This is a genomic window from Streptomyces sp. NPDC017448, from assembly GCF_044330565.1.
Lineage (GTDB): Bacteria > Actinomycetota > Actinomycetes > Streptomycetales > Streptomycetaceae > Streptomyces.
Window position 1 is genome coordinate 722,082 of the sequence record NZ_JBIRLM010000001.1, and the last position, 55,463, is coordinate 777,544.

Annotated in this window: 54 protein-coding genes and 1 pseudogene (2 of these 55 cut by a window edge); 33 read left to right on the top strand and 22 right to left on the bottom strand. The window is 72.6% G+C overall.

Annotated elements, in window-relative coordinates; genetic code table 11:
* Together ACH4K1_RS03255 and ACH4K1_RS03260 are read left to right on the top strand one after the other, a co-directional pair.
* Window positions 1-190, top strand: partial view of a LuxR C-terminal-related transcriptional regulator gene (locus tag ACH4K1_RS03255; protein WP_398086587.1) — the end only. 965 nt of this gene lie to the left of the window's left edge; the window shows 190 of its 1,155 coding nt (coding positions 966-1,155); its start codon lies off the left edge, out of view; the stop codon is at window positions 188-190.
* Between the two features lie 79 nt (window positions 191-269).
* The gene (locus tag ACH4K1_RS03260) at window positions 270-1,730 is read left to right on the top strand and encodes an NAD(P)/FAD-dependent oxidoreductase (RefSeq protein WP_398086002.1); all 1,461 of its coding nucleotides are present in this window, start codon (window positions 270-272) and stop codon (window positions 1,728-1,730) included.
* 44 nt (window positions 1,731-1,774) lie between these two features.
* On the opposite strand, the gene ACH4K1_RS03265 is transcribed toward ACH4K1_RS03260, so the two are convergent.
* Entirely contained in the window at window positions 1,775-2,878 is a 1,104-nt protein-coding gene (locus ACH4K1_RS03265) for a hypothetical protein (protein WP_398086005.1), read from the bottom strand.
* A gap of 124 nt (window positions 2,879-3,002) precedes the next feature.
* Here ACH4K1_RS03265 and ACH4K1_RS03270 point away from each other — a divergent pair, with 124 nt between their 5' ends.
* On the top strand, window positions 3,003-4,148 hold the full coding sequence (locus ACH4K1_RS03270; RefSeq protein ID WP_398086007.1) for a cystathionine gamma-synthase: 1,146 nt from the start codon (window positions 3,003-3,005) through the stop codon (window positions 4,146-4,148).
* A gap of 95 nt (window positions 4,149-4,243) precedes the next feature.
* Here ACH4K1_RS03270 and ACH4K1_RS03275 read toward each other — a convergent pair whose 3' ends face one another.
* The 3 genes from ACH4K1_RS03275 to ACH4K1_RS03285 form a co-directional block, all read right to left on the bottom strand.
* Window positions 4,244-4,501, bottom strand: coding sequence for a hypothetical protein (locus tag ACH4K1_RS03275; RefSeq protein WP_398086009.1), 258 nt, complete (start codon window positions 4,499-4,501; stop codon window positions 4,244-4,246).
* Entirely contained in the window at window positions 4,498-5,073 is a 576-nt protein-coding gene (locus ACH4K1_RS03280; protein ID WP_398086011.1) for a sigma factor-like helix-turn-helix DNA-binding protein, read from the bottom strand. The genes ACH4K1_RS03275 and ACH4K1_RS03280 overlap by 4 nt, the downstream gene beginning before the upstream one ends.
* Window positions 5,074-5,256: 183 nt before the next feature.
* Window positions 5,257-5,787: a MarR family winged helix-turn-helix transcriptional regulator gene (locus ACH4K1_RS03285; RefSeq protein WP_228990354.1), complete on the bottom strand. Its 531-nt coding sequence runs from the start codon at window positions 5,785-5,787 to the stop codon at window positions 5,257-5,259.
* Window positions 5,788-5,943: 156 nt separating this feature from the next.
* Between ACH4K1_RS03285 and ilvA the strand changes: the two genes are divergently transcribed.
* The 3 genes from ilvA to ACH4K1_RS03300 all read left to right on the top strand — a co-directional run bounded on the left by ilvA (window position 5,944) and on the right by ACH4K1_RS03300 (window position 9,197).
* Window positions 5,944-7,173: a threonine ammonia-lyase gene (gene ilvA / locus ACH4K1_RS03290; RefSeq protein ID WP_398086014.1), complete on the top strand. Its 1,230-nt coding sequence runs from the start codon at window positions 5,944-5,946 to the stop codon at window positions 7,171-7,173.
* A 141-nt stretch (window positions 7,174-7,314) separates the two neighbouring features.
* Complete coding sequence (locus ACH4K1_RS03295) at window positions 7,315-8,337, top strand: ATP-binding cassette domain-containing protein (protein ID WP_398086016.1); 1,023 nt, start codon at window positions 7,315-7,317, stop codon at window positions 8,335-8,337.
* Window positions 8,334-9,197 carry an ABC transporter permease gene (locus ACH4K1_RS03300; RefSeq protein WP_398086018.1) on the top strand — a complete coding sequence of 288 codons (864 nt, stop codon included), beginning with the start codon at window positions 8,334-8,336 and terminating at the stop codon, window positions 9,195-9,197. Before ACH4K1_RS03295 ends, ACH4K1_RS03300 begins: the two co-directional genes overlap by 4 nt.
* A gap of 107 nt (window positions 9,198-9,304) precedes the next feature.
* On the opposite strand, the gene greA is transcribed toward ACH4K1_RS03300, so the two are convergent.
* The gene (gene greA / locus ACH4K1_RS03305) at window positions 9,305-9,802 is read right to left on the bottom strand and encodes a transcription elongation factor GreA (RefSeq protein ID WP_228990358.1); all 498 of its coding nucleotides are present in this window, start codon (window positions 9,800-9,802) and stop codon (window positions 9,305-9,307) included.
* 200 nt (window positions 9,803-10,002) lie between these two features.
* On the bottom strand, window positions 10,003-10,419 hold the full coding sequence (locus ACH4K1_RS03310) for a DUF4307 domain-containing protein (RefSeq protein ID WP_398086020.1): 417 nt from the start codon (window positions 10,417-10,419) through the stop codon (window positions 10,003-10,005).
* 213 nt (window positions 10,420-10,632) lie between these two features.
* On the opposite strand from ACH4K1_RS03310, the gene mca reads away from it, so the two are divergent.
* Window positions 10,633-11,514, top strand: coding sequence for a mycothiol conjugate amidase Mca (gene mca / locus ACH4K1_RS03315; RefSeq protein WP_398086022.1), 882 nt, complete (start codon window positions 10,633-10,635; stop codon window positions 11,512-11,514).
* Between the two features lies 1 nt (window position 11,515).
* On the top strand, window positions 11,516-11,749 hold the full coding sequence (locus ACH4K1_RS03320) for a hypothetical protein (RefSeq protein WP_228990361.1): 234 nt from the start codon (window positions 11,516-11,518) through the stop codon (window positions 11,747-11,749).
* A gap of 408 nt (window positions 11,750-12,157) precedes the next feature.
* Here ACH4K1_RS03320 and ACH4K1_RS03325 read toward each other — a convergent pair whose 3' ends face one another.
* The 3 genes from ACH4K1_RS03325 to ACH4K1_RS03335 form a co-directional block, all read right to left on the bottom strand.
* Window positions 12,158-15,415, bottom strand: coding sequence for a tetratricopeptide repeat protein (locus tag ACH4K1_RS03325; RefSeq protein ID WP_398086024.1), 3,258 nt, complete (start codon window positions 15,413-15,415; stop codon window positions 12,158-12,160).
* 164 nt (window positions 15,416-15,579) lie between these two features.
* Entirely contained in the window at window positions 15,580-15,753 is a 174-nt protein-coding gene (locus ACH4K1_RS03330; protein ID WP_228990363.1) for a hypothetical protein, read from the bottom strand.
* 438 nt (window positions 15,754-16,191) lie between these two features.
* Window positions 16,192-16,758 (bottom strand): Uma2 family endonuclease, encoded by a 567-nt coding sequence (locus tag ACH4K1_RS03335; RefSeq protein WP_398086027.1) that lies wholly within the window; start codon window positions 16,756-16,758, stop codon window positions 16,192-16,194.
* Window positions 16,759-16,931: 173 nt separating this feature from the next.
* Between ACH4K1_RS03335 and ACH4K1_RS03340 the strand changes: the two are divergent.
* Window positions 16,932-17,087: pseudogene (locus ACH4K1_RS03340) on the top strand (DUF255 domain-containing protein); the annotation flags it as partial.
* 36 nt (window positions 17,088-17,123) lie between these two features.
* On the opposite strand, the gene ACH4K1_RS03345 reads toward ACH4K1_RS03340, so the two are convergent.
* Together ACH4K1_RS03345 and ACH4K1_RS03350 are read right to left on the bottom strand one after the other, a co-directional pair.
* Window positions 17,124-17,531: a PIN domain-containing protein gene (locus ACH4K1_RS03345; RefSeq protein ID WP_398086029.1), complete on the bottom strand. Its 408-nt coding sequence runs from the start codon at window positions 17,529-17,531 to the stop codon at window positions 17,124-17,126.
* Entirely contained in the window at window positions 17,528-17,800 is a 273-nt protein-coding gene (locus ACH4K1_RS03350; RefSeq protein WP_398086031.1) for a hypothetical protein, read from the bottom strand. Before ACH4K1_RS03350 ends, ACH4K1_RS03345 begins: the two co-directional genes overlap by 4 nt.
* Before the next feature lie 453 nt (window positions 17,801-18,253).
* Between ACH4K1_RS03350 and ACH4K1_RS03355 the strand changes: the two genes are divergently transcribed.
* Complete coding sequence (locus tag ACH4K1_RS03355) at window positions 18,254-20,275, top strand: thioredoxin domain-containing protein (RefSeq protein WP_398086035.1); 2,022 nt, start codon at window positions 18,254-18,256, stop codon at window positions 20,273-20,275.
* A 161-nt stretch (window positions 20,276-20,436) separates the two neighbouring features.
* Here ACH4K1_RS03355 and ACH4K1_RS03360 read toward each other — a convergent pair whose 3' ends face one another.
* The gene (locus ACH4K1_RS03360) at window positions 20,437-21,129 is read right to left on the bottom strand and encodes a hemolysin III family protein (protein ID WP_398086038.1); all 693 of its coding nucleotides are present in this window, start codon (window positions 21,127-21,129) and stop codon (window positions 20,437-20,439) included.
* Between the two features lie 221 nt (window positions 21,130-21,350).
* On the opposite strand from ACH4K1_RS03360, the gene ACH4K1_RS03365 reads away from it, so the two are divergent.
* Window positions 21,351-23,174, top strand: a complete 1,824-nt coding sequence (locus tag ACH4K1_RS03365) for a phosphoenolpyruvate carboxykinase (GTP) (protein WP_398086041.1) — start codon at window positions 21,351-21,353, stop codon at window positions 23,172-23,174.
* 390 nt (window positions 23,175-23,564) lie between these two features.
* Here ACH4K1_RS03365 and ACH4K1_RS03370 read toward each other — a convergent pair whose 3' ends face one another.
* The 4 genes from ACH4K1_RS03370 to ACH4K1_RS03385 all read right to left on the bottom strand — a co-directional run bounded on the left by ACH4K1_RS03370 (window position 23,565) and on the right by ACH4K1_RS03385 (window position 27,556).
* Window positions 23,565-23,963, bottom strand: a complete 399-nt coding sequence (locus ACH4K1_RS03370; protein ID WP_398086044.1) for a hypothetical protein — start codon at window positions 23,961-23,963, stop codon at window positions 23,565-23,567.
* Between the two features lie 93 nt (window positions 23,964-24,056).
* Window positions 24,057-25,268 (bottom strand): pyridoxal phosphate-dependent aminotransferase, encoded by a 1,212-nt coding sequence (locus tag ACH4K1_RS03375; RefSeq protein WP_398086047.1) that lies wholly within the window; start codon window positions 25,266-25,268, stop codon window positions 24,057-24,059.
* Window positions 25,269-25,519: 251 nt separating this feature from the next.
* The gene (locus tag ACH4K1_RS03380) at window positions 25,520-26,332 is read right to left on the bottom strand and encodes an arylamine N-acetyltransferase (protein WP_398086050.1); all 813 of its coding nucleotides are present in this window, start codon (window positions 26,330-26,332) and stop codon (window positions 25,520-25,522) included.
* Window positions 26,333-26,737: 405 nt separating this feature from the next.
* Window positions 26,738-27,556, bottom strand: a complete 819-nt coding sequence (locus ACH4K1_RS03385; protein WP_398086052.1) for an NAD(P)-dependent oxidoreductase — start codon at window positions 27,554-27,556, stop codon at window positions 26,738-26,740.
* 96 nt (window positions 27,557-27,652) lie between these two features.
* On the opposite strand from ACH4K1_RS03385, the gene ACH4K1_RS03390 reads away from it, so the two are divergent.
* Entirely contained in the window at window positions 27,653-28,051 is a 399-nt protein-coding gene (locus tag ACH4K1_RS03390; RefSeq protein ID WP_398086054.1) for a winged helix-turn-helix transcriptional regulator, read from the top strand.
* A 170-nt stretch (window positions 28,052-28,221) separates the two neighbouring features.
* Here the strand turns inward: ACH4K1_RS03390 and ACH4K1_RS03395 are convergent, their stop codons facing one another.
* Window positions 28,222-29,073, bottom strand: coding sequence for a TetR/AcrR family transcriptional regulator (locus tag ACH4K1_RS03395; RefSeq protein WP_398086057.1), 852 nt, complete (start codon window positions 29,071-29,073; stop codon window positions 28,222-28,224).
* Window positions 29,074-29,161: 88 nt separating this feature from the next.
* On the opposite strand from ACH4K1_RS03395, the gene ACH4K1_RS03400 reads away from it, so the two are divergent.
* Entirely contained in the window at window positions 29,162-30,010 is an 849-nt protein-coding gene (locus ACH4K1_RS03400) for a siderophore-interacting protein (RefSeq protein ID WP_398086059.1), read from the top strand.
* Between the two features lie 153 nt (window positions 30,011-30,163).
* On the opposite strand, the gene ACH4K1_RS03405 is transcribed toward ACH4K1_RS03400, so the two are convergent.
* Together ACH4K1_RS03405 and ACH4K1_RS03410 are read right to left on the bottom strand one after the other, a co-directional pair.
* Window positions 30,164-31,789 carry an amidohydrolase family protein gene (locus ACH4K1_RS03405; RefSeq protein WP_398086062.1) on the bottom strand — a complete coding sequence of 542 codons (1,626 nt, stop codon included), beginning with the start codon at window positions 31,787-31,789 and terminating at the stop codon, window positions 30,164-30,166.
* Window positions 31,790-31,831: 42 nt separating this feature from the next.
* Window positions 31,832-33,172, bottom strand: coding sequence for an alanine racemase (locus ACH4K1_RS03410; RefSeq protein WP_398086065.1), 1,341 nt, complete (start codon window positions 33,170-33,172; stop codon window positions 31,832-31,834).
* A 134-nt stretch (window positions 33,173-33,306) separates the two neighbouring features.
* Between ACH4K1_RS03410 and ACH4K1_RS03415 the strand changes: the two genes are divergently transcribed.
* The 5 genes from ACH4K1_RS03415 to ACH4K1_RS03435 all read left to right on the top strand — a co-directional run bounded on the left by ACH4K1_RS03415 (window position 33,307) and on the right by ACH4K1_RS03435 (window position 38,745).
* On the top strand, window positions 33,307-34,473 hold the full coding sequence (locus ACH4K1_RS03415; protein WP_398086068.1) for a sugar kinase: 1,167 nt from the start codon (window positions 33,307-33,309) through the stop codon (window positions 34,471-34,473).
* Window positions 34,470-35,228, top strand: coding sequence for an IclR family transcriptional regulator (locus tag ACH4K1_RS03420; RefSeq protein ID WP_398086070.1), 759 nt, complete (start codon window positions 34,470-34,472; stop codon window positions 35,226-35,228). The genes ACH4K1_RS03415 and ACH4K1_RS03420 overlap by 4 nt, the downstream gene beginning before the upstream one ends.
* A 6-nt stretch (window positions 35,229-35,234) precedes the next feature.
* Complete coding sequence (locus tag ACH4K1_RS03425; protein WP_398086073.1) at window positions 35,235-35,645, top strand: RidA family protein; 411 nt, start codon at window positions 35,235-35,237, stop codon at window positions 35,643-35,645.
* 197 nt (window positions 35,646-35,842) lie between these two features.
* Window positions 35,843-37,318 carry a GntP family permease gene (locus ACH4K1_RS03430; RefSeq protein ID WP_398086589.1) on the top strand — a complete coding sequence of 492 codons (1,476 nt, stop codon included), beginning with the start codon at window positions 35,843-35,845 and terminating at the stop codon, window positions 37,316-37,318.
* A gap of 125 nt (window positions 37,319-37,443) precedes the next feature.
* The gene (locus ACH4K1_RS03435) at window positions 37,444-38,745 is read left to right on the top strand and encodes an Nramp family divalent metal transporter (RefSeq protein ID WP_398086076.1); all 1,302 of its coding nucleotides are present in this window, start codon (window positions 37,444-37,446) and stop codon (window positions 38,743-38,745) included.
* Between the two features lie 132 nt (window positions 38,746-38,877).
* On the opposite strand, the gene ACH4K1_RS03440 is transcribed toward ACH4K1_RS03435, so the two are convergent.
* On the bottom strand, window positions 38,878-40,602 hold the full coding sequence (locus tag ACH4K1_RS03440) for a chitinase (protein ID WP_398086078.1): 1,725 nt from the start codon (window positions 40,600-40,602) through the stop codon (window positions 38,878-38,880).
* Window positions 40,603-41,397: 795 nt separating this feature from the next.
* On the opposite strand from ACH4K1_RS03440, the gene ACH4K1_RS03445 reads away from it, so the two are divergent.
* The 15 genes from ACH4K1_RS03445 (at window position 41,398) to ACH4K1_RS03515 (ending at window position 55,025) form a co-directional block, all read left to right on the top strand.
* Complete coding sequence (locus ACH4K1_RS03445; RefSeq protein ID WP_398086080.1) at window positions 41,398-42,264, top strand: hypothetical protein; 867 nt, start codon at window positions 41,398-41,400, stop codon at window positions 42,262-42,264.
* A 277-nt stretch (window positions 42,265-42,541) separates the two neighbouring features.
* On the top strand, window positions 42,542-43,249 hold the full coding sequence (cpaB, locus tag ACH4K1_RS03450) for a Flp pilus assembly protein CpaB (RefSeq protein WP_073764460.1): 708 nt from the start codon (window positions 42,542-42,544) through the stop codon (window positions 43,247-43,249).
* Window positions 43,250-43,256: 7 nt separating this feature from the next.
* Window positions 43,257-44,570 (top strand): CpaE family protein, encoded by a 1,314-nt coding sequence (locus tag ACH4K1_RS03455; protein WP_398086082.1) that lies wholly within the window; start codon window positions 43,257-43,259, stop codon window positions 44,568-44,570.
* Between the two features lie 180 nt (window positions 44,571-44,750).
* A complete protein-coding gene (locus ACH4K1_RS03460) occupies window positions 44,751-45,134 on the top strand; it encodes a TadE/TadG family type IV pilus assembly protein (protein ID WP_398086591.1) in 384 nt (127 codons plus the stop codon).
* Window positions 45,128-45,526: a TadE/TadG family type IV pilus assembly protein gene (locus tag ACH4K1_RS03465; protein WP_398086084.1), complete on the top strand. Its 399-nt coding sequence runs from the start codon at window positions 45,128-45,130 to the stop codon at window positions 45,524-45,526. Before ACH4K1_RS03460 ends, ACH4K1_RS03465 begins: the two co-directional genes overlap by 7 nt.
* 72 nt (window positions 45,527-45,598) lie before the next feature.
* Window positions 45,599-46,936 carry a CpaF family protein gene (locus ACH4K1_RS03470; RefSeq protein WP_398086087.1) on the top strand — a complete coding sequence of 446 codons (1,338 nt, stop codon included), beginning with the start codon at window positions 45,599-45,601 and terminating at the stop codon, window positions 46,934-46,936.
* A 10-nt stretch (window positions 46,937-46,946) separates the two neighbouring features.
* Window positions 46,947-47,891 (top strand): type II secretion system F family protein, encoded by a 945-nt coding sequence (locus tag ACH4K1_RS03475; protein ID WP_398086090.1) that lies wholly within the window; start codon window positions 46,947-46,949, stop codon window positions 47,889-47,891.
* A gap of 21 nt (window positions 47,892-47,912) precedes the next feature.
* Window positions 47,913-48,800, top strand: coding sequence for a DUF5936 domain-containing protein (locus ACH4K1_RS03480; protein ID WP_398086092.1), 888 nt, complete (start codon window positions 47,913-47,915; stop codon window positions 48,798-48,800).
* 122 nt (window positions 48,801-48,922) lie between these two features.
* The gene (locus ACH4K1_RS03485; protein WP_398086095.1) at window positions 48,923-50,587 is read left to right on the top strand and encodes a histidine kinase; all 1,665 of its coding nucleotides are present in this window, start codon (window positions 48,923-48,925) and stop codon (window positions 50,585-50,587) included.
* A gap of 26 nt (window positions 50,588-50,613) precedes the next feature.
* On the top strand, window positions 50,614-51,678 hold the full coding sequence (locus ACH4K1_RS03490) for a response regulator (RefSeq protein ID WP_398086098.1): 1,065 nt from the start codon (window positions 50,614-50,616) through the stop codon (window positions 51,676-51,678).
* A 204-nt stretch (window positions 51,679-51,882) separates the two neighbouring features.
* The gene (locus ACH4K1_RS03495; RefSeq protein ID WP_073764443.1) at window positions 51,883-52,113 is read left to right on the top strand and encodes a hypothetical protein; all 231 of its coding nucleotides are present in this window, start codon (window positions 51,883-51,885) and stop codon (window positions 52,111-52,113) included.
* Window positions 52,113-52,721, top strand: coding sequence for a pilus assembly protein TadG-related protein (locus tag ACH4K1_RS03500; RefSeq protein ID WP_398086102.1), 609 nt, complete (start codon window positions 52,113-52,115; stop codon window positions 52,719-52,721). The genes ACH4K1_RS03495 and ACH4K1_RS03500 overlap by 1 nt, the downstream gene beginning before the upstream one ends.
* A 29-nt stretch (window positions 52,722-52,750) precedes the next feature.
* Window positions 52,751-53,371, top strand: coding sequence for a hypothetical protein (locus ACH4K1_RS03505; RefSeq protein WP_398086104.1), 621 nt, complete (start codon window positions 52,751-52,753; stop codon window positions 53,369-53,371).
* Window positions 53,372-53,379: 8 nt separating this feature from the next.
* Window positions 53,380-54,018, top strand: a complete 639-nt coding sequence (locus ACH4K1_RS03510; protein ID WP_398086107.1) for an OmpA family protein — start codon at window positions 53,380-53,382, stop codon at window positions 54,016-54,018.
* Window positions 54,019-54,275: 257 nt separating this feature from the next.
* Window positions 54,276-55,025, top strand: coding sequence for a transposase family protein (locus ACH4K1_RS03515; RefSeq protein ID WP_398086110.1), 750 nt, complete (start codon window positions 54,276-54,278; stop codon window positions 55,023-55,025).
* On the opposite strand, the gene ACH4K1_RS03520 is transcribed toward ACH4K1_RS03515, so the two are convergent.
* Both ACH4K1_RS03520 and ACH4K1_RS03525 read right to left on the bottom strand, forming a co-directional pair.
* The gene (locus ACH4K1_RS03520; RefSeq protein WP_398086113.1) at window positions 55,003-55,350 is read right to left on the bottom strand and encodes a hypothetical protein; all 348 of its coding nucleotides are present in this window, start codon (window positions 55,348-55,350) and stop codon (window positions 55,003-55,005) included. The two genes, ACH4K1_RS03515 and ACH4K1_RS03520, sit on opposite strands and share 23 nt — an antisense overlap.
* Window positions 55,351-55,355: 5 nt before the next feature.
* Window positions 55,356-55,463, bottom strand: partial view of a hypothetical protein gene (locus ACH4K1_RS03525; RefSeq protein ID WP_398086116.1) — the 3' portion only. Its footprint extends 309 nt past the window's final position; 108 of the gene's 417 nt are visible here — the last part of the coding sequence; its start codon lies beyond the right edge, outside the window; the stop codon is at window positions 55,356-55,358.

Sequence of the window (55,463 nt, forward strand, 5' to 3'; positions counted from 1 at the left end):
GCTGCGGATGGTGTCCGAGGGCCTGACCAACCAGGAGATGGGCACCCGGCTCGGACTGTCCCCCCACACCGTGAACTACCACCTCCGCAAACTGTTCCGGGCCTTCGGCGTGGGCTCCAGGATCGACCTGCTCAACGCCGCCCGGAGGGCGGGCCCCCCGGTCGTCCCGGACCCGCCTGAGCGGGAATGAGCCGGTCCCCGCCCACCCGCCACCCGCCCCCGTCCACCCGCCCCCCTTCCCCGTACCCCTGCCCGACGGAGAGACCGCTGTGACCGATCTGCTTCTGCCCCGTACCTGGCCCCACCACGACGTACCCGCCGCGGACCGCCGCTCCGGCTGGCTGCGCGACGCACTGGCGAAGGAGCCGGAGGACGGCCGGTCGCCTGCGCTGGAGGACGAACTCACCTGCGACGTCTGCATCGTCGGCGGAGGGTTCACCGGCCTGTGGACCGCCATCGAGATTGCCCGCAGGTCACCCGGCACCGATGTGGTGCTGATCGAGGCGGACCTCTGCGGCAGCGGCGCCAGCGGTGCCAACGCGGGCTTCCTGATGCCGATGTGGGCCCGGTTCAGCAGCCTGGTCGCCATCGGCGACGTGGAGGAGGCCCGGCGCATAGCGGAGGCCTCGGCACGGGCGGTCGACGAGATCCTCGACTTCGCCGACGAGCACGTCATCGACATCGAGCACCGGCGGGGGGCGTGGCTGCTGGCCGCGTCGTCCCCCGCCCAGCGCGGGGCCTGGCGCCAGACCCTGGTGGACCTGCGCCGGGCCGGCGTCGAGCCCCTGCACCAGGTCTCCGCGACCGAGGCGAGGGCCGCGGTCGGCGTCGAGAGCCACTACGGAGGAGTGATCGATCCGGGCTGCGCGACCCTGCAGCCCGCCAAGCTGGCCCGCGGACTGCGCCGCGTGGCCCTGGACGCCGGCGTCCGCATCCATGAGCGGACCCCCCTGCTCGCCCTGCGGCCGGGCCGCAGGACCCGGGCGGTCACTCCGTACGGGAGCGTCCTCGCCGACAAGGTGGTGCTGGCCATCAACGCCTGGGCGTCCTCCCTGGAGGACCTGGGCCGCAAGATGGTGACCATAGCCAGCGACACCCTGCTGACCTCCCCCGTGCCGGCCGAGCTGGACGCGTTGGGCTGGGACGAGGGCGTCTCGGTCTGCGACGCCCGGAGGCGGCTGAACTACTACCGCAGGACCCCGGACGGCCGGCTGCTCTTCGGCAAGGGCGGCGCCGGCATGACGTACGGCGACTCCTCCCCGAGCACGCAGTGGGGGCCGCCCCTGCGGATGGCCGAGATGCGCCGCCACCTCGCCAGGCTCTTCCCCTCGCTCGCCGACGCGCCCGTCGACGCGGCCTGGACCGCCCCGGTCGAGTACTCCGTCACCTCGCTGCCGTTCGCCGGCTGGCTCCGCTCCGTCCCGAACGCCTGCTACGCGACCGGCTACTCCGGTGACGGCGTGGGGCCCTCGCGCCTGATGGCCCGGGTCCTCGCCTCGTTCGCGCTCGGGGTCACCGACGATTGGAGCCGCTCGGCCCTGGCCCGTACGCCCGGGGGCTGGATACCGCCGGACCCGCTGCGGTCCGCGGGAGCGAGCCTCCTGCTGCCCGCCCTCCGCGCCGTGGAGGACCACGAGGACCGGGGCGGACGGACCCCGGGCCTGCTCAAGCGGCTGGTCTCGACCGACCCCTCGGCCTTCCGCGCCCGCCGCGCCGCGGGCAGGAGGTGACTTCCGCGCCCGCCGCGCCGCGAACGGAAGCGAAGGCCCGGTGATCAGTGCGGCAGCGTCGCCGGGCTGCCGCCGTTCGCCTCGTACCCCGCGACCGCCAGCGCCCGGTAGACCGCGTACTGCGCCGCCGGATCCGGCTCCGCCGTCCACGGCAGCGCGCCCACGTGGCCGTCGACCCGCACCAACTGGTGCATCGCCTCCGACCAGCGCTCCATGTGGACCAGGAACAGCACCAGCAGATGGCGCACGTGCGCCAGCATCGGGTCGTCCGGGCGAGCCGCGTGCACCGCGAACATCGCGCCCTCGACCGCCTTCGTCACCACCTGGCTGCGGTAGAAGCCCTGCACCAGGTTGACCTCCGGCAGATGCTCGTACACCGCGAACAGCGGCAGCGCGGCGAGCAACGAACCCTGCGGGGCGCGGGCGGCGGCGGCCGTCGCGAACGCCTCCGCCTCCTTGCGCGAGCCGTGCCACTTCTCGCAGTGGAAGTGCAGCGCCGCGATGTGCGCGCCCATGTGGGCCGGGGCGCGGTCGATGATCTTCGCCCAGAGCCGGTCGAACTGCTCCGGGGTGTAGCCCAGGCCCCGGGCCACCGCCAGCTCCACGATGTACGGGACGGGGTCGCCCGGCGCCAGCAGCGCCGCCTCGCCGCAGACCGTACGGGCCTCCTCCAGGATGATCCGGAAGTCGTCGCTCCCCGCCGCCGAGGACCGCCACGCCTGCTGCACCAGGAACTCCGCGTGCACCGCCGCACCGCCCGCGTCCTTCGGGGCCTCCGCACGCCAGGCCCGCAGCCACGCCCCGCCGGCCCCGGGCCGCTGCGCCAGCTCCAGCGAGGCCGCGCCCGCGAACGCCTGCACCCGCTGCCAGCGCACCTCGCCCTCCTTCGGCGTACCCGCCAGCAGCTGGGAGGCGGCCCGCCACTGCTGGGTGCCCTGGACCACGGCGAGCACGTCGAGGAGGTCCTGGTCGGGGCCCGGCATCCGGACGTCCAGCTCCTCCTGGCGGGCGAAGCCGTACGCGTCCGGGTCGGCCGCGTCCGGCGAACCGGGGGCGACCTGGCGGATACCGCCCCGACGGCGCATCACCCACGGGCCGATCACGGCGGCGAGCATGCACATCGCGAGCAGGAACAACAGAATCTCCATGGGCCCATTGTCCCCGGAACGGCGAGTGGCCGGTAAGCGCCCCAGGGGGCCTCCGGCGATCCCCCGGGGGGCGGGCGACGCGGAATCGCCGGATACCCCCTCCCGACGAACTACGCTCGGGGCCATGAGCGACCAGCACAGCTTCGAGACCCTCGCCATCCACGCGGGGAACACCGCCGACCCCCTCACCGGCGCGGTGGTCCCGCCGATCTACCAGGTGTCCACGTACAAGCAGGACGGCGTCGGCGGACTGCGCTCCGGCTACGAGTACAGCCGGAGCGCCAACCCCACCCGCACCGCCCTGGAGGAGAACCTCGCGGCCCTCGAAGGCGGCCGCCGCGGCCTCGCCTTCGCCTCCGGCCTCGCCGCCGAGGACTGCCTCCTGCGTACGCTGCTGACCCCCGGCGACCACGTGGTCATCCCGAACGACGCGTACGGCGGCACGTTCCGGCTGTTCGCGAAGGTCGCCTCGCGGTGGGGCGTGGAGTTCTCGGTGGCCGACACCTCGGACGTGGCCGCCGTACGGGCCGCGCTCACCCCGCGCACCAAGGCGGTCTGGGTGGAGACCCCGTCCAACCCGCTGCTCGGCATCACCGACATCGCCGCCGTGGCCCAGGTCGCCCGGGAGGCCGGGGCGCGCCTCGTCGTCGACAACACGTTCGCCTCGCCCTACCTCCAGCAGCCCCTCGCGCTCGGCGCGGACGTCGTCGTGCACTCCACCACCAAGTACATGGGCGGCCACTCCGACGTCGTCGGCGGCGCGCTGATCGTCGACGACCCGGAGCTGGCCGAGGAGCTGGCGTACCACCAGAACGCCATGGGCGCGGTCGCCGGACCGTTCGACGCCTGGCTGGTGCTGCGCGGCATCAAGACGCTCGCCGTCCGCATGGACCGGCACACCGAGAACGCCACCAAGGTCGCCGACCTGCTGACCCGGCACCCCAAGGTCTCCACGGTCCTCTACCCGGGGCTGCCCGAGCACCCCGGCCACGAGGTCGCCGCCAAGCAGATGAGGGCGTTCGGCGGGATGGTGTCCTTCCGCGTCGCCGGAGGCGAGGAGGCGGCGGTCGAGGTCTGCAACCGGGCGAAGCTGTTCACGCTCGGCGAGTCCCTCGGCGGGGTGGAGTCCCTGCTGGAGCACCCGGGCCGGATGACGCACGCCTCCGCCGCGGGCTCCCCGCTGGAGGTCCCGGCCGACCTGGTCCGCCTCTCCGTCGGCATCGAGAACGGCGACGACCTGCTCGCCGACCTCACCCAGGCACTGGGCTGACCCCGGGCGCGCCTACGGCGCCCGGCCACCCCGGGGCCGTGGTGCGGTGGGGCACGCCGCTCCCGGCGGGCCCTCCGCACCACGGCCCCGGCCCCTCACCAGCCCTCCAGCGGGGGAGTCACCTGGGCGGGCTCGGCCGTCCACGGCTGTTCGACACCGGCCCAGACGAGGACCGCGACCAGCGCCGCCGCCAGCGACCAGGCCGCCGCCCGCCCCACCGCCCGGCGCCACCGCAGCCGGCGCCCGCCCCGCCGGGCCGCCCGCGCCGCCAGGTCCGGCGGCAGCACCGGGTGCGGGCCGTCCAGCATCCGGCGGACCTGCTCCTCGCGCGGATCCCGGCGGTCCTCGCTCATGCCGTCTCCCGGGGGCCCGGGGCCGTGCCGCGGGGGCCCGGGGCCGTACTGCGGGGGCCCGGGGCCGTACTGCGGGGGGCGGGGCGTTCCGTACCGCTCCGGGCGGCGGACGCCGCGCCCCGCCCCCGCCCGGCCGACCGCAGCGCCGCCACCGCGCGGGCGCACACCGCGCGGACCCGGTCGTCCGGCAGCCCGAGGAGCGCCGCCGCCTGCTCCTCGCCGACCTCCTCGTACAGCCGCAGGACCAGCACCAGCCGTTCGACGGGGGACAGCCGGTCCAGCAGCCCGCCGCGCGGCCGCCGATGGCGCCGGGCCTCCCGGGCGAAGCGGAGGACCAGCTCCCGGCGGGCCAGGTCGTAGGGGTCGCCGCCGTGCAGCCGGTCCCAGTCCGCGTACGTACGCGCGAGCGCCGCGTGCAGCAGCCGCTCGGCCCGCGGGTACGCGCCGGGCGGCTGCGGCGGTTCGCCGGTGAGCAGCGTCGCCGTGTGCAGCAGACGGCCGCCCGCGCCCGCCACGAAGGCATCGAACTCCAGGGCGCGGAGCCGGTCCCGGTGCTCAGCCCGATCGCTCACGACCACATCCGAGCCCCGCCGCCCGGGCGCGGTCAAGAGGGGCGACACGACGGGTTGGCGGGGAGCCGCCCCCGCCCCCGTACCCGCCCCCGCTCCCGGCGATCAGCGGCGGCCGGCCGGCCGCTCAGCCGTGCGGGGCGGCCGGCCGGCCGCTCAGTCGTGCTGCGGCGGCCGGCTGTCCGCTCAGTCGTGCTGCGGCGGCTGGTGCGCGGCCTGGCGGGCGGCGAGCGATCCGTTGAAGCGGGTGAGCAGGGCGCAGAACGTGTCCCGCTCCTCCTCGGTCCAGCCGTCCGTCACCCGGGACATCAGCTCGCGCCGCGAGGCCCGCACCTCGTCGAGGCGGGCCTGGCCGCGCGGCGAGAGCTGGAGCACGACGGCCCGGCCGTCCTCCGGGTGCGAGGTGCGCTTGACCAGTCCGGTGTCGACGAGCGGCGCGACCTGCCGGGTCACCGTCGAGGAGTCGATGCCCATCCCGGCCGCCAGCGCCTTGACACCCATCGGCCCCTCCCGGTCGAGCCGGTTCAGCAGCAGGTACGCGGCCCGGTCCATCGAGTTGCGCACCTGGCCGACCCCGCCGAGACGGGTCTGCTCGGCACGGCGGGCGAAGACCGCCACCTGGTGCTGGAGCGCGTCCAGCAGGCCCTCGGGGCCCGGGTGTTCGGGGACGGCGCCCCCGGAAGGAGACGCAGCAGTCGTCATGTCCTGTGGGGGCATGGCCGGGGGCTCTCTTCGTGCGGAGTCGGATGGGTGGGGGACAGAGTACGCGGCCCCGGGGCAACGGGTACCAGTGCCGCACAAACCTGCGGACATCCCCGCAGGCCGCCACGGAACCAGTCGGCCGCGCCCCCTCGGAGCTGCAAGACTTGCGGTATGAACTTCCGCGCGACCGCCCGCCACCCGGCCCTGATCCTCGACGACGTCAGGGGCGCGCAGAAAATGCTGTCCGGAGTGGCGCGGACGACCGCCCTGGAGGGCAGCCGCCACCTGACCGAGCTGGTCGGCGCCCCGGTCCACCTCAAGTGCGAGAACCTCCAGCGCACCGGCTCCTTCAAACTGCGCGGCGCCTACGTCCGGATCTCCGGCCTCACCCCGGTGGAGCGGGCGGCCGGGGTCGTCGCCGCCAGCGCCGGGAACCACGCCCAGGGCGTCGCGCTCGCCTCCTCCCTCCTCGGGGTGCGCTCCACGGTCTTCATGCCGGTCGGGGCGCCCCTGCCCAAGGTCGCCGCGACCCGGGAGTACGGGGCCGAGGTGCGGCTGCGCGGCCAGGTCGTCGACGAGACCCTGGAAGCGGCCCAGCGGTACGCCGAGGAGACCGGCGCGGTCTTCATCCACCCCTTCGACCACCCCGACATCATCGCGGGCCAGGGCACCGTCGGACTGGAGATCCTGGAGCAGTGCCCCGAGGTCCGCACGATCGTCCTCGGCGTCGGCGGCGGCGGGTTCGCCGCGGGCGTCGCCGTCGCGGTGAAGGCCCTGCGCCCCGACGTACGCATCGTCGGCGTCCAGGCCGAGGGAGCCGCCTGCTACCCGCCCTCGCTGGCCGCCGGGCACCCCGTCGCGCTCGACTCCCCGACCACGATGGCCGACGGCATCAAGGTGGGCCGGCCCGGCGACGTACCGTTCCCGCTGATCGAGGAGCTGGTCGACGAGATCCGCACCGTCACCGAGGACGAACTGTCCAGCGCGCTGCTGCTCTGCCTGGAGCGGGCCAAGCTGGTCGTCGAACCGGCCGGCGCCAGCCCGGTGGCCGCGCTGCTCAGCGACCCGAAGGCGTTCCGGGGGCCGGTGGTCGCGGTGCTGTCCGGCGGCAACGTCGACCCCCTGCTGATGCAGCGCATCCTGCGGCACGGCATGTCCGCCGCCGGCCGCCACCTGAGCCTGCGGCTCCGCCTCACCGACCGGCCGGGGGCGCTGGCCGCCCTGCTGGCCACCCTGACCGTGGCCGACGCCAACGTCCTCGACATCAGCCATGTGCGCACCGACCCGCGCCTGGGGCTGACCGAGGCGGAGGTCGACCTGCGGCTGGAGACGAAGGGACCGCAGCACTGCGCGGACGTCGAAGCGGCCCTGCGCGAGGCCGGCTACCGGGTGATCAGCTGAGGCGCGCTCCGCGCCGATTGGCCGGATGTCGCCATTCACCGCGCGGTGCGGCCCCGCCAATCCTAGGATCGCCGGGTAGGCCCGTACGGGCACCGGATCCGTACGCGCGCGGTCATCCATGAGTGACGGGGGAGCCCCTCCATGCCAGGTGCGATCCATGCCGAGGGTCTGGTGAAGACCTTCGGCGACGTACGAGCCCTGGACGGCGTCGATCTCGATGTCCCCGAGGGCACCGTCCTCGGGCTGCTCGGTCCCAACGGCGCGGGCAAGACCACCGCCGTACGGGTGCTGACCACGCTGCTGCGCCCGGACAGCGGCACCGCCGTCGTGGCCGGGATCGACGTGCTGAAGAAGCCCAACGAGGTACGCCGCTCGATCGGGCTCTCCGGCCAGTTCGCTGCGGTCGACGAGTATCTGACCGGCCGCGAGAACCTCCAGATGGTCGGGCGGCTCTACCAGCTCGGCGCCCGGGACGCGAAGGCCCGCGCGACCGCCCTGCTGGAGCGGTTCAACCTCGGCGACGCCGCCGACCGCCCCGCCAAGACGTACTCCGGCGGGATGCGCCGCCGCCTCGACCTCGCGGCGGCACTGGTCGTCTCGCCGCCGGTGATGTTCATGGACGAGCCGACGACCGGACTCGACCCGCGCAACCGGCAGCAGCTCTGGGACGTGATCGAGGACCTGGTGGCGGGCGGGACGACCCTGCTGCTGACCACGCAGTACCTGGAGGAGGCCGACCGCCTCGCCAACGACATCTGCGTCATCGACCACGGCCGGGTCATCGCGCGCGGCACCTCCGACGAGCTGAAGGCCCGTACCGGCGGCGAGCGCGTCGAGGTCGTCGTGCGCCGGCCGGAGGAGATCGAGCGCGCCCGGACCGTGCTGACCGCCCTCGGCAAGGGCGAGGCCACCGTCGCCCAGCTCTCCCGCAAGCTGACCGCCCCGGTCAGCGGCGGGGCCAGACTGCTGGCCGAGATCATCCGCGACCTGGACGCCCAGGGCGTGGAGATCGACGACATCGCCCTGCGCAGGCCCACACTCGACGACGTCTTCCTCTCCCTCACCGGCCACGCCGCCGAGGCCCGGGAGAACGGGGACGCGGAGCCCGGCGAAGCCGGAGCGGAACGCCCCCGGGGCGCCCGCGGCAAGGAGGAGAACCGGTGAGCGCCACCGCCAAGGACGCCCCCACGTCGGCCCCCCGCCCCTCCGGGGGCCTCACGCAGTCGGTGAAGGACTCGCTGGTCGTCGCCGAGCGGAACCTGATCCGCATGACCCGCATCCCGGAGATGGTGATCTTCGGGCTGATCCAGCCGATCATGTTCGTGGTGCTCTTCACCTACGTCTTCGGCGGCTCCATCTCCATCGGCGGCTCCACCGACCCGCAGCTGTACAAGGAGTTCCTGATGGCGGGCATCTTCGCCCAGACCGTCACCTTCGCCACGGCGGGCGCCGGAGCGGGCATCGCCGACGACATGCACAAGGGGCTCATCGACCGCTTCCGGTCACTGCCCATGGCCCGGGGCGCGGTCCTCACCGGACGGACGCTCGCCGACCTCGTCCAGACCACGCTGACCCTCGTCGTCCTGGCCGGGGTCGCCCTGCTCGTCGGCTGGCGCACCCACGAGAACATCGGCAAGGTGCTCTGCGGCTTCCTGCTGCTGCTCTTCCTCGGCTACGCCTTCTCCTGGATCGGGGCGCTGATCGGCCTCTCCGTGCGCACCCCGGAGGCGGCGACCTCCGGCGGGCTGATCTGGCTGTTCCCGCTGACGTTCATCTCGAACGCCTTCGTCCCGGTCACCGGCATGCCGGTCTTCCTCCAGCACGTCGCCGAGTGGAACCCGTTCAGCGCCACGGTGGCGGGGGCCCGTGAGCTGTTCGGCAACACGATGCCCGGCGTGCCGAACTCCGTGACGGGGGCCTGGCCGATGGAGCACCCCGTCCTCGCCTCGCTCCTCTGGTCCGTGCTGATCATCGTGGTCTTCCGCACCCTCGCGGTCCGCAAGTACCGCTCGGCCGCAGCCTGAGAGCGCCGTACCGCCGCCGTCCGCGCACGGAACGACGCGGGAGCCCCGGCCTTCGGAAAGGCCGGGGCTCCCGCGTCGTCGTGGGTGGTGCGCCGTGGCGGGCGGGGTCAGCCGGTGTAGGGCTTCGCCGCCAGGATCTTCACCGTGGCGGTCTTGCCGTTCGGCAGCTCGTAGTCCGCGTCGTCGCCCGTCCGCTTGCCGTTGACGCCGAGGCCGAGCGGGGACTGCGGGGAGTACGTCTCGATGTCCCCGCTGGCGTACTCGCGGGAGGCGAGCAGGAAGGTCAGCGTGTCGTCCTCGTCGCCGTCGAAGGCGATGGTGACGACCATGCCGGGCTCGACCACGCCGTCGTCGGCCGGCGCCTCGCCGACCTTCGCGTGCTCCAGGAGCTGGGTCAGCTGGCGCACCCGCAGCTCCATCTTGCCCTGCTCCTCCTTGGCCGCGTGGTACCCGCCGTTCTCCCGCAGGTCACCCTCCTCACGGGCCGCCGCGATCTTGACGGCGATCTCCGTGCGCGCGGGACCCGACAGGTACTCCAGCTCGGCCTTGAGCTGGTTGTACGCCTCCTGCGTGAGCCAGGTGACGTTTTCGCTGGTCTGGGTCACAGGTGCTCCTCGTCGGTACTGGGAATACATCGGTACTGGGAATACAAAGGATCGCCCTACCCGGAAGCACCGCTTCCTCGGGTGGGCGAAACCACGAGCCTAACAATTCCGCAGGAAAAGGGGGAGAAGGTAAAACATCACATGCCGGGGGCGCGTGCCGCGCCCCGTATCACCGCAGGTCAGGTGGGGTGCGACCGCGGTCAGCCCTGCGGGCCGTCGTCGGCGGTGCAGCCCATCGGCTCAACCGCCGTCGCCCGGGACCGGGTCACCACGGTCACGACCTCGTCGATCCGGTCCGCGGCCCGGTCGAACCGGACCTCCTTGCGGCCCACCTCGGCGCCGTCCTCGCTGAGCGCCCGCACCACGCAGTACCCGTGGCCGTCCCGGTCCTTGCGGACCTCCAGGTGGACGTCGGCCCGGGTGTCGGAGACGACCTTGAACTTGATCATCTCGCCGCTGATGCCCTGGCCGCCCACGTAGTCGAAGCCGATCCACGCGATCACGCCGAGCAGGACGGCGCCCAGGACCGATCCGACGATCTTCAGCTTGCGGTCCGCCCGCTGATCCTCGGTCCGGCCGTAACGCCCCTCGGGCGCGGCCTGGCGAACCGTCGTCATGATCGTTCCCTTCGGACCGGGCATCGAGGAATTTTCCGGCCCCTCGTTCAGTCACTATAGAAGCCGTCCGTCCGTCACCCGATCGCGCCCCACACCGGTACGGCACGGGCCGGGCCCCCTCCGACGGGGACCGTCGAGGACCTCCGGAGCCTTCGGCGGTCTCCGGCGACCTTCGACCGGAGCGACCAGCGACCAATGACTGAGGATCGAGCTTTGACTGAGCAGCTGCGACTGATGGCCGTTCACGCCCACCCCGACGACGAGTCGAGCAAGGGCGCGGCCACCATGGCCAAGTACGTGTCCGAGGGGGTGGACGTGCTGGTCGTGACCTGCACGGGAGGCGAGCGCGGCTCCATCCTCAACCCGAAGCTCCAGGGCGACGCGTACATCGAGAAGAACATCCACGAGGTGCGCAAGAAGGAGATGGACGAGGCCCGGGAGATCCTGGGCGTCCAGCAGGAGTGGCTCGGTTTCGTCGACTCGGGGCTGCCCGAGGGCGACCCCCTGCCGCCGCTCCCCGAGGGCTGCTTCGCCCTGGAGGACCCGGAGCACGCCGCGGGGCGCCTGGTGGCGAAGATCCGCGCGTTCCGGCCGCAGGTCATCACCACGTACGACGAGAACGGCGGCTACCCGCACCCCGACCACATCATGACGCACACGATCTCGATGATCGCGTTCGACGGTGCGGCCGACGCGGAGCGGTTCCCCGAGGACGAGTTCGGGCCGGTCTGGACCCCGCAGAAGCTCTACTACAACCAGGGCTTCAACCGCCCGCGCACCGTCGCCCTGCACGAGGCGCTCCTCGCCCGGGGCCTGGAGTCCCCGTACGGGGAGTGGCTGGAGCGGTGGAAGGAGTTCGAGCGCGTCGAGCGCACCCTGACCACGTACGTCCCCTGCGACGACTTCTTCGAGATCCGCGACAAGGCGCTGATCGCGCACGCCACGCAGATCGACCCCGAGGGCGGCTGGTTCCGGGTTCCGATGGACGTCCAGCGCGAGGTCTGGCCGACCGAGGAGTACGAGCTGGCGAAGTCTCTGGTCGATACCTCCCTCCCCGAGAGCGACCTCTTCGCGGGCATCCGCGACAATGCCTGATATGTACGCGACCCAGGCACTGACGCACCTCGTCCCGCTCGCCGCCGAAGAGCTCGACAAGAACAAGGTCACCCCCGGCGTCCTCGGCTTCCTCGTCTTCGCCGCGCTCGCCGTCGGCGTGTGGGCGCTGATGAAGTCGATGAACCGGCACATGGGGCGGGTGAACTTCGAGGAGGCCCCCGACCCGGACGCGGAGCCGGCCGGGACCGGGGCGGCGACCTCCTCCGGGAAGTAGGCGACGCACCGGACCGCCCCGCCGCGCCCGGCGGGGCGGGGCGGCGGGCGCTCGCCCCGCTTCCCGGCGCGGGGCGCGGACGCCCCCTGCTGTACGGGCGGGGGGACGGACCTGCTGCCGTGCGGGTGCGGGTGGGGACTGGCGACGCCGTACCCGGGGTACGGGGGCCGAGGCTCCGGTCGGCCTTGCCCTGCCCCTGCCGTGCCCTGCCGTGCCCTGCGGGTGCGGCGCGCGGGCCTGTGGCGCTGCGCGTCCGCGCGGGTGCGCGGGTCTGTGGCGCGCTGTGCAGGGGCGGGGAGCCTGTGACGCTGCGCGGGCGCCTGTGGCGCTGCGCGGGTGCGGGCAAGGGCCCCCGCTCGCTCCGTCACGGCCGCGCCCGCCCCCGCCTCCCTCCCGTCCCCGCCCCCGTCAGGGCTGCGCCGACTCCAGCGGCACGCCCATGATCTGGCCGGCGCCCCGCGCGGGGGTCAGCCCGAGCCGCCACGCCTGCCAGCCGTCCTCCAGGTCCACGCCCCGCTCCAGGGCCACCGCGAAGGCCGCCGCCGACTGCTCCAGCTTCACGTCCCGCGCCGGGTGCCGGGCCTCGATCAGCTCGGCCAGCTCCTGCTGGGCGACCACCGTGCCCACCTCGCTGCCGCCGGGCGAGGCGTACGGCAGCAGCGTGCAGCGCAGGAACCGGGCCCAGTCGCCGCCCCGCGCGTCCCCGTACGAGGCGAACAGCCCCGCCGCCTCCCCGCACAGCTCCAGCGCCTGCGCCGCGCGCCCGTTGCCCGCGTCGATCAACGCCAGCTCCACGCAGGCCCACGCCTCCCCGTACGGCACCTTGATCCGCCGGAAATCCGCCCGCGCGTCCGTCAACAGCTGCCGGGCGAACCCCGAATTGCGCAGGTTGCCCGTCTGCGCGGCCCGCTGGTCCCGGGTCACCCGGCCCGAGTGGTGCCGGGCGCAGGCCAGCCCGTACACGTCCCGCATCCGGGAGAACATCGTGCGGGCCCGCTCCAGCTCGCGTACCGCCTGATCGGTCTCCCCGTCCTCCTCCAGCGCCTGGCCCAGGTAGAACAGGGTCCACGCCTCACCGCGCGCGTCCTCGTTGTGCCGGTGCCGCTCCAACGCCTCCCGCAGCTGCTCCAGCGCGGCCGCCGGGTCGCCGTCCACCAGCCGGGCACGCGCCAGCTGGGTGATCGCCCACGCCTCGCCGCGCCCGTCGCGGGTCCGCCGGTACAGCTCCAGGGCGGTGCTCAGCGCCTCCTCGGCCAGGGCGACCTCGCCCGTACGCAGCCGCACCTGACCCAGCTGGAACTGCGTCCACGCCTCACCGTGGAGCGACTCGCCCTCCCGGTGCAGCCGCAGCGCGTCGGCCAGCAGCGCCAGCGCCCTCGGCAGATCGCCCCGGTCCCGCTCCACGGCGGCCAGCGCGTGCAGGGTCCAGGCCCGGTCCTCCGCCTGCGCCTCGGAGGACTGGAGCGCCAGCGCCTCCCCGAGCCGGGCCGCCGCCTCGGCCAGATTGCCCTGGTGGTGCAGGGTGATCCCGAGCGAGCAGAGGGCCAGCGCCTCACCCGCGTCGTTCTGTGCCTCGTGGTACAGCCCGACGACGGAGGAGAGCGTGGTGCGGGCCTTGTCCAGCTCGCCGAGCTGCCGGGCCGCGATCCCCGTACGCCACTGCACCGACCGCTCCAGCAGCCCCTGGTCCACAGCCTGCGTCAGCTCGCTGATCTCACCGAGGCGGTACAGGTCGCCGCGCAGCAGGCAGTAGTCGCACAGTGCGCCCAGCAGATGCAGCACGGTGGCCTGGTCGACGCCCTCCGCGTGCCGCAGCGCCGCCGTGATGAAGCTCGACTCGTCGTCCAGCCAGCGCAGCGCCGCGTCCAGCGACCCGAACCCGTGCGAGCCGAACTGCCCCGCGCGGGTGGACATCTTCCCGTCGACCATCCGGATCACGGCGTCGGCCAGCTCCGCGTAGTTCGTCAGCAGCCGCTCCTGCGCAGCCGTCCGCTCGGCCGCCTCCTCCTCGTCCAGCAGCCGGGCCAGCGCGAAGGCCCGCACCAGGTCGTGCAGCCGGTAACGCGAACCCCGTACGCGGGTGAGCAACCCGGCCCGCGCCAGCACGGTCAGCAGCCGCTCGGCCTCCTGCTCGTCCGCCGCCAGCAGCGAGGCGGCGGCCGCCGCACCGAGACTGGCCCGGCCCGCCAGCGCGAGCCGCCGCAGCAGCCGGCGCGCCTGATCGCCCTGGTCGGTGTAGCGCAGCCACAACGCCCGCTCCACCGGGCCCCCCGGCCCGTGCGCCCCGGCAAGCGGCTCCGCCGGTCCGGCCGGAAGGGCCGCCCCGAGGTCTTCCGCCAGCGTGTGACGGCTACGGGCCCCCAGCGCGGAGCCGGCCACCCGCAGCGCCAGCGGCAGCCCGCCGCACAGCTCCACGATCGCTTCGGTGGACGGGTAGTCGTAGGGCCCGGACTCCTGCCCCTCGGCGACCTCGCGCAGCAGCTCCTCCGCGCCCGCCGCGTCCAGCGGCCCCACCGGCAGCTGGTGCACCCAGGCCGCCAGCTCCTCAGGCAGCTCCAGCGGCGTACGGGCGGTGACGATCACCAGGCTGTCCGAGCGCTCCGGCACCAACGTGCGCACCTGCTCGGCGTCGGTCGCGTCGTCGAGCACGACGGTGACCGGCGTTCCCGTGAGGTGCTGGTGGTACAGCTCACCGAGCCGTCGTACCTGCTGCTCCGCCGACGCCCCTTCCCGGAACAGCAGTTGCTCGCGCGGGGCGCCCAGCCGGTTCAGCAGGTGCAGCAGCGCGTCCCGGGTCGGCAGCGGGCTCTCCCCGGCCACCTGGCCGCGCAGATCGACCACGCACGCACCCCGGAACTGGTCCTTGAGTGTGTGCGCCGCCCGCACCGCCAGCGACGTACGCCCCGACCCCGGTTCGCCGTGCAGAACGACGACGGTCGGCCGGGTCTGCGTGGAGGCGCGGGCCGCGTGCACCCACTGGGCGATCTGCGCCAGCTCGGCCCGCCGACCGGTGAAGGGGCCTTCCGGCTGCGGAAGATGGCCGAACGACTGCTCCAGCACCACCCGGGTGCGGGCCGCCGCGCTGCGGTCACCGCCGCGCAACTGGCGTACGGCGGAGGCGTTCTGCTTCTTCGGGGAGCGGGCCGCCGGGGTCAGCATCCGCTGCTGGTCCAGGTACGGGCGGATGCCCCGTACCTCCAGGGCGGTCAGCCACTGAAGCCTCAACTGCTCGGCCCCGCCCGGCTGTCCGGCCGCCGCCGCGCGACGGTGGGCGGCGGGCCAGTGCGAGGCGGTCGCCTTCACCACGGTCGTCGCCGTACCGGCCACCGCGACGGCCGCACCCGCACCGAACGCCAGACCGGTGGTCGCGCCGAGCGCCAGGTCGGCCCCGAACGCGGCAGCGGCGGCAACCCCCGTCACCAGCAACGGTGTTCCGAGCGCCGCTCTGCTGAAGCGCTCCGCCGGCGGGCGGTCGCCCGCCGCCGAGTCGAGCGCCCGCGTGTACGCGGCGTACTCCTCGGCCGCACCCGCCGCGATGGTGTCGAGCGCCGCACGGGCCCGCGACATCAGCGCACCGGCGTCGGTCCGCCCACCGGTGCGCCGCGCCTCCTCCTCCACAGCGCGCACCAACAGCCTCTCGGCCTCCGCCCGATGGCTGTCCCGCATATGCGTCCCCCTCCGAGAGCCGCGCCCCGGACCTCGGTCTCCGGGGCGCCCGACGCCGAGCGTCGGATATCAGCGCCAAGTGTCCTGCCTGGCGCGCTCCGACGCGAGGGGGAGAGGGGGAGGGGCGGGCCGAGGAGCGAGGACGGGGCAGCCCGCGCCCGGGCTCACGCCTGCGGCGAGGGCGGCGCCTCCTCGACGGGGTCCTCCTGCAACAGGTCGTACAGCGCGTCGGCCGCCGGCAGCTCGGAGGTGCGGCTGGTCAGCTCCTCGGGGGCGGTCATGGCCGTACCGGCGGCGAAGGCGCCTGCGAACAGTGCGGTCGCGATGAGTTTCTTCACGGTGTCCGTATCCGTCGTGACGGTGGCGGGGGCCACGTGGGGTCCGGGGCTCACTGCTGCCGAGCCATCCCGCGACACCGCAGCAGATACGTTCCTGCGGAGGCGACGCGACGACTCGGACGAGCAACGGCCGAGGGGGGCGGTGGTGATCGTTCGAGAATTCCAGACTCCCCAACGACGCCACCCCCTCCGGGGAACGCCCCACCCCGCCGATGTCACCCGAATGAAGACCCCGGCCGACACCGGGAGACCCCACGAGCGCCCGTGGGGCGGGTGAGCGGATCACCTCCGCTCGAGCGGAGAGCACTTGTCCATGCTCCGTGTTCTAGTGCGGCAGCTGCGCCCCACACGAGCCGGGGGAACTACCCTCGCTCGTAAACTCGTCGTTGCAGCCCTGGGCACCGACAGCTGGTCTCAGCCACTGCCCTTTGCCGGTCGTTAGATGACGCCCAAGTCCACAGTGAGGGAGAAGGGCGCGGTGGCCTTCACCGTGCCGGTGAACATCTCGCCGTCCCTGTACGTCCTGGAGGCGGGGTCGAGGACGTAGGTATAGACGATCGGCACACCGGTGGCGGCCTGCTCGACCCGCCAGTAGAAGGGGATCCCGGCCTTGGCGTACTGGTCCACCTTCACGATCCGGTCGGTGGTCTCCGACCCGGGCGACACGACCTCGACGACCAGGAGTACGTGCTCGGGGCGGGTGGGCGTGAGGTCGATCGTCTCCGCTCGGTAGACGATGACGTCCGGACGGCGGTTGGTGAGCGGGACGTCCTGCAGGCGGACGTCGAAGTCGGTGTCTGCGTTCCAGTCGGGGCCCGCGGCGGCGTCCAGGGCGTTGGCCAGGATCCGGGCCAGCCGGTTGTGGCGCTTGGAGGCGCTCGGGCTCACGACGACCATCCCGTCCACGATCTCGATGCCGGCGCACTGCTCCTCGGACCAGGAGTCGTACTGCTCCGCGCTGATCTGGCTGTGCATCCACGCGGGCGCCACCATCTCGGCGGTCATGGTCTACCTCCTTCGAGGGGCCTCGGCAGGCGCATTACTGCTGGAAGTCAGCCTACTGTCCGCGGATGCCGCACCACCCGGCTTCCGCGGCGCCCACAGGCCCCACTTGCCCCTTCACGCCCCGCCCCGTGGCGCACGGGTGTCGTGAGGGCGGGTGCGCGAGGAGGGGGTGTATCGCCGACCGGCTTGCGCCGACCACCTCCCCCTACCTCCTCCAGCACGCCGACAACCCCGTCGACTGGTGGCCGTGGCCGCCCGGGGCGTTCGAGGACGCCGGAAGGCGGGTCGTGCCCGTGCTGCTCAGCGTCGGGTACTCCAGTTGTCACTGGTGACAGTGAACTCGCGAACCCCGTAGCCGACGGTGCTCACACCTCTCTGAGGACCACACGGTTCCCGCAGAGCTTGGACCAGTCGTCGCGGTCGGAGGTCAGAACGATCACGGGAGCCGGGACGCGGAGCGCGAGCGCGGCGACGAGGGCATCGATCGCGTACTTGTGCCCATGCAGCCCGCCTGCGTCCTGAAGCAGCTGCACTGCGGTCAGGGAGTCCTCCTGACTGACCGGTTCCACCCGCAGTCGGGAGAGCACCCACTTCAAGCGCGCCAGATCGGTCTTCCCGTGCACGGCTTCAACAATGGTCAGCACGGACACGAGGACGGGAAGCCCAGCCTGCCGGGACGCCTCGATGCGAGCCGCCATGCCACGGTCGTTGCGCAGGAGCAGAGAGAGCGCCTCGGAGTCGAGCACCAGCGAGCGGGCCGGCTGCTCCTTCACGCAGCGCCCCGTTCGAGATCCTCGGCGGTCACGTCTCCGAACAGCTCGCGTCGAGCGGCTTCGATCTCCTGCTCCGTGAGCGCGCCGTGCTCTTCCTCGTGGGACGCCACGATCTCGGCGAGTCCGTCCATGGCGAGCTGGTGCCTGACGGCTTCGGTGATGTAGCTGGACAGCCCGCGACGGCCGGTTCGGGAACGGAGCTCGCTGACCAGCTCGGTGGGCATGGACACGGAGATGTTCTCAGTGGTCCCGGCTCGGGTCGGCTTCATGCTCAGAGTGTAGGACAAGCACTATTACAGAGGGAGGGCTTCGACCCTTCCCGTGAACTGGTTGAAGGCTGGAGCTGCCCTGAACCCGGATGGACTTCCCCGCCGGAAGGTGTGGCGGTACGGGCGTAGCCGGAACCCGGACCGCTGAATGCAGTCTTGCTCTTGTTGCAGCTCGAAGTAGTCAACGTCAGCGCAGGCCTGCTTCACCGGTGTGCGAGTGAACCCCGCCGCGGCCATGGCGCCGCGTCCCTGCTGAACACACCTGCACTTGACCGTATTGCCTTGCGTAAAGGTGCGGGAGGGCTGGGCTGGACCAGATGGAACAGCGGGGGACCTGGACCGAGAAGGAGCTCTGGCCGCTGCCGACGCTTCCGCCGTTGTGGGCAGCCGCTCCGGACCGACCGCCCTGTGGCGTACGGGTGTCGTGAGGGCGGGTGCGCGAGGATGGGGTGTATGGCCAACCGACTTGCTCAGACCACCTCCCCCTACCTCCTCCAGCACGCCGACAACCCCGTCGACTGGTGGCCGTGGTCGCCCGAGGCGTTCGAGGAGGCCAGAAGGCGGGACGTGCCCGTGCTGCTCAGCGTCGGGTACTCCAGTTGCCACTGGTGCCACGTCATGGCGCACGAGTCCTTCGAGGACGACGAGACCGCCGCGTATCTGAACGAGCACTTCGTGTCCGTCAAGGTCGACCGGGAGGAGCGGCCCGACGTCGACGCCGTGTACATGGAGGCCGTGCAGGCGGCCACCGGGCACGGAGGGTGGCCGATGACCGTGTTCCTCACGGCGGACGGCGAGCCGTTCTACTTCGGGACCTACTTCCCGCCCGAGGCGCGGCACGGGTCGCCCTCCTTCCGGCAGGTGCTGGAAGGGGTGGCCACCGCCTGGCGCGACCGGCGGGACGAGGTCGCCGAGGTGGCCGGGCGGATCGTGGCCGATCTGGCGGGGCGGTCGCTGGTCCACGGTGGCGACGGGGCGCCGGGGGAGTCGGAGGCCGCTCAGGCGCTGCTCGGGCTGACCCGGGAGTACGACGAGCAGCACGGCGGGTTCGGGGGCGCGCCCAAGTTCCCGCCGTCCATGGCCGTCGAGTTCCTGCTGCGCCACTACGCCCGTACGGGGTCGGAGGGGGCGCTCCAGATGGCCGCCGACACCTGTACGGCGATGGCCCGGGGCGGGATCTACGACCAGCTCGGCGGCGGGTTCGCGCGGTACTCCGTGGACCGGGAGTGGGTCGTCCCGCACTTCGAGAAGATGCTGTACGACAACGCCCTGCTGTGCCGGGTGTACGCCCACCTCTGGCGGGCCACCGGGTCGGACGAGGCCCGGCGGATCGCTCTGGAGACCGCCGACTTCCTGGTGCGGGAGCTGCGCACGGCCGAGGGCGGGTTCGCCTCCGCGCTGGACGCCGACAGCGAGGACGCCGACGGCAAGCACGTCGAGGGCGCCTACTACGTGTGGACGCCCGCGCAGTTGAGGGAGGCGCTGGGGGAGGACGACGCCGCCTTCGCCGCCGCGTACTACGGGGTGACCGAGGAGGGGACCTTCGAGGAGGGCTCCTCCGTGCTCCGGCTGGCGGGGGACGCGGGGCCCGTGGACGCCGACCGGGTCGCCGCCGTACGGGCCCGGCTGCTGGCGGCACGGGAGGAAAGGCCGCGGCCGGGGCGGGACGACAAGGTGGTCGCCGCCTGGAACGGGCTCGCCATCGCCGCCCTCGCCGAGACCGGCGCGTACTTCGACCGGCCGGATCTGGTCGAGCGGGCCACCGAGGCCGCCGACCTGCTGGTCCGGGTCCACCTGGGCGAGGTGGCCCGGCTGACCCGTACCTCCAAGGGCGGGCGGGCCGGGGACAACGCCGGGGTGCTGGAGGACTACGGCGACGTCGCCGAGGGCTTCCTCGCGCTGGCGGCGGTGACGGGGGAGGGGGCCTGGCTGGAGTTCGCCGGGTTCCTGCTGGACATCGTGCTGGAGCAGTTCACCGGCGAGGGCGGGCAGATGTACGACACCGCTCATGACGCCGAGCAGCTCATCCGGCGGCCCCAGGACCCCACCGACAGCGCCACCCCGTCCGGGTGGTCCGCCGCGGCCGGCGCGCTCCTCTCGTACGCCGCGTACACCGGGTCCGAGCCCCACCGCACCGCCGCCGAGGGCGCGCTCGGCGTGGTGAAGGCGCTGGGGCCGCGTGTTCCCCGGTTCGTCGGGTGGGGGCTGGCGGTGGCCGAGGCGCTGCTGGACGGGCCCCGCGAGGTGGCCGTGGCCGGGCCGGTCGGCGGGGAACTGCACCGTACGGCGCTGCTCGGACGGGCCCCCGGAGCGGTGGTCGCGGCCGGGGAGGGGCCGGGGGCGGCGGCCGAGTTCCCGCTGCTGGTGGACCGGCCGCCGGTGGGCGGGGAGCCGACCGCGTACGTCTGCCGGCACTTCGTGTGCGACGCGCCGACCACGGACGCGGGGGAGCTGGCGGCGAAGCTGGGGGGCTGAGCGCCGCCGCGGACAGCGGTGAGGGGTCGGTCGTCCCGTGCGACCGGCCCCTCACCTGTGGTCCTGTGGTCCTGTGGGGCGTACTTCCCGTGCTCACCTGTGGTCCTGTGGTGCGTACTTCCCGTGCCCGCCCGCGGCCTCGTGGTGCGTACTGCCCGTGCTCACCCGTGCTGGTACGCCACCAGCGAGATGCCCACGTAGTGCGCGATGAACGCCGCCAGCGTCAGCGAGTGGAAGACCTCGTGGAAGCCGAACCAGCGCGGCGACGGGTTCGGCTTCTTGAGGCCGTAGATCACGCCGCCCACGCTGTAGAGCAGGCCGCCCACCACGACGAGCACCAGCACCGCGATGCCGCCCGTGCGCATGAAGTCCGGCAGGAAGAAGACCGCAGCCCAGCCCATCGCGATGTAGCACGGCGTGTAGAGCCAGCGCGGCGCGCCCACCCAGAACACCCGGAACGCGATGCCCGCCGCCGCGGCCGCCCACACCGCCCACAGCAGCGGGCGGGCGGTGGACCCGGGCAGCAGGAGCAGGGTCAGCGGGGTGTAGGTGCCCGCGATGATCAGGAAGATGTTCGCGTGGTCCAGGCGGCGGAGCACCGCCTCGCCGCGCGGCCCCCAGGTGCCGCGGTGGTACACCGCGCTGACCCCGAACAGCAGGCACGCGCTGAGGACGTAGACGGTGCACGCCACCCGGGCTCTCGTGCTGTCGGTCAGCGCGATCAGGGTGATGCCGGCGACCAGGACCGCCGGGAACATGCCGGCGTGCAGCCAGCCGCGCATCCGCGGTTTGACGGGGGTGGGGTCGAGGACGACAGGTCCCGGGGTCGCGGCGTCAGTGGCAGCGTCAGTCATGTCTCGCATGCTACCTACGCCTCCGTAGGTAGCGGATATGGGGCGCAAATGAGTGGCGATGCTCACGTGTGCGGCCCCCTGGACATATGGGCGCAAGGGTTGGATGATCAAATGAGTGCAGTCGGCACCGGATGAGCGCCAGGGGATTTCGAAGGGTACGAAGCATCCGGGTCGCAGCCCCCACGGGGCCCAACAACTGACACCCTCAACTAGGAGCGATCGTGGCGCGCGACATCGCGGCTCCCCTCACTGTCCCCACCCACCACCAGGAGCTGGTCTCCTGGGTCGACGAGATCGCAGCCATCACCCAGCCGGACCGGGTGGTCTGGTGCGACGGCTCCGAGGCCGAGTACGAGCGCCTGTGCGGGGAGCTCGTCGCCAAGGGCACGTTCACCAAGCTGGACGAGATCAAGCGGCCCAACTCGTACTACGCCGCGTCCGACCCCAGCGACGTCGCCCGCGTCGAGGACCGTACGTTCATCTGCTCCAAGGAGGAGAAGGACGCCGGACCCACCAACCACTGGAAGGACCCCGCCGAGATGCGGGAGATCTTCACCGGTGAGGACGGCATCTTCCGCGGCTCCATGCGCGGCCGCACCATGTACGTCGTGCCCTTCTGCATGGGCCCGGTCGGCTCGCCGCTCTCCGCGATCGGCGTCGAGATCACCGACTCCGCGTACGTCGCCGTCTCCATGCGCACCATGACCCGCATGGGCCGGGCCGTCCTGGACGAGCTGGGCGACGACGGTTTCTTCGTCAAGGCCGTCCACACCCTCGGCGCCCCCCTGGAAGAGGGCCAGGAGGACGTCCCGTGGCCGTGCAACACCACCAAGTACATCTCGCACTTCCCCGAGGACCGCGAGATCTGGTCGTACGGCTCCGGCTACGGCGGCAACGCCCTGCTCGGCAAGAAGTGCTACGCCCTGCGCATCGCCTCCGTCATGGCCCGCGACGAGGGCTGGCTCGCCGAGCACATGCTCATCCTGAAGCTCACCCCGCCGCGCGGGGAAGCCAAGTACGTCGCCGCCGCCTTCCCCTCGGCCTGCGGCAAGACCAACCTCGCCATGCTGGAGCCGACCATCCCCGGCTGGACCGTGGAGACCATCGGCGACGACATCGCCTGGATGCGGTTCGGTGAGGACGGCCGCCTCTACGCGATCAACCCCGAGGCCGGCTTCTTCGGCGTCGCACCCGGCACCGGCGAGCACACCAACGCCAACGCCATGAAGACCATGTGGGGCAACTCCGTCTTCACCAACGTCGCGCTGACGGACGACGGCGACGTGTGGTGGGAGGGCATGACCGAGGAAGCGCCCGCGCACCTCACGGACTGGAAGGGCAACGACTGGACCCCCGAGTCCGGCACCCCGGCCGCCCACCCCAACGCCCGCTTCACCGTCCCCGCCGGACAGTGCCCGATCATCGCGCCCGAGTGGGAGGACCCCAAGGGCGTGCCGATCTCCGCGATCCTCTTCGGCGGCCGCCGCGCCTCCGCCGTACCGCTGGTCACCGAGTCCTTCGACTGGCAGCACGGCGTCTTCCTCGGCGCCAACGTCGCCTCCGAGAAGACCGCCGCCGCCGAGGGCAAGGTCGGCGAGCTGCGCCGCGACCCGTTCGCCATGCTGCCGTTCTGCGGCTACAACATGGGCGACTACATGAACCACTGGGTCAAGGTCGGCGCCGACAAGGACCAGGCCAAGCTGCCGAAGATCTACTACGTGAACTGGTTCCGCAAGAACGAGGCGGGCAAGTTCGTCTGGCCCGGCTTCGGCGAGAACGGCCGCGTCCTCAAGTGGATCGTCGAGCGCCTGGACGGCAAGGCCGAGGGCGTCGAGACCCCGATCGGCATCCTGCCGGCCAAGGGGGCGCTCGACACCGAGGGCCTGGACCTGGCCGAGGCCGACCTCGACTTCCTCCTCACGGTCGACAAGGAGGTCTGGCGCGAGGAGGCCGCCCTGGTCCCCGAGCACCTCAACACCTTCGGCGACCACACGCCCAAGGAGCTGTGGGACGAGTACCACGCGCTCGTCGAGCGCCTGGGCTGATCCCGGCGCCCCCACCGAACCCCGCGGCCGGGTCCATCGGACATCCGCCCTGACCTGTGGGGCCGAACGACCCGCCGCGGTACGGGGCCTGCCGTCGTCGTCGGCGGCCCCGGAGGGCCGTCCCCGACCAAGGACACCCTCCCGGCCCCCGGAACCCCCTCACGGTTCCGGGGGCCTCCCCATGTCCCGGACGCTCCCGGCCCGTATGCCGGGGGCCGCCGACCGTCCCGCTCCGGTGCGGGGGCGCCCCCGGTGTGCGACGAGACGCGTTTCGTGCGCGACGGGGGGCGGTCCGTGCGCGGTGGGACGGGACGCTCGTGCCCGGCCCGGGGCGCGCACAGGCCGTGGCGCCCGGTCCGCACGCCCTGTGCGGCATGCGGACCGGGGCCGTCAGTGGGCGCCGACCAGCTGCCCGGAGGGGGCGGGGTCGGCGAGGGCCGCCGCGTGGGCGTCCATCCGCTCGGCGGCGAGGATGGCCGCGGTGGTGTCGGCGCGGGACGCGGCCACCAGCAGCGCGCGGCCCGCGAGGGTGTGGGCGCGGCGGTGGAGGTCCGCGGGGGCGGCGTCGGTCAGACCGGCGTGCCGGGCGGGCGGGGCGCCGCGCAACCGGGCCACCTGCTCGGCGATGCGGTCGCCCGCGGCGCCGAGGCCCAGCTCGTCGGTGACCGCGAGGAGGGCCGCCAGGTGGCCGGCGAGCTGGATGTCCAGCTCCTCCTCGCGGCTGCGGTGCGGAAAGTCCGCGTCGTCGGCCGGCGTGTGGACCGAGGGGCTGCGGATCGGCTCGTACATGGATGGCCTCCCGATGGTGCGTGGAACCATCCTACATTGGAATGAGTCTAAAGTTGTGCGGCATCCGGAAGTGGGGGGCGGAGGGTGCCCGGCCTACGGCTGCCCGTACCCGTCCAGGAAGGTCCCGATCCTGGTCACGGCGTCCGTCAGGTCCTCGACCGTCGGCAGGGTGACGATCCGGAAGTGGTCGGGCTCCGGCCAGTTGAAGCCGGTGCCCTGCACGACCATGATCTTCTCGGCCCGCAGCAGGTCCAGCACCATCTGCCGGTCGTCCTTGATCTTGTAGACGGCCGGGTCCAGCCGGGGGAAGAGGTACAGCGCCCCCTTCGGCTTCACACAGGTCACCCCGGGGATCGAGGTCAGCAGGTCGTACGCCGTGTCCCGCTGCTCCAGGATCCGGCCGCCCGGCAGTACCAGCTCCTCGATCGACTGCCGGCCGCCGAGCGCGGTGGCCACCGCGTGCTGCGAGGGCATGTTGGCGCACAGCCGCATGTTGGCGAGGATCGTCAGCCCCTCGATGTACGAGGTGGCGTGCGCCTTCGGGCCGCAGACGGCCATCCAGCCGGAGCGGTAGCCGGCCACCCGGTAGTTCTTCGAGAGGCCGTTGAAGGTCAGCACCATGAGGTCCGGGGCGAGCGCCGCCGTCGGGGTGTGGGTCGCGCCGTCGTACAGGATCCGGTCGTAGATCTCGTCGGAGCAGACGATCAGGTTGTGCCGTCGGGCGATCTCGGTGAGAGCGCGTAGCATCTCCTCGTCGTACACCGCCCCGGTCGGGTTGTTCGGGTTGATGATCACCAGGGCCTTGGTACGGTCGGTGATCTTCCGCTCGATGTCCGCGAGGTCCGGCATCCAGTCGGCCTGCTCGTCGCAGCGGTAGTGCACGGCCGTCCCGCCCGCCAGCGAGACCGAAGCGGTCCACAGCGGATAGTCGGGGGCCGGGACGAGCACTTCGTCACCGTCGTTCAGCAGGGCCTGCATCGACATCTGGATCAGTTCGGAGACGCCGTTGCCGAGGTAGACGTCCTCGACGTCGAGGTCGATGCCCTTGGTCTGGTAGTGCTGCATCACCGCCCGGCGCGCGGACAGCAGGCCCTTCGCGTCGCCGTAGCCGTGCGCGCCCGCCACGTTGCGCAGGATGTCTTCCAGGATCTCCGGGGGGCACTCGAACCCGAACGCGGCGGGGTTGCCCGTGTTCAGTTTGAGGATGCGCTGACCGGCCGCTTCCAGCCGCATCGCCTCCTCCAGCACGGGGCCTCGGATCTCGTAACAGACATTGGCGAGCTTCGTGGACTGGGTGACCTGCATGTCCGCGAGCTTACGGCGGCGTCCGGCGGGGGGCGCGGGGATTGCTCCGGTTGTACGCCGTCGGGGGCGCGGCGCCCGCCCGTCCCGTCTTCCATCGCCATGCCCGCCGCCGCCCCGGACCGTGGGATGGCCCGGTCGGGGCGGCGTCGCGGCTTGGAATGGCGGCGTGGGCGTCCGTGCCGGGTGAGATGCGCCACGCGGGGGCCGGAGCGCTTCGCCCGCCGGGCCCGGGGAGCCCCCGTGCGGCGCCGTCACTCGGGGAGGCGGACGCCCTCCGGGAGGCGGAGGCCGAAGTCGTCCCTCAGGACCCGCAGCGCCTCGTCGCCGTCCTTCAGCACCCGTTCCGTGACCGTGCCGTCGTCGGCCGTCTCCACCAGGTCGAGCCCGGACAGCGCGAGGTGGCTGCCGACGCGGGTGCGCTGCGCGTACACCGCCTGCCGGAACGGGGAGCGCGGGTAGGTCGCGATGAACCAGTTGATCGCCTCGTGGTCGGGCTGCTCGTACGGCTCCAGGGTGAAGGCGTACTGCGGCTCCCACGCCCCGCCCTTCTCCACCTGGAGCTCCCACATCGGCAGCGGGCCGTTGTGCGGGGTGTGGACGAGGCGGTGGTGGCGCGGGGCGTCGAACAGTTCGGCGCCCTCCACCAGTTCGATCGGCTCCAGCAGCGAGCCGACCGAACCGAAGCCGACGTCCGCCAGGTACGGGTGCGGCTCACCGGCCACGTCCACCCGCAGGAGCATGTGCGTACGGGGCCGGATGTCGCCCGGCGCGGCGCCCACCACCACGCGTGCGGCCAGCAGGGTCACGGTGAAGCCGATCTGCCGCAGCGCCGTGGAGAAGAGGGTGTTGTGCTCGTAGCAGTACCCGCCGCGCCCGCCGCGGACGAGCTTCGCCTCCAGGTCGTCGGGCGCCAGCGACGGCGCGGAGCCGAGGACGGGTTCCAGGTTCTCGAACGGGATGCCGACGAGGTGGGCGCGGTGCACGGACCGCAGCACCTCCAGCGTGGGGCGGGGCTCCCCGGTCCAGCCGATGCGGGCGAAGTAGGCGTCGAGATCGAGTGTCATACGCCGACCGTACGCAGCCGGGGGGCGGGCGCGCCTCCGACCGGGGGCCGACATGGGCGGCCGGGGGGCCTCGGTCCCTGGACCGAGGCCCCCCGGGGGGGTGGACGCGTGGGCCCGGCGGGCCGGGCCTGTTCCGCCGTCGTCGCCCGGTCCGGTGCGGGCGGACCCGCCCGGCCGGAGCGCGGGCCCCGCCGGCCGGCGGCCCAGGCATCGCCCGGCCCGCGTCCGGCCCGCGTCCGGCCCGCGCCCGGCCCGCGTCCGGCCCGCGTCCGCCCGCGTCCGGGCCGCGCTCCGCCCGCGTCCGGCCCGCGCTCGGCTCCGGTTTCGCCCGGCCCCGGGCGCCCGGCCCCGGGCGCCCGGCCCGCCCCCGGCTCCGGTGCGGGCGGCCTGTCCGCCTACCTCCCCCTACATCCCCTCCACCGCCCCCGCCGACGCGATCAGCAGAGCCGTGTCCACGCCCTGCTCCCGGGCCGTACGGAGCAGGGCCGCGTCCCCCGCCTCCGCCACGGCCGCGCTGGTGGGCTCCGCGGGCGCCGGGCCGCCCGCGTAGGCCGCCGTCGCCGGGGCCATCGCCGCGAGCCAGTCCGCCACCAGGGCGCCGAACGCCTTCCGGTCGATCTCCGCGTCCGCCACCAGCGCCGCCGCGTGCCGGGCCCCGGCGAACATGGCGGTCATCGCGCTGAGCAGCGCCACGTCCTGGAGCGCGGCGAGACCCGGGTCGGCGCCGACGTACCGGGTGGCCGCGGGCACGGCCAGTACCGCGCGGTGGGCGTCGAAGAGCTCGCGGGAGCCGCTGTAGAAGACGTAGCCCCCGGCCTCCGGCACCCCGATCATCGGCGGCACGGCCATGACCCCGCCGTCCAGGAAGCGGGCGCCGCGCTCGTTCGCCCAGGCCGCACGGGCGCGCGACTCGGCCGGGGTGGAGGTGGTGAGGTCGACGAGGTCCTTGCCCGTGAGGTCGGCGCCGGCCAGGGTCTCGCGGACCGAGGCGTCGTCCAGGAGGCAGGTGACGACGAGCGGGCTCGCGGCCACGGCCTCCGCCGCCGTGGAGGCCGTCCGCGCGCCGGCCGCGGCGAGTTCGGCGGTACGGCCCGGGCTGCGGTTCCAGACGGTCAGGGGGTGCCCGGCGGCGAGCCAGGTACGGGCGAGCGCGGCGCCCATCGCGCCGAGGCCGAGCAGGGTGAGAGGGGTGGGCGAAGGGGAGGTGGAAGCGTTGTCGGACATGGCGTTTAGGCTGGTCGAAGGCGCCGGGGGCGACAAGTACGCACTAGGAAGTGGGTGGTTGCCCCGTGGTGAGTGACCAGGTGGGAGGGGTGGGCGATGCGGATCGTACGGCGGCCGGGGGCTTTCGTCTGCGGGATCGACGCGGCGATGGACGTGATCGGCGGCAAGTGGAAGGTGCTCATCCTGTGGGCGCTGAACGAGCGGACCTGCCGCTTCGGTGAACTGCGCCGGGCCGTGCCCGGGGTGACCGAGAAGGTGCTCAGCTCCCACCTCAAGGAGTTGGAGGACGACGGCATCGTGCACCGCGAGGTGTACGCCGAGGTGCCGCCGCGCGTGGAGTATTCGCTCACCCCGCTGGGCCTCTCCCTGAACGCGGCGCTGGAACCGCTGGGGGCGTGGGGGCGCGACCACATCTACCGGGGCGCGGGCGCGGACCCGGTCCCCTCGGGGGCGGAGGGCGCCGCCGAACCCGTGGCGGGGCTCGGACAGCCGTAGGCCCGGCCGCCCGCCCTGCCGGGGGCGGGCGGAGACGGCCCCTGGTGGCGGCCCGGCCGCCCCACCCGGCCGCGAGGGCTGCGCGCTCGCCGGGCCGCAGCCGCCTCCGCCCCGGGGGCGCGCCCGGCGGCCCGGCCGCGGTCAGGTCCGCCCGGCGGCCCCGGCCGCGGTCAGGAGCGCCGGGCGCGCGCCGCCTCGACTCCGTCCAGCAGGACGCCGAGCCCCACCCGGAACGTCTCGCGCGCCTCCCGCTCCAGGTACGGCACCGGCTCGGCCCCCTCCGGGCTCCCGGCCGCAGCCGCGCCGGAGCCCGGATCGCCGTCCGCCTCCGGGTACGGCTCCACCGCGCCCTCCGTCTCCAGCCCGACCACGGCGGGGAAGCGCTGCGCGAAGTCGGGGACCAGCTCCAGCAGGGCCGCCGAGCGCGCCGCCCACCACTCCTCGTCCGTGCTGCCGGTCGCCGCGGCGGCCAGCCGGGCGTCCGCCACCGCCTGCGCCGAACCCCGGACGAACGGGAACAGGGTCCCCACCAGCCGCCGCAGGACCCCCGCCTCCAGCCCGGTCGCCCGCAACAGCGTGACCAGGGTGTCCAGCCCCGCGTACTCGTGCGGCCCCAACACCGGCCGCGCCTGCGAGACCTGGAGCACCCAGGGGTGGCGGACGTAGAACTCCAGAACCTCCCCGGCCCACGCGGTCAGCGCCGCCCGCCAGCCCTCCGACTCCGGGTAGGCGGAGGGGAGTTCGGCGTGGACGGCGTCGTACATCAGGTCCAGCAGTTCGCCCTTGCCGGGGACGTGGGTGTAGAGCGCCATCGCCGTGCGCCCGAGCCGGTCGCCCACCGCGCGCATCGACAGGGCTCCCATCCCCTCCTCGTCCGCGAGCGCCACGGCGGCGGCCACGATCGCGTCCACGCTCAGGCTGGGCTTGGGCCCCGGACCGCTCCGCGGCGGCGCCGGAACCTCCGCACGCCACAGGAGGGAGAGGGAGCGACGCGGATCGCCCTGTCCGGCGAAGACCACCACGCGCGACTCCTTACGTTGTAAAGTAACGTCCGTCGGGTAATTCATTACGCCGTAAGCTATCAAGAGGCACGGGAAAGGGGCCGACGCGATGGGTCAGGCACTGCCGATCACCTGTGTGCGGGTCGTGGACGTCGAGCGGATCACCCCCGGGACGGCGCGGATCTCCTTCACCGCCGACGAGCTGCCCGCGCTCCTGGAGGACCGCCCCGACCAGCAGATGAAGCTCTGCCTGCCGCGCGTCGGGCGGGCCGCGCCCCGGCTGCCGGAGCGGAGCGCCGACGACCCGTACGGCATGCGCTGGTACGAGGCGTACCTCGCGATCCCGGAGGATGAGCGGCCCTGGATGCGCGGTTTCACCGTCCGCTCCTACGACCGTGAACGCAACGTGATGGCCGTGGACTTCGTGCTGCACGGCGACGGGGGCCCCGCCTCCCGCTGGGGCGCCGCCGCCCGGCCCGGCGACGTGCTCGGCATGGTCGGCCCGTCCTCGCTCTACGCCCGGCCGCTGCCCGTCGCCCGGCGGATGCTCCTGGCCGGGGACGAGACCGCGCTCCCCGCCATCGCCACCGTCCTGGAGGCGCTGCCCGCCGGGACCGGGGCCGTGGTGTACGCGGAGGTCGCGGACGCGGCGGAGGAGCGGGAGCTGCCGCCCGCCGCCGGAGGGGCCGAGGTCCACTGGGTGCACCGGGACCGGGGCGGGTCGCTGACGGCGGCGGTGCGGGAGGCGGGGCCGGAGCTGGACGGGGTGGACGCGGCCTGGGTGGCGGGCGAGGCGTCCGCCGTCCGGGCGCTCCGCCGCCACCTGGTCGAGGAGCGCCGACTGCCCAGGAAGGCCGTCGAGTTCAGCGGCTACTGGCGGCGTGCGCTCACCCAGGACGACGCACCGACCGAGGAGGACCTCGCCGAGGCGGCCGAGCGCGCGGCCGACACCCCGTAGCCGCCCCGTAGCCGCGTCGTGGCCGGGCGCGCCGCCGGGCGCCCCGCGGCCGGGCGCGTGCCGGGCGGCTCACGAGCGGGCGGCCGGGTGCGTGCCCGGCGGCCCCGTGTGCGGCACGGCCCCGTGGGCGGCCGGGCGGTCCGGCCGCCGCCCTCAGGCGGCCCCCGCCCCCCTGCCCCGGATCGCCCGGCCCGCCAGCACCGAGGTCCGGATGCCGTCCTCGATGACGAAGCGGCCGTCGATCAGGACGTGCGGGATGCCCACCGGCAGGGCGCGCGGCTCCGCGAACGTGGAGCCCGCCGCCACCGTCTCCGGGTCGAACAGCACCAGATCCGCGCGGTACCCCTCGCGCACCAGCCCCCGGTCCGCGAGCCGGAGCCGGGCGGCCGGGCGCGAGGTCAGATGGGCCACGCACTCCTCCAGCGAGAGGATGCCCAGCTCCCGCACGTACCGGCCCAGGTACTGCGGGAAGGTGCCGTACGCCCGCGGGTGCGGTTTGTCGCCCTGGAGGATGCCGTCGCTGCCGCCGGTGTGCACCGGGTGGCGCATGATCTGCCGGACGTTCTCCTCGTGGCCCACGTGCTGGAGGATCGTCGTCCCGAGCCGGTCCTCGCTGAGCAGCCGCCGGGCGGTCGTCCAGGGCTCCTCGCCGCGCAGTCGCGCCGACTCCTCGACCGTACGGCCCACGTACTCGGCCAGGTGGGGCGCGCTGACGCCGGAGATCTCGATGGTGTCCCACTCGATCGGCACCCCGTGGCAGCCGTCCGAGCCCAGTACCTCCAGCTGGTGGCGGATCCTCTCCGCGCTCGCGGGCTCCCCGAGCCGGGCCAGGACCGACTCGGGCCCGCCCTCGCTCGCCCAACTCGGCAGCATGGCCACCAGCGTGGTGCAGCCCGGGGTGTACGGGTAGGTGTCGAGCGAGATGTCGGACCCGGCGGCCAGCGCGTCGTCGAGCAGGGCGAGCAGCTCCGGCGCCCGCCCCTTGTTCACGCCGAAGTTCATGGTGGCGTGGGCGAGATGGAGCGCGCAGCCGGCGTGGCGCGTCAGCCGCACCATCTCCCGGTACGCCTCCAGCGCCCCGGCCCCGTAACTGCGGTGGTGGGGGCAGTAGTAGCCGCCGTGGCGGGCCACCACCCGGCACAGCTCGGTGAGTTCGGCGTCGTCCGCGTACATCCCCGGGGTGTAGGTCAGGCCCGAGGACATGCCGACCGCGCCCTCGCGCATGCCCTGGTCCACCAGCTCCTTCATCCGGGTCAGCTCGGCGGCGGTGGCGGGCCGGTCGTCCCAGCCCACCGCGTACATCCGGACCGTGCCCTGCGGGATGAGGTAGGCGGCGTTGACCGCGATCCCCCGGCCGCCGAAGTTCCGGTCGAGCCGGTCCAGGTAGCCGCCGACCGTACGCCAGTCGAAGTCGATGTCGCTCCCGTCCCCGTTCCAGCCGGTGATGGAGCGGCGCACCTCCGCGAGCGTGCGGTCGTCGGCCGGGGCGTACGACAGCCCGTCCTGGCCCAGGACTTCGAGGGTGACGCCCTGCGCCGCCTTCGCGCTGTGGTCCGGGTCGCGCAGCAGCGCCAGGTCGCTGTGGGCGTGCATGTCGATGAAGCCGGGGGCGAGCGCGAGGCCGTCCGCGTCCACGGTCCGGGCGGCGGTGGGGCGGGGCCCGGGGGAGCCCTCGGGGTGGATCTCGGCTATGCGGCCGCCGTCGAGGGCCACATCGGCGCGGTAGGAGGGCTCGCCGGTGCCGTCGACGACGAGCGCGTCACGCAGGACCAGGTCCATGGGTCACCTTTCAGGGAGCGGAAGCGGTACGGTCCGGCGGCTCTAGAAGAACGTGCGGATGTAGTCGGCGACCGTGCCGTCCGCCTCGACCAGCGGGATCAGCTGCCACTTGTCGAAGCTGGTACAGGGGTGCGAGAGGCCCATGCCGACCCAGTCGCCCACCTCCAGCTCCACCCCCTCCTCCGTGCGCACCCAGGTGTGCTGGTCGGAGAGGCCGGTGACCGTGACCCCGGCGGCGGGCCGCACCGAGCCGTCCCGGGCGGAGCGGACCACCTGCGCCTCGGGCAGGTCCAGGTCGTACGCCGCGTCCCGCTTGCCCGCGTTCAGGAACGCCTGCTCGCCGGAGGGGCGCGAGACGACCTGCGCCCAGAGGCGGAAGGCGGGCTCCAGCGCACCCTCGTCGGGAACCCGGTTGAACGGGGTGAGGTGCTTGTAGTGCCCGTCGTCGTGCGAGACGTACGCGCCGGAGCGGAGCAGTTTCAGCACCGGACGGCTCAGCTCGGGGAGCTCGGCGAAGACGTCCGCGACCGCGTCGAACCAGGCGCTGCCGCCCGCGCTGACGACGATCTCCTCGGCCCCGGCGAACCGGCCGGCCGCGTCGAAGCCGGCCGCCAGGGCGACGAGCCGCCGCAGCCACGCCCGTACCCGCTCGGGATCGGCGTCCGGCACCTCGCCCTCGTACCCGGCGACGCCCACGAGCCGCAGCGAACCGGCCGCCGCCACCGCGTCGGCCACCGCCGCGCAGTCGGCCTCCGTACGGGCCCCGGTGCGCGCGCCCTCGCCCGCGCCCAACTCCACGACCACGTCGACCGGGCGGGTGGCGCCCGCCGCGCTCAGGGCCTCCTCCATCAGCTCGACGCCACGCACCGAGTCGACGTAGCAGACGAAGCGGAACGCCGGGTCGGCGGTCATCTCGCCGGCCAGCCAGCGCAGGGCCACCGCGTCGACCAGCTCGTTGGCGAGGAAGATCCGGCCGATCCCGTACGCCCGGTAGACCCGCGCCTGGTGCGGCACGGCGGCCGTGATGCCCCACGCGCCGCGCTTCAGCTGGTCCGCGAAGAGCTGCGGGGACATGGACGTCTTGCCGTGCGGGGCGAACGCGAGGCCGTGGCGCTCGGCGTACGTCTCCAGGAGATCGAGGTTGTGGGCCACCGCCTCGGCGGAGAGGGCGAGCACGGGGGTGGTGAACCCGCCGGTGAAGAGGTTGCGGCGTTCGGCGGCCAGCGCCCCGACCGTCAGGCCCTCCGCGTCCGGCGGCAACGCCTTGAAGCGGTGGTCGACGCGCTCGTCGGCCAGGCCGGAGACCGGGGACGCCGGGGAGGCGCCGGGGGCGCCGGATGCGGAGGGCGCGGAGGTGTGACCGGTGGGGCGTTCGGCTGCCAAGGGGAGCTCCTCGAAGTTCGTTGCAACATATGCAACACCCATTGCGTATATCGCTCAGGGTTGTCTAACATCCGAGCCGATGCCCGGTCAATGGTGACCACCGGCCCGCCCCCCGATCAGCGAGGAGCCCTTCCGTGTCCGGACCCGCAGCAGGGACGGCCGCCGCCGCCGCGACCACCGACGTCGTCTGCCTCGGTGAGTCCATGGTGACGTTCCTGCCCTCGCAGCCCGGCCGCCTCGCCGACGTGCCCTCCTTCGCGCGCGGGATCGGCGGGGCCGAGTCCAACGTGGCCTGCGCGCTCGCCGCCGCCGGGCACCGGGCGGCCTGGGTCGGCCGGGTCGGCGCGGACGGCTTCGGCGACCACCTCGTCGAGACGATCGCGGCCTACGGGGTCGACACCTCGGCCGTCCGCCGCGATCCTGACCGCCCGACCGGCATCTACTTCCGTACCGCCGCGGACCGGGGGACCGGCACGCACGAGGTCGCCTACTACCGGGCGGGGTCGGCGGCGTCCGCGATGTCCCCGGACACCGTTCCCCACCAGGACCTCTTCGCGGGCCGTGTCCTGCACCTGTCCGGGATCACGGCCGCCCTGTCGGCCGACTGCCTCGCCCTGCTGCGGGAGGCGACGGCACCCCGCCGCGGCCGGCCGCTGGTGTCGTTCGACGTGAACCATCGGCCGCACCTGTGGCGCGGGTCCGCCGCGGACGCGTCCGTGCTGCTGGAGCTGGCCCGGCGGGCCGACCTGGTGTTCGTCGGCGAGGACGAGGCGGAGGAGGCGTGGGGGATCGTCGGCCCGGAGGCGATCCGGGCGGCGCTCCCGGAGCCCTCGGTGGTGGTGGTGAAGCGGGGGAGCGCGGGCGCGACGGTGTTCTCGCGGACCGGCGCCGGCCCCACGGAGGCCGGCGGGGCCGCGAGCGGCACGGGAAGCGGCACGGACACGGGCGCGGGAAGCGGCACCGGCACCGGCACAGACACGGGAAGCGGCACGGGGACTGACACCGTCACCCCCGTCCCCGCCCTCCGCGTCGACGTCGTCGCCGCCGTCGGAGCGGGCGACGCGTTCGCCGCCGGGTTCCTCTCCGCCACCCTGCGCGGGCTGCCCGTACGGGACCGGGCCCGGCACGGGCACCTCATGGCCGCCGCCGTCCTCACCGTCCCCGGCGACCTCACCGAACCGCCCGCCCGCCACCACGCCGACCGCCTCGTCGCCCTCGACGACGACGCCTGGGGGAGACTTCGTCTCGCCCCCGGCTGGACCGCGGCCGGACGGGCCCCCGAGGAGGTACGCACACCATGAGTCAGACCGTCGACCGGGCGCTGAGCATCCTGCCGCTGCTCGCCCAGGGGCCCGCCGACCTCGGCCAGGTCGCCGAGCGGCTCGGCGTCCACAAGTCCACGGCGCTGCGCCTGCTGCGTACGCTCCACGAGCACGGGCTCGTCTACCGCCAGGAGGACCAGCGCTACCGCCTCGGCGCCCGGCTGTTCGCCCTCGCGCAGGAGGCCGTCGAGAACCTCGACGTACGCGAGATCGCCCACCCCCACCTGGTCGCGCTCAACGACCGGTGCGGGCACACCGTCCACCTCGCCGTGTACGAGGAGCAGGAAGTCCTCTACATCGACAAGGTCGAGAGCCGCTACCCGGTCCGGATGTACTCCCGGATCGGGAAGCCCGTGGCGATCACCGTCGCCGCCGTCGCCAAGCTGCTGCTGGCCGACCTCCCCGAGCCCGAACGGCGCGTCATCGCCGAGAAGCTCGACTACCCCCTGTACACGCCCCGTTCGACGCCCAACGCGGCCGCGTTCCTCCAGGAGCTGGCCGTCGTCCGCGAACAGGGCTGGGCCACCGACCTCGGCGGCCACGAGGAGTCCATCAACTGCGTCGGGGCCCCCATCCGCGGCGCGGACGGGCGGGTCGTCGCGGCCATGTCGATGTCCGCGCCCAATGTGGTCGTCACGGCCGAGGAACTCCTCACCCTGCTCCCGCTGGTCCGGCGCACCGCCGAGACCATCAGCCGGGAGTACTCCGGAACCACCCGACCCAAGAAAGTCTGATCAGCCATGACCGAGAAGACCGCCCTCACCCCCTCCACCCACACCACGCCGCCCGCGAAGTTCTCGCACGGGGTGAAGAAGGGGAACATCCTCCAGGTCGCCGGCCAGGTCGGCTTCCTCCCCGCCGTGGAGGGCCGGGCCCCGACGCCGGCCGGCCCCACCCTGCGCGAGCAGACCCTCCAGACCTTCGCCAACGTCAAGGCGATCCTGGAGGAGGGCGGCGCGAGCTGGGACGACGTGATGATGATGCGCGTCTACCTCACCGACGTGGACCACTTCGCGGAGATGAACGAGATCTACAACGCCTACTTCGCCGAGCAGGACCTCAAGGAGGCCCCCGCCGCCCGCACCACGGTCTACGTCGGCCTCCCCAAGGGCCTGCTCATCGAGATCGACGCGCTCGCGGTGCTGAGCTGACCCGTCCCGGCCCGCCGAAGGTCCCGGCCCTCCGGACGTTCCGTCCGCCGGACCTCCCGCCCCTCCGAACGCCGCGCCCCCCGGATCGCTTTGCCCCACCCGCGTAACCCCTCCCGCCCGCCGCACGGCACGGCGCCCCGCTCCCCGGGGGCGCCGTGCCGCGCTCCTCCCTGCCCTCCAGCACCACCGGAGTCCCCATGCTGCTCGCCGCCCCTCCAACGCCGGCCGAGGCCCCACCGCGCACCGGTGGTCTGCTCCTCCTGATCGACGGCACCGCCGGTCTGCTGACCGTCGCCGCCCTCGGCATCGCCCTCCTCCTCTTCCTGATCATCAAGGTCAGGCTCCAGCCGTTCGTCGCCCTGCTCGCGGTCTCCATAGCCGTCGGCCTCGGCGCCGGGCTCTCGGTCACCGAACTCTTCGGCACCGTGCAGAAGTCCGCCGCCGTCTCGGTCGTCGAGTCCGGCATGGGCGGCATCCTCGGCCATGTCGCGATCATCATCGGGCTCGGCACCATGCTCGGCGCGATCCTCGAAGTGTCCGGCGGGGCAGAGGTGTTGAGCGCCCGCCTGCTGAACGCCTTCGGTGAGAAGCGCGCCCCCCTCGCCATGGGCATGACGGGCCTCGTCTTCGGCGTCCCGGTCTTCTTCGACGTCGGCATCTTCGTCCTCGCGCCGATCGTGTACGCCGCCGCCAAGCGCTCCGGCAAGTCGATCCTGCTCTACGCGATGCCGCTGCTGGCGGGCCTGTCGATGACCCACGCGTTCCTGCCGCCCCACCCCGGCCCGGTGGCCGCCGCCGGACTCTTCGACGTCTCGCTCGGCTGGGTCATCCTGATGGGCGTCGTCGTCGGCCTCCCCTCCGTCCTCGCCGCCTGGGCGTACGCCGCCTGGATCGGCAAGCGGATCTTCGTCGAGGTGCCGCAGGACATGGTGGAGGCCGCCCGGGAGGCCAAGGCCGCCGTCGCCGCCGAACAGCGCGCCGCCGGGGCCGTCCCGCACGAGAAGCCGGTCCCGCTCGCCACGGTCCTCGCGATCATCGGCACCCCGCTGGTCCTGATCCTCGCCGCGACGTTCTCCTCCATCGCCCTGGACCCCTCCACCCTCCGCTCGGTGATCGAGTTCTTCGGCAACCCGTTCGTCGCCCTGACGATCGCCCTGTTCCTCGCGTACTACCTGCTGGGCATCCGGCGCGGCTGGTCCCGCACGTCCCTGGAGTCCGTCTCCACGTCCTCCCTCAAGCCGGTCGGCAACATCCTGCTGGTGGTCGGCGCGGGCGGCGTCTTCGGCGCGGTCCTCAAGGGCAGCGGCATCGCGGACGCGCTGGCCGACACCTTCAACGACGTGGGCCTGCCGGTCATCCTGCTCGCCTGGCTGATCTCGGTCGTCCTGCGCGTCGCCCAGGGCTCGGCCACCGTCGCGATCGTCACGACAGCCGGGATCGTGGTCCCGCTGGTCGAGGGCCAGGACCTCTCCCAGGCCCACCTCGCGTTGATCATCATGGCGATCTCGGCGGGCTCGATCTTCGCCTCGCACGTCAACGACGGCGGCTTCTGGATGGTGTCGAAGTACTTCGGCATCAGCGAACGCGACACCCTGAAGTCCTGGACCGTCCTGGAGACGGTGCTCTCGGTCGCGGGCTTCGTGGTGGCGGCGCTGCTCAGCCTGGTGATCTAGCCGACCGGCGGCCGGGGGCCCGGCGCGGACCCACGACACCTCGGGTCACCCGGGGCAGCCCCCGGCCCGCCCGATTCCCGCCCGCCCCCTTGTGCCGCCCCGCCGATTGCGCTTCCTTGATCCGCATGGCGGAGACAAGCGCAACCACAGGGACAGGGGAGCCGGCCTCCCGACCTCGTCGGTCCAGTTGGAGGTATATCGGCCCCGGCATCGTCGTCGCGGCGACCGGGGTCGGGGCCGGCGACCTCGTCGCCACGCTGATCGCGGGCAGCAGGTTCGGCTACACGCTGATGTGGGCGGCGGTGATCGGCTGCGTCGTCAAGATCTCGCTCGCCGAGGCGGCCGGCCGCTGGCACCTGGCGACCGGCCGCACCCTCTTCGACGGCTGGCGCAGCCTGGGCCCCTGGACCACCGTGTACTTCGCGGTCTACGTCGTCGTCTGGGGCTTCCTCTACGGGGCGACGGCCATGTCCTCCAGCGCCCTGCCCATCGTGGCGCTCTTCCCCGACGGGCCGGGGCTGAAGTTCTGGGCGATCGTGACCGGCCTGATCGGGCTGGGCTTCGTCTGGTTCAACCGGTACGCCGTCTTCGAGAAGGTCATGACGGTCCTGATCGGCATCATGTTCGTGGTGGTCGTGTACGTGGCCCTCCGCGTCGTGCCGGACGTCGGGGCCTCGTTCGCCGGGCTGCTGCCCGTGCTCCCGGACGGCTCGCTGCTCTACACCCTCGGTCTGATCGGCGGCGTCGGCGGCACGATCACCATGGCCGCCTACGGGTACTGGGTCAACGCCAAGGGGTGGAGCGACTCCTCCTGGATGAAGGTGATGCGGCTCGACAACCGGGTCGCCTACATCACCACCGGGGTCTTCGTCGTGGCGATGCTCATCGTCGGCGCCGAGCTGCTGCACGCCTCGCAGACCGCCCTCACCTCCGGCGACCGGGGGCTGATCGACCTGGGCGAGGTGCTGGAGGACCGTTTCGGCGCGGGTACCGCCAAGCTGTTCCTGGTGGGCTTCTTCGCCACGTCGTTCTCGTCGCTGATCGGCGTCTGGCACGGGGTGAGCCTGATGTTCGCCGACTTCGTGGAACGGTTCCGGGCCCCGGCGGCCGAGGCCGGGCGGAAGGCCGGCCCCGCCGTCGCCGACCGCCAGCAGCGTTCGATGCCCTTCCGCGCCTATCTGCTGTGGCTGACCTTCCCGCCCATGACCCTGCTCTGGCTGGACGAGCCCTTCGGCCTGGTCATCGCGTACGGGGTGCTCGGCGCGTTCTTCATGCCGTTCCTCGCCCTGACCCTTCTGTGGCTGCTCAACTCCTCCCGTACGCCCGGGGAGTGGCGCAACGGCTGGGTCAGCAACGGGATGCTCGCCCTCTCCGGCCTGCTGTTCGTCGTGCTGTGCGTCCAGCAGGTGCGGGAACTGCCCTGGTGACCCGTCGGCGTCGGACGTACCGGACGTGCCGGACGTGCCGGATGTGCCGGACGTGACGACGGAACGACGCAGCGCCGCCGGGGGAGCGGCGGCGCTGCGGGGCCGGGGTGGTGCGGGGTGGACGGGTCCGGGCTACGGCAGGCTGCGGACGTGCGGGCCGACCGCCTTCGACCAGGCGAACCCGGCCGTCGCGTCCCAGTTCGTCGACCAGGTCATCGCGCCGCGCAGCGACGGGTAGGTCCTGGACGGCTTGAACGAGCCGCAGTTGACGCCCTTGGTCAGGCAGTCCAGCGCCGCGTTCACGATCGACGGGGAGACGTAGCCGCTGCCCGCGCCGCGGGTGGAGGCGGGGACGCCGATGCCGACCTGGGACGGGTCGAGGCCGCCCTCCAGCTGGATGCAGGCGAGCGCGGTGAGGAAGTCCACCGACCCCTGCGAGTAGACCTTGCCGTCGCAGCCGAGCATCGAACCGCTGTTGTAGTACTGCATGTTGACGACCGTCAGGATGTCCTTGACGTTCAGCGCCGTCTTGAAGTACTCGCCCGACGTCGACTGCATGTCGATGGTCTGCGGAGCCATCGTGAGGACCAGGCCGGGGCCCGCCTTCGCCGAGAGCTGGCGCAGCGCCTTCGTCATGTACGTGGAGTTGAGGCCGTTCTCCAGGTCGATGTCGACGCCGTTGAAGCCCCAGTCCTGCATCAGCGCGTACACCGAGTTGGCGAACGCGGTGGCGGAGGCGTCGCTGTCGACCCGGACCGTGCCCAGCTCGCCGCCGATGGAGATGATGACGTTCTTGCCGGCCGCCTGCTTGGCCTTGACGTCCGCGCGGAACTGTGCCTCGGTGTAGCCGTTCAGTCCGGCGGTGTCCAGGTTGAAGGTGACCGCGCCCTGCGTCGCCGTGGCGTCCGCGAAGGAGACCGCGATGATGTCGTAGTCGGCCGGGACGTCGCTCAGCTTCTGGACGGTCGCGCCGTTGTTGAAGTTCTGCCAGTAGCCGGTCACCGCGTGCTTGGGCACGGAGGTCCCCGGCCCGGTGCCGTTCTTGGCCGTACGGACGCTGATCGCCGCCGACTTGACCGACTCCCCGGCCGCGTTGACGGCGCTCACCGAGAACTGGTAGGCCGTGTCGGCGCTCAGGCCCGTGACGGTCGCCGAGGTGCCGGTGGAGGTGGTGGCCTTCACGCCGTCCCGGTACACGGTGTACCCGGTGGCGCCGGAGGCCGCGTTCCACGACAGGGCGACGGAGGAGGTGGTGGTCGCGCCCGCCGTGAGGCCGGCCGGGGGCGCCGGGACGACCGGGCCGGGCTCCTCGCTCCCCCCGCCGTCGGGCCCGGTCACCTCGACGTCGTCGGCGAAGTAGGCGGCCTGCCCGTACCAGCCGTGGGTGTACACGGTCACCGAGGTGGTGTTGGCGCCGGTCCTGAAGCTGGTGGACAGCTTGGTCCAGCTGGAGGAGCCCGGCGTCCAGGTCGAGACGTCGGTGGTTCCGGTGCCGCTCGCCCCGAGGTAGGCGTAACCGCCCTGCACCCAGGAGCTGAGCGTGTACGTCGAGTCGGGCTTCACCTTGACCGACTGCGAGCACTTGGCGTTGTCGTGGCCGGCCGGGGTGGCCTTCAGCGCCGACGTACCGCTGCGGACGGGGGTGGAGACGGTCGCGCCGGTGCCTCCGGTGCAGCTCCAGTTGGCGAGGCCCGACTCGAAGCCCGCGTTCTTGGCGTTGTTGACGTCGGCGGCCTGGGCGGTGCCGGCGAGTCCGGTGACGGTCAGCGCCGCGGCGGCGACGACGGCCAGGGCGGACCCGAGCACGGGCCGGGTGCGGCGCCCTCTTCTGCGACTGCTGGCTGCGGAGCGTTCCACTGGTGCCTCCGGGTGGGGGAGTTGGCGGGGTGGTGGCGGAGCGTGCGGGGGCGCCGGGGGGCGCCGGGACCGGTCGCACGGCGGGTGGTGCGGGGGCCGGGCTGCTGAGGTAGGTGGTGCGGGGGGTTCGCGGTGCTGCGGGGCGACGCGTGAAGCGGGGGAGCGGGGGGTGCTGGGCCGGGGCGTGAACAGGGGGTGGTGTCCTGGGAGCGGTGGCCACCGCTTGGCGCACCAAGTTGGTCCAGACCATTCGAGTTGTCAAGACCTCTGGCAGGGGAGGCCGTTCGGGAAGGCGCGCGACCGGGCGTACGGCCACCCCGTGCGACCCGTACGGCCACCCCCGTGCGGCCCCTGCGGCCACACCCCCGTACGGGGGTGCCGTCCCGGATTCCTTCCGGCCGGCGGAGGCCGCGCGACCGCTCCTCGCCCCCCGCACGGGTGATCTTGCGCAATATCTCCGGTCGGTCACGGAAGCGGCCCTGCGGAAAGGCGGCCGCACGCTGCGGAATCCGGGCTGACGTGCGGGAACGGGTAAGTGTGTGAAATCCGAACCTGCCCGGGGGTGACGCTCCGCGATGAAAGGGAAGGGGAGGGAAATCGATTTCATCCCGTTTAACCCCCGGTCTCTCCAGGAACGGCGTTCGGATGGTGTCGTACTGGTCTCCGATAACTGTTCTCTGCCTGGTGAGACGTGGCTACAGTGCTGGGTCAGGAGCACGGAGCAGGAGCGATTGCGGTCGGCGTCCCCACGCCGACCGGAGCCGAAACGGGGAGAGCGTGCCGACCGCGATAGCAGTGACGAGCGCAGACCTGGTACTGCCGCCGACCGACCAGCAGACGCCGACCGCCGCTCTGCTCCAGGCCCCCCAGGCCCAGGCGCTGGAGCCGGCCATCGGCGACATGCACCTGCTGCTCGAACAGCACGGCCATGTGATCGCCCTCTACCCGTCGGGCCTCAGACCCGAGCACGAGCGCCGCCTCCACTCCATCCGCTCGGTGCTGGAGAGCGACCGGATCGCCCTGGTCAAGGTGGACCTCCCCCCGCTCGGGATCGCCGTACTGGTGCGCCAGCTCCGGCAGTTGTCCATCTGCGACTTCAGCCCCGGCGTGGTCGCCTCCGCCGCCCGGCTGCTCTCGCACTACATCTACGCCGGCGCCCTCCTCAACTCCGTGGCCCGGCTCGACCGGGTTCCGGTCAGCCTCAAGAGCCACGCCAAGTCCTGGGTTCCCGGATCGCAGTTCGCCGTGCTCGCCGGGCCCGAGGCGCAGCTGGTGAAGGTGGGCCCGACCGCGGAACCGCTCAAAGGCCCGGACTTCGCCACGCATCTTCTGGTGGCCAAGGGGAATCTTCAGTCGGACTGGGTACAGGAGACCCTCGCGCCCGCCTGGAAGGTCCAGGCCGTTCACGACGCCGGTATCCCGTCCGACTCGCCGCGCTGGTGGGGCACGGGAAAGCTGGTGGAGTTCGCCGCCCACCTCCCGGACCTCCCGGTGCTCTACCAGCTGGTCGCCTCCGTGCGCCGGGAGAAATGCCACTGGTGCGCCATGGAACTCATCGGCGATCGCTGCGCATTCTGTTCCGCTCCTCTCGCGGCTCCGGAGAACCGCGCGCTCCCCGCCGGTGTCCTTCACCGGGGGACCGGCGAACCGCCGGGCCCCTAGCCCCGACCGCTCCCCCGCCCCCGCTCCCCCCGCCCCGCGCCCGGTCGCTCCTCCCGCACCGGCCGCCCGTCCCCCTCCGTGACCGGCGCCTCCTCCCGCCCGTCCCCCCCGTTCCTGACGTCCCGCACCACCGCTCCCGCTCCCCGGGCCGCGCACCGCCGTTCCTCCCGCGGCCCCGCGCCGCCGCCCGGGCGAGCGCGTAACCGACCGCTTCCCGCTCCCGCCCTCCGTCCGCCGCCCACCCCACGCATCCGATTCGAACGAGGTTGTCCGGACCATGAACTCCCGCCAGCGCCGCGGCGTGATACTCCTGCTCCTGTCGGTCCTGTGCGCCTTCGCGGCCTTCGCCGGCGTGCTCTCGGTGATCAGCGACGTCAACTCGAAGGTCGGGCCCGAGGTGACGGCGTACCAGCTGAAGACCAACGTGGCTCCGTACACCGCCCTGAACAGCGGCCAGTTCGAGAAGATCAAGATGCCGAAACGGTGGCTCTCGGAGAACGCCGTGACCGACCTGCGGGAGGTCGAGTCGAAGATCGCGGTCACCGAACTGCGCGCCGGCTCGCTGCTGCAGTCGGACATGATGGTCCGCAAGCCCGAACTCCGCGCGGGCGAACAGGAGATCGCCATCATGATCGACGCCTCCACCGGCGTGGCCGGCAAGATCACCCCGGGTGCGACGGTCAACATCTACGCCACGTTCGCCGGGGAGCAGCAGGGCGACCCCGCACAGTCCAAGGTCATCGTCGCCAACGCCAAGGTGCTGGACGTCGGCGAGCTGACCGCCCTGAACCCGCGCGCGGACGACCGGGGCACCGGGGCCACCGAGGCCGTGCCGATCACCTTCGCCCTGAACACGCTGGACACCCAGCGCGTCGCCTACGCCGAGTCGTTCGCGGAACACGTGCGCCTCGCGCTCGTCGCCCCGGGGAGCGACGGCACCATCCGCCCGGGGGACCGCACCTACACGCTCGACAAGGACAAGTGAGGCCGGGATGACCACCAGAATCCTCCCCGCCGTCGGCGACCTCGACGCGGCCCGCTCCGTCACCACCCTGCTCAACCAGTTGCCCGACGCCGAACCCGCCGCCCCGGCGGGCGACTCCACCCAGCTCATCGACGCCCTGGCCCGGCTCGCGGGCGAGGCGCTCGACGAACTGCCCGACGTGGTGCTGGTCCACGAGCGGATCGGCCCGGTGCCGGCCCTGGAGCTGGTCCGGGAGGTGTCGATGCGGTTCCCCTCCGTGGGGGTCGTCCTGATCACCGCGGACGCCAGCCCGAACCTCTTCGCCGACGCCATGGACTCCGGGGCGCGCGGCCTGGTCACCCTCCCGCTGAGCTACGAGGAGCTGGCCAACCGCGTCCAGGCGGCCGCCCAGTGGTCCGCCGGGGTGCGCCGCCACCTCACCGCCGGGAGCGAGGTCTTCACCGGCCCCGGAGGCACGGTCGTCACGGTCACCGGGGCGAAGGGCGGGGTCGGCGCGACCGTCACCGCCATCCAGCTCGCGCTGGCCGCCCAGGCGTCCGGCAACACGGTGGCGCTGGTCGACATGGACCTCCAGACCGGGGACATCGCCTCGTTCCTCGACGTCCAGTTCCGGCGCTCCATCGTCGACCTCGCCCTGATCACCGACATCTCGCCCCGGGTGCTGGCCGACGCGGTCTTCTCCCACTCCACCGGCCTCGCCCTGCTCCTCGCACCCGGCGAGGGGGAACGCGGCGAGGAGGTCAGCGACCGCTCGGCCCGCCAGATCGTCAGCGCGCTCCGCACCCGCTACGAGATCGTCGTCATCGACTGCGGCGGCCAGATGAACGGGGCCAACGCGGCGGCCGTCGAGATGGCCGACGTGGCGCTGCTGGTCACCACCCCCGACGTCGTCGCGGTGCGCGGCGCGAAACGCGTCGTACGGATGTGGGAACGGCTCCAGATCCGCAAGGCGGAGGAGACGGTGACCCTGGTCAACCGCTTCACCCGTAACACCGAGATCCAGCCGCCGCTGATCCAGAAGATCACCGGCACCCGGGTCGCCTCGGCGGCGGTGCCCGCCAACTTCAAGGAGCTGCAGGCGTCCATCGACTCCGGGCGGCTGCACGAACTGGACGCCAAGAGCACGGTCAAGCAAGCGCTCTGGGGCCTGGCCGGCGAGCTGGGCATCGTCAAGGAGAGCGCGACGGCGAAGAAGAGCGGCGGCGCCCTGGTCAAGCGGAACAGCGGCGGCTTCAAGAACGACCGGGGCTCGCTCGGACGTCCGCGCCGCCGGCGCGACGGCTCCGGCCGCGGGCTCGGAGACTCCGAGGGGACACGTTGAGCGATGACCACCACGAGGACGGCACGCAGCGGCATACGGGGGCGGACCACCGCCCCGCGTGACCGCCGGGACGGGGACGGGGCCCGGCGCGGGCGCCCTGCCCGGGACCTGGGCCCTGCCCGGGACCTGGGCCCTGCCCGGCGCCGGCGCCACGAGAGGGGTCCGGGCCGGCTCCGGGACCTGGGCCTCGGCCGGGATCGGGACCGCGGCCAGACGGCCGTCGAGTTCCTGGGCATGACCCCCTTCATCATCCTGATCATGCTCGTGCTCTGGGAGTGCGCCCTGATCGGCTACACCTTCAGCCTCGCGGGCAACGCGGCCGACGTCGGCGCGCGCAAGGGCAGCGGGGCGGAGTCCGGGGCGTGGGCCGCGTGCCAGCAGGGCGCGAAGAAGGACCTCCCGGACGCCTGGGCGGAGAACGCCGACGTCAGCTGCCGAGCCGGCGGCAGCCTGTACGAGGCCACCGTGACGCTGAAGGTCCCGGTGCTGGTGCCGGGGCTGTTCGACCTCGACACCGAGATCGAGGGCAAGGCCGGATCACCGATGGAGGGGCAGCCATGGTGACGACACGTCCGTACCGGGGGAGGGCCTCCCGCCGAGGGCCCGCGCGCGGCGGGGACCGGGGCCAGGTCGCCATGGAGTACCTCGGCTTCCTGCCCCTCCTGCTCCTCGTCGCGATGGCGGCCATCCAGCTCGGCATCGCCGCGTACGCCGCCGCCCAGGCGGGTACGGCGGCCCGCGCCGGAGCCCGTACGGCGGCCAGCTACGACGCCCGTACGAGCGGTGAGTCGGCGGCCCGGGGCGCGGTCAGCGGCTGGGTCAAGAGCAACGGCTTCGCCTACACCGAGGGCGGCGGGGCCGACGTGACCGTGACGGTCCGCCTGGTGGTCCCCTCCATCGTCCCCGGCCTGGACGACTGGGAGGCCACCCGCAGTTCGACGATGCGCCGCGAGTAGCACCCGGCGGGCCGGCCGCCGCACACCTCGACCGGACCAGCACCATCCGCGACACCGAGGAGAGTTACGCAGATGAGCCTGCGGGCACGCATGACCGCTCCGGAGGAGCAGCGCGGGGCGCGGGAGGACGGCCACATGGTGGCCGCCTACCGGGCCAAGCTGCTGGAGGAGATCGACCTCGCGGAGATGTCCTCCCTGGCCGCCGCCGACCGGCGGGCCCGGCTGGAACGCGTCCTCGGCCACATCATCAGCCGCGAGGGCCCGGTCCTCTCCACCGTGGAGCGCTCGCAGCTGATCCGCCGCGTCGTGGACGAGGCGCTCGGCCTCGGCATCCTGGAACCGCTCCTGGAGGACGCGTCCATCACCGAGATCATGGTCAACGGCCCCGACCAGATCTTCGTCGAGCGCAACGGCAGGGTCGAGCAGCTCCCGATGCGCTTCGGCTCCCACGAGCAGCTGATGCAGACCATCGAGCGCATCGTGTCGACCGTCAACCGCCGGGTGGACGAGTCGAACCCGATGGTCGACGCCCGCCTCCCCAGCGGCGAACGCGTCAACGTGATCATCCCGCCGCTCTCGCTGACCGGCGCGACGCTCACCATCCGGCGCTTCCCGCGCTCCTTCACCCTCCACGAGATGATCGGCTTCGGCTCGCTGGACGAGCAGATGCTGGTCCTGCTGGCCGGCCTCGTCCAGGCCAAGCTCAACATCATCGTCTCGGGGGCCACCGGCACCGGGAAGACGACCCTCCTCAACGCCCTCTCCGGACTGATCCCGAACACCGAACGCATCGTCACCATCGAGGACTCCGCCGAACTCCAGCTCCAGCAGAACCATGTGATCCGGCTGGAGTCCCGCCCGGCCAACGTCGAGGGCAAGGGCCAGATCACCATCCGCGACCTGGTCCGCAACTCGCTGCGTATGCGCCCCGACCGCATCGTCGTCGGCGAGGTCCGCGGTGGCGAGTCCCTCGACATGCTCCAGGCGATGTCCACCGGCCACGACGGCTCGCTCGCCACCGTCCACGCCAACAGCGCCGAGGACGCGCTGATGCGCCTGCAGACCCTCGCCTCGATGTCGGAGGTCGAGATCCCCTTCGAGGCGCTGCACGACCAGATCAACAGCGCCGTCGACGTGATCGTGCAGCTCACCCGGCACGCCGACGGGGCCAGGAAGATCACCGAGATCGCCGTCCTGGACAGCCACGGCCGCGACCCGTACCGCATCGTCACCGTGGCCCGGTTCAACGCGCGGCCGATGACCCCCGACGGCCGGATCCACGGCGACTTCCAGTACCTCCCGCTGCCCCGGAGGCTCGCCGAACGCCTCTACCTGGCCAGCCAGCCGATTCCGCAGGCGTTCGGCGTGGCCCACTCCGCCGAACAGCTCGCCACCCGAGAGGCCAACTAGGTACCGCGCCATGGACAACGTCAACCTCCCCCTGGTCACCGTCGGCGTCACGCTGCTGTGCTGCGTGCTCGGCGTGATGGGCCTGTACTCCTACTCCGGCGGCAAGGCCGACCGCGACGCCCTCGTCGACCGGCTCTCCCACGTCGGGCAGCTCCCCGAACCGGGCCGCGTCCGCCGCTTCAAGGGGATCGACCGCCGGCTGCGCGGCACGGCGCTCGGCCGGAAGCTGGAGCTGAAGCTCGCCGCGACCGGCCTGGACATCACGCCCGGCGAGTTCCTCGTCTACGCGGTCGTCGCGATGGCCGGCCTCTGGATGATCGCCTCCTCCATGCTGGCCGCCTTCTTCGGGCCGGTCGCCGCCCTGATCGGCCTCTGGGGCACCAACGCGTTCCTCAACTGGCAGCGGACCAAGCGCACCGAGCGCTTCATCAACCAGCTCCCCGAGCTGTCCCGCATCCTCGCCAACGCCACCCAGGCCGGCCTGGCCCTGCGCACCTCGCTGTCCATGGCGGCCGAGGAGCTGGAGAACCCCGCGGGCGAGGAGTTGGAGCGGGTGGCCCGCCGGCTGGCGGTGGGGGAGCCCCTGGAGGACGCGCTCAGCGAACTGACCGACCGGCTGCCCTCACGCGAACTCGTGGTCCTGGTCACGACGCTGGTCCTCTCCAACCGGGCCGGCGGTACGGTCGTCAGCTCGCTGCGCAACCTCACCGAGACGCTGGAGGAGCGCAAGGAGACCCGCCGCGAGGTCAAGACCCAGCTCTCCCAGGTCACCGTCACCGCCTACGCCGTACCCGTCTTCGGCATCGGCGCGATGCTCCTGATGAACGCGGTCATGCCCGGTGCGCTGGACCGGATGACGGGCGCGTTCATCGGGCAGGCGGCCGTGGTGGTCTCCATCGTCCTCTACGCGGTCGGGTTCATCGTCATCCGCCGCATGTCCCGTATCGACGTCTGACGAGCTGGGAGGAGAACCGCCATGGACCTGCTGCTGTCCCTGGTCGCCGGTCTCGCCGTGTACGGGGCCATCCACGGCATCCGGATGTACCGGGCCGACGCCGAACTCCCCCGCGACCTCGCGGTGGCCCTGGAGTCCGGGGCCACCCGCACCGGTGCGGTCGGCTCCGGCATCGACCGCCTCGGCATGCGGTGGGCCCCCATGGTCCTGCGGATGATGGGCCCCAAAGCGGTCAACAAGAAGCGCCGCCAGATCGACCTGGCGGGCAACCCCGGCGGCCTCACCATCGACCGCTACGCCGCCCGCCGCGCGGTCTACGGGGCGCTGGGCCTGCTGGGCGCGTTCTCGATGCTGCTCCGCGGCCAGCTCTTCCTCGCCCTGCTGATGGTCGCCTTCGGCCTGTTCTGGGTGGAGGCCGGCATCTGGTCGGCCATCCGCGTGCGCCGTGAGCACATCGAACGCACCCTCCCGGACTTCCTGGACGTCCTGGCCGTCGTGGTCTCCGCCGGGCTCGGCTTCCGGCAGGCGCTGGACCGCGTCGCGGAGAAGTACGAGGGCCCCTGGTCCGACGAACTGCGCATCACGCTGCGGCAGATGGACATGGGCGTCAGCCGCCGCCAGGCGTTCGAGGAGCTGCGCCGACGCAACGACTCCGAACAGGTCGCCATGTTCGTCACCACCCTCCAGCAGGGCGAGGAGCTGGGTGCGCCGATCGTCGAGACGCTCATCCAGATCGCCAACGACATGCGCCGCACCGACGCCCAGAACGCCCGCCGCAAGGCCGCCCGGGCGGTCCCGAAGGCCACGTTCGCGGTGACCACGTTCCTCCTGCCCGGCACACTCGTTCTTCTCACCGTCGGCTTCGTGTACGGGGCCGACGTCGACCTCACTTTCCTCACGGGGGGATGACATGGACGGCGAGCGGGAGGGGAAGCGCCCCGTGCGCCCCGGAACGCTCGTGGAACGCCGGCGGTACGGGGCGCGATCCGGCCCGGGAACCGTACGGGGATCGAGACGGAGGTGACAGGCACATGGCATACCAGCTCAGCGGCGCCCCGCCCGGGCCGACCGCGGACCTGACCCGCGCCCACGCCGGAACCCCGGCCCGCCCGGCTTTCGCCATCCAGGTCAACGCCCTCCAGGCGATGTGCCGCCAGGTCTTCGGCTTCCGCCTGGCGATGATCGCGATAGCGACCCCGTACGCCATCGCCCGCACCGCGCCCGGTCTGCCCACCTGGTTCATCGGCACGGCGATCCTGGTCACCTTCATGGGCTCGTACGTCCTGTTCCGGGACTGGGAACGCTTCGGCCCGGTCCTCCTGCGCCACCCCTGGATCCTGGGCGTCGACGTGTTCTTCGGCGCCCTGCTGCTGGTCACGGCGACCCCGGAGTCGACGCTCGCCTACGTCACCGTCTGCACCCCGCTGCTGGCCGGACTGGTCAGCGGCTGGCGCGGCGCGGCGATCTTCGCGGCGCTCCAACTGGTCATCGTCTTCGGCGTGTACGCCGGTGTGCCGGGCCCGGCCGAAGGCGGGGCGACGCGCCTCCTCCTGCCCGGCTTCTGCGTGATCGCCGGTGCGGTCGGGGTCACCCTGCGCAACCTGCTCCTGCGCTTCGGCGCTGCCACCCAGGCGCTCACCGAGACCCGGGCCCGGCTGGCGGTGAGCGAGGCGGTCGAGGGCGAACGCACGCGGCTGGCACGGGAGATGCACGACTCGGTGGCCAAGACCCTGCACGGCCTGGCGCTGGCGGCCGACGGTCTGGCGGGCTCGGCGGGCCGGACGGACCCGCCGACCGTGAGACTCCAGGCGGAACTGGTCGCCCGCGCCGCCCGCCGAGCCGCCGCCGAGTCGCGCGAACTGCTCAGCGACCTGCGCCGGGAACAGGGGCTGGAGGGCGGCGTGGACCTGATCACCGAACTCCGGTCCCAGGCCGAGGACTTCACCGCCCGCCACCCGGTCACGGCCACGTTCCGGCGGCTGGCCGAGGAGAACCCGGTGCCCCCGGTCCCGCACGCGGTGGCCCGCCAGCTCGTCACCGTGGCCTCCGAGGCCCTGGAGAACGCCCACCGCCACGCGGACCCGACGTACCTGATCGTCCTCGCGGGCGTGAAGGGCGACATGCTCCGCGTCAGCGTGTACGACGACGGCCGCGGCCTGCCGGCCGGCACGACCCTGGAAGGGCTGCGCCGGGCGGGCCACTTCGGCCTGGTCGGCATGGTGGAACGGGCCGCCTCCATCGGAGCCCGCATCCGGATCGGCCGGGGCAGGGCGGAGAAGGGCACGGAGGTCCGGGTGGAACTCCCGCTGGCCGCGCTGACGGGGGCGGCCGAAGGGACGGACGCCACGACGCCCCCGCCCCCGGCCCCACCGACCCCCCGGCCCCCGTCGCCCGCCCTCTCCACCCCCGACGCACCGGCGCCCGGGCCCGCCCCGGCACCGACGCCTCTCCGGCCCCACGAGCCGACGCCCCTGCGGGCCACTGCGGCCGGTCCCGGACCTGGGTCCGTGCCTGTGGCCGGTCCTGCTCCTGCGCCCGGTCTTGTTCCTGCGCCCGGCCCCGCTCCTGCGTCCGGTCCCCGGCCTGGGTCCGTGCCTGTGGCCGGTCCTGCTCCTGCGCCCGGTCTTGCTCCTGCGCCCGGCCCCGCTCCTGCGTCCGCCCTCGCGCCCGAGAACGTCACGACCCCCCACCCGTAACCCCGACCCTGAGAGGAGGTCGCAGCATGCCGGACGACGTCTTCCCCGCGCACCACCGCTACGGGACGGCGGAACACCGCCCCGCCCCCCAGCACCCGTCGCCGCCCGCACCGCTCGCGCAGGCCCCCGGCCCCGCCGGACGCCCCGGGCCCCAGCACCCTGCGATCCAGTCCCCGGCCCCGCAGTCGCCGTACCCCGCGCCCGGCGGCCCCACGGCGTCCCCGTCCCCCTTCCCCCCGGTGCCGCCCGCCCCCGCCCCGGCCCGGCTGCGGGTGGTGGTCGCGGACGACAACCCGGTGGTCCGGGCGGGCCTGGGCGTCCTGCTCTCGGGCCGGGCCGACATCCAGGTGGTGGCCGAGGCGGCGGACGGCCGCGAGGCGTACGACAAGACGCTCCGGCACCGCCCCGACGTGGTCCTGCTCGACGTCCGGATGCCCGGCGTGGACGGCATCTCGGCCCTGCCGCACCTGGTCGGCATCGCGCCCGTGCTGATGCTGACGTACAGCCGCGAGAGCGAGATCGTCCACGAGGCGCTACGGCTGGGCGCGGGCGGCTACCTGGTGCACGGCGAGTTCACGGCGGACCAACTGGTCCAGGCGGTACGCGACACGAAGGACGGCCGTGCCCACTTCACGGCCACGGCGGCGGACGCCCTGCTGGCCCACATGCGGCAGGGCACGGCACCCCGGCGAGGGCCCCTGCCGGAGGGCCTGGGCCCGGCACCGACGACGGCCCCCGCCCACGTTCCCGTCTCCGCGCCCGCACCGGTGGACGCGCCGTCCCGCTCGCTCGAACATGCGGAAAGCCTTTCGCACCTGCAACCCTCTGTGGGACAGTCTTCTCAGTCCGGAGGATCGGCAGATGCACCCAACAGGCAGCAGTACAGGCTGAGTTCACGGGAGGTGGAGATCATGGACCTGATTGCGTCCGGAATGAGCAATCAGCAGATCGCCGCCACCTGCTTCATCAGTGAGAAGACGGTCAAGAACCACATCAACCGCATCTTCACGAAGCTCCACAGCGCCACCCGCAGCGAGGCCATCGCCCACTGGCTCGGCACCGCGCCCCGGCACCCCGGGCGGCAGCCGTGAACGGGCGACCGCGCGACGAGGGGGCCCAGCAAGCGCTTTGGGCCCGGGAATGGGCCCACGGACCCTCTGGGACCGCGCCGGTCCTCCTCTATGTTTCTCACGTCGTCGACGGCACCGGCCGGGAGGAAGCCGGTACCGGGGGCGGCACCGCAGAAACATGCGAGTCGGCCGGCACCCGGTCGGCCGAACCCGGAGGGGAACACCATGTCGGACATCACCCTGAAGACCGCCGTCCGCGTCAACGGCTGGGCCAACACCGCCGTCAGCCGCCTCCAGAAGCGCTACGCGGCGAAGGACCGGGGCCAGACGGCGTTCGAGTACCTGGGCATCATTCTGGTGGTCGTGGCGATCATCGGGGCGATCGTGGCCACGGGTATCGGCGGCGCGATCTCGGCCCGGATCAGCGGGCTGGTGGATTCCATCACCGCCCAGTGATGACCGGTCGTCCCCGTAAGGACGCAGGGCAGGCCTTCCCCATCTACATCATGATGGTGGCGGGCCTGCTCTTCCTTGCGTTGGCTTTCTTCGCCGTAGGCAAGGCCTCGGCTCTGCGCAACGGCTCCCAGGGCGCGGCGGACGCCGCCGCCTTGGCCGCCGCCCAGCAGGCGCGTACCAACTTCGGGCCCGGGTTCTACGCCTCGCTGCCCGGCAACATGCTGGACACCTTCCTCGTCGCGCCCTTCGTCGCGCCCTGTTCCGAGGCGGAGCGACTGGCTTCCGCCAACGACGCGGACAAGAAGCTCTGCTACCCGACCTACGGGCTCCTGCGCGACCGGATCACGGTCGAGGTCGAAGGCCGCAAGGCCGTGGACTCCTCGGTGATCCCCGGTTCACAGGACAAGAAAGCCAAGGCCGAGGCCACCGCGCTTATTGAGTTCCGCTGCCCCAACCCGAAGGCCGTGGACTTCAACAGTGACGGCGTCCAGGACCTCTTCATCTTCACGTGCCGGGACGGCGAGATTCTCGAGATCCCGCCCGCCAGCCCCCCACCGTGGGAGAGCGTGAGCAGGACCCTCTTCGATGTGCGGTTGGTCGATCAGTGACAGCGAACGATGAGTAGAGGAAACCGATCATGAGCATTCGGCACACCACGACGGGCAGAAGGGCGCTGACGGCTGCCGCGTTGACAGCCGTCTTCGGGCTGGCCCTCACTGCCTGCGGTGACGACGGCGGCAGCGGTGAGGCTAAGCAGGGCGGTGAGAACTCCGCGAAGTCTTCCGAACCCGCCACGCCGCCCACGGAGGAGAAGGGCGAACAGCAGCTGGACACCGCCGCGGGCGAGAACGTGGACCCGAATGCCAAGCTCGCAGAAATCCGCGGTGACGGCCTCCTACTGACCATCCACCAGGCCAAACGCGACTCGGGTGGGTTCGTCACTCTTCAGGCATCGATCAAGAATGAGGGCACGCAGTCGAAGAATACGACCGCGTGGGCAGGCACGGAGACGGCCCTGTTGGCGAAGAACCCCAACTCGGTCGCCGGTGCGACTCTTGTCGACAAGGTCGGCAAGAAGCGCTACTACATTCTGCGCGACACCGAGAACCGCTGCCTGTGCACGACGGGCATTCCGCCTCTGCTCGCAGGGAAGAGCACTTCCGTGTTCATGCAGTTCCCGGCACCGCCGGAGACGACCACGGAAGTCGACTTCACTCTGCCGACCTTCGCGACCACGTCGGTGAAGATTTCCGGGTGACGGCGGACATGACACATACACGTATCCGTATGAGGTCGGCGGGAATCGCGACCGCCTCGTTCCTGGCCGTCGCGAGTCTCACATTGTTGGGGGCGACACCCGTCCTCGCCGACGACGGTCCCAGCGTCCCGCCGGGCACGGAGGCGCAGTCGGTCCCACCCGTACAGGTGGATCCGAACGATCCCGACCTCAAGATGCCCGACGGCGGCACCCTCGGGCCGTCCAAGGTCCTCGACATCGTCCAGGTCGTAGAAGACCTCGGTGGCGAGGAGCGACGCGAGGACAGCAACGCCGACATCAAGTTCGCGCTTCAGGCCGAAGTGCTGTTCGGCAAGGACAGCGCGAAGCTCAGCTCGGCGGCCAACGCCCGTATCGCCGCCATCGCCGAGGAGATCAAGAAGCAGAACGCGACCAAGGTCCGCGTCTTCGGCTTCACCGACGACCTCGGTTCCGCGGCCCACGGCGACGTCCTCTCCAAGAAGCGGGCCGACGCCGTGCACGGGGTTCTGTCGAAGGAGCTCGGCCCCACGATCACGTACGAGATCCGGGGCTACGGCGAGCAGTACCCGATCGCCAGCAACAGCAACGAAGAGGGCCGGAAGAAGAACCGCCGCGTGGAGGTCTCCTTCCCGCGGGGCGGTTCCTGACCGGCTTCCGCAACCCGGACCGGGGTGTAGGGTCTCAAAACTCGCTGCATAATCTCAGCGAGAACTGCACGGCGGCGGCACATATGCCGCCGCCGTGAGACCCGCAGGTCGGAGCGTCACCCATTCGGGTGGCGAGAACAGTGAGCCTCTTCGATTTGACCACCGATCGGGCAATGGGCCGTGAAGCGCAACGAGCGAGGGCCCCGAGCTGTTGATGGAGATGTCTGACGTCTCAATCACGTTGCTCGGGGGCCTCGTTGGTTATCCATCCTGCCGCACTCGACCTGCCGCACGCACTCGTGGAATGGGTGACCATGCTGATCGTCACCCGTGAGGGCGACCGGCGCTGCAAGCTCCGCCCGTCACAGCGCGCGATGGTGGCACTGGTGTACCTGCGCGAACACACCACTCTGGCGAAGATCGCTGCCGGGTTCGGGATCAGCGAGTCCACCGCGCATGCCTACACCAGCGCGGTCGTGGACCTGCTCGCCGCCCGTGCACCGGGCCTGCTGAAGACGCTGCGTGAGCACGACCCCGACTTCGTCCTGCTCGACGGGACCCTCGCCGAATGCGACCGGGTCGGCGACGGCCGGGCGGACTACTCCCACAAGCACCGACGCCACGGCGTGAACGTACAGGTCCTCACCGATCCCGACGGCCGGCTGCTGTGGCTCTCGCCCGCCCTGCCGGGCCGTACACACGACCTGACCGCCGCCCGCACCCATCGGATCATCCGCCTCTGCGAGCGCCAGGGAGTGCCGATCGTGGCCGATCTCGCTTACCAGGGCGCCGGCCCGTGGCTGACCACCGGCATCAAACGCAGACCCCTGCGGGAACTCACCACCACCGAGAAGACCCGCAACCGAGCCTTGGCCGCAGCACGCGCACCCGTCGAACGAGGCGTCGCCCGCTTGAAGTCCTGGCGCATCTTCCGCAGATCCCGCTGCAGCCCCAACCGCATGACGTCAATCGCCAAGGCCATCCTCACCCTGGAGCGGCAACGCTGAAGAAGCTCACTGAGTCTTGGACGGCGTGGGGACGCTCCGGAATCGGTCGCTTCAACCAGGCGCACAGGTAGCGACTGGGGGCGTGAGCTGTGGGGCGATCCAGGGTGAGCTCCAGGCCCGCATCATGCTCGGCTGCTGATCCGAGGCCGAACTGACTGTCCAGCCAGTCGCGGACGACCTCGCCCTCAGTGCCTGGGCGAACCGTCAGTTCAAGTGCGTCCCACCAGGCGTCGACCTCCAGCAGCCACTGCGACCACTGGCCCTCGGCAGCTGCCTCCGCCAGTTGAGAATCGATGTCCACCCAGGTGAAGAGCTTGCCGGCCATAACGCTCAAGATCCTTTCCTGGCGTCCTTCACCAGTGACTTCAAAGCTTCCAGCGCAGCTTTCTGATCATCTGCGCACAGTTCTGCACCATAGCGCCAGGCCTCATGCAGCTG

Excerpts from the sequence above, each read along its gene's own strand:
- ACH4K1_RS03265 (WP_398086005.1), bottom strand. The coding sequence starts at position 2,878 with ATGGAGATTCTGTTGTTCCTGCTCGCGATGTGCATGCTCGCCGCCGTG.
- ACH4K1_RS03270 (WP_398086007.1), top strand. The coding sequence starts at position 3,003 with ATGAGCGACCAGCACAGCTTCGAGACCCTCGCCATCCACGCGGGGAAC.
- ACH4K1_RS03275 (WP_398086009.1), bottom strand. The coding sequence starts at position 4,501 with ATGAGCGAGGACCGCCGGGATCCGCGCGAGGAGCAGGTCCGCCGGATG.
- ACH4K1_RS03285 (WP_228990354.1), bottom strand. The coding sequence starts at position 5,787 with ATGCCCCCACAGGACATGACGACTGCTGCGTCTCCTTCCGGGGGCGCC.
- ilvA (WP_398086014.1), top strand. The coding sequence starts at position 5,944 with ATGAACTTCCGCGCGACCGCCCGCCACCCGGCCCTGATCCTCGACGAC.
- ACH4K1_RS03295 (WP_398086016.1), top strand. The coding sequence starts at position 7,315 with ATGCCAGGTGCGATCCATGCCGAGGGTCTGGTGAAGACCTTCGGCGAC.
- ACH4K1_RS03310 (WP_398086020.1), bottom strand. The coding sequence starts at position 10,419 with ATGACGACGGTTCGCCAGGCCGCGCCCGAGGGGCGTTACGGCCGGACC.
- ACH4K1_RS03320 (WP_228990361.1), top strand. The coding sequence starts at position 11,516 with ATGTACGCGACCCAGGCACTGACGCACCTCGTCCCGCTCGCCGCCGAA.
- ACH4K1_RS03325 (WP_398086024.1), bottom strand. The coding sequence starts at position 15,415 with ATGCGGGACAGCCATCGGGCGGAGGCCGAGAGGCTGTTGGTGCGCGCT.
- ACH4K1_RS03335 (WP_398086027.1), bottom strand. The coding sequence starts at position 16,758 with ATGACCGCCGAGATGGTGGCGCCCGCGTGGATGCACAGCCAGATCAGC.
- ACH4K1_RS03350 (WP_398086031.1), bottom strand. The coding sequence starts at position 17,800 with ATGAAGCCGACCCGAGCCGGGACCACTGAGAACATCTCCGTGTCCATG.
- ACH4K1_RS03355 (WP_398086035.1), top strand. The coding sequence starts at position 18,254 with ATGGCCAACCGACTTGCTCAGACCACCTCCCCCTACCTCCTCCAGCAC.
- ACH4K1_RS03360 (WP_398086038.1), bottom strand. The coding sequence starts at position 21,129 with ATGACTGACGCTGCCACTGACGCCGCGACCCCGGGACCTGTCGTCCTC.
- ACH4K1_RS03370 (WP_398086044.1), bottom strand. The coding sequence starts at position 23,963 with ATGTACGAGCCGATCCGCAGCCCCTCGGTCCACACGCCGGCCGACGAC.
- ACH4K1_RS03375 (WP_398086047.1), bottom strand. The coding sequence starts at position 25,268 with ATGCAGGTCACCCAGTCCACGAAGCTCGCCAATGTCTGTTACGAGATC.
- ACH4K1_RS03380 (WP_398086050.1), bottom strand. The coding sequence starts at position 26,332 with ATGACACTCGATCTCGACGCCTACTTCGCCCGCATCGGCTGGACCGGG.
- ACH4K1_RS03385 (WP_398086052.1), bottom strand. The coding sequence starts at position 27,556 with ATGTCCGACAACGCTTCCACCTCCCCTTCGCCCACCCCTCTCACCCTG.
- ACH4K1_RS03390 (WP_398086054.1), top strand. The coding sequence starts at position 27,653 with ATGCGGATCGTACGGCGGCCGGGGGCTTTCGTCTGCGGGATCGACGCG.
- ACH4K1_RS03400 (WP_398086059.1), top strand. The coding sequence starts at position 29,162 with ATGGGTCAGGCACTGCCGATCACCTGTGTGCGGGTCGTGGACGTCGAG.
- ACH4K1_RS03405 (WP_398086062.1), bottom strand. The coding sequence starts at position 31,789 with ATGGACCTGGTCCTGCGTGACGCGCTCGTCGTCGACGGCACCGGCGAG.
- ACH4K1_RS03420 (WP_398086070.1), top strand. The coding sequence starts at position 34,470 with ATGAGTCAGACCGTCGACCGGGCGCTGAGCATCCTGCCGCTGCTCGCC.
- ACH4K1_RS03425 (WP_398086073.1), top strand. The coding sequence starts at position 35,235 with ATGACCGAGAAGACCGCCCTCACCCCCTCCACCCACACCACGCCGCCC.
- ACH4K1_RS03430 (WP_398086589.1), top strand. The coding sequence starts at position 35,843 with ATGCTGCTCGCCGCCCCTCCAACGCCGGCCGAGGCCCCACCGCGCACC.
- ACH4K1_RS03435 (WP_398086076.1), top strand. The coding sequence starts at position 37,444 with ATGGCGGAGACAAGCGCAACCACAGGGACAGGGGAGCCGGCCTCCCGA.
- cpaB (WP_073764460.1), top strand. The coding sequence starts at position 42,542 with ATGAACTCCCGCCAGCGCCGCGGCGTGATACTCCTGCTCCTGTCGGTC.
- ACH4K1_RS03455 (WP_398086082.1), top strand. The coding sequence starts at position 43,257 with ATGACCACCAGAATCCTCCCCGCCGTCGGCGACCTCGACGCGGCCCGC.
- ACH4K1_RS03465 (WP_398086084.1), top strand. The coding sequence starts at position 45,128 with ATGGTGACGACACGTCCGTACCGGGGGAGGGCCTCCCGCCGAGGGCCC.
- ACH4K1_RS03470 (WP_398086087.1), top strand. The coding sequence starts at position 45,599 with ATGAGCCTGCGGGCACGCATGACCGCTCCGGAGGAGCAGCGCGGGGCG.
- ACH4K1_RS03475 (WP_398086090.1), top strand. The coding sequence starts at position 46,947 with ATGGACAACGTCAACCTCCCCCTGGTCACCGTCGGCGTCACGCTGCTG.
- ACH4K1_RS03480 (WP_398086092.1), top strand. The coding sequence starts at position 47,913 with ATGGACCTGCTGCTGTCCCTGGTCGCCGGTCTCGCCGTGTACGGGGCC.
- ACH4K1_RS03485 (WP_398086095.1), top strand. The coding sequence starts at position 48,923 with ATGGCATACCAGCTCAGCGGCGCCCCGCCCGGGCCGACCGCGGACCTG.
- ACH4K1_RS03490 (WP_398086098.1), top strand. The coding sequence starts at position 50,614 with ATGCCGGACGACGTCTTCCCCGCGCACCACCGCTACGGGACGGCGGAA.
- ACH4K1_RS03495 (WP_073764443.1), top strand. The coding sequence starts at position 51,883 with ATGTCGGACATCACCCTGAAGACCGCCGTCCGCGTCAACGGCTGGGCC.
- ACH4K1_RS03500 (WP_398086102.1), top strand. The coding sequence starts at position 52,113 with ATGACCGGTCGTCCCCGTAAGGACGCAGGGCAGGCCTTCCCCATCTAC.
- ACH4K1_RS03505 (WP_398086104.1), top strand. The coding sequence starts at position 52,751 with ATGAGCATTCGGCACACCACGACGGGCAGAAGGGCGCTGACGGCTGCC.
- ACH4K1_RS03510 (WP_398086107.1), top strand. The coding sequence starts at position 53,380 with ATGACACATACACGTATCCGTATGAGGTCGGCGGGAATCGCGACCGCC.
- ACH4K1_RS03520 (WP_398086113.1), bottom strand. The coding sequence starts at position 55,350 with ATGGCCGGCAAGCTCTTCACCTGGGTGGACATCGATTCTCAACTGGCG.